Genomic DNA, 55,947 nt, shown 5'->3' with positions numbered 1-55,947 from the left:
GCGAATGTCCTCGTCCTTGATGATACGCTTCTTGGTGGGGTCGGGCGGGGTGGCGGTAATGTTGCCGTTTTCGTCCACGTAGGCAAACATCTCCTCTAGCGGCGCACCGCTTTTGGCGTTGGCCTGACGCTCCGCTTTGCGCTCTTCCTTCTCGGTTTTCTTCTTCGCGCGCTTCTTCTCGTTGTCTTTCTTACCAAATGTCTCTTGAGACCTACCCATAGTTTTTTGCTGCTAAATCTGTTGTGTCCGGCCCTTCTAATTGGAGTAGTAGAAGTGCGCAGACGGGTGTATTGTTACGAAGATACGCAATATACAAAGGCCGCAGTGAGATAGCACTATTGCGCCGCCGCCCACCGGGTTTTTCGCCAGGCTTCCTGCTGCGCGAGCGAGAGAAATGTCCAGGCTACGAGGCGGCTTTTTTTCTGGCCTTGGGCCATTTCGATGGTCCGAACGGTGGTGGCGCCGGCCGTTTGCAGGGCACGGTACAGGCCGGGCAGGGTTTCTTTTTTGGAAACGAGCGACGTGAACCAATAGCTGGCGCGGGGCCGCCGGCCGCTTTCCTGCACCATACGCCGGATGAAGCCGGCCTCGCCGCCCTCGCACCACAATTCGTTGTTCTGACCGCCGAAGTTCAGGACCGGCCGGGGGCCGCGCCCGGTGCCCAGGCCAGTCGTTTTGCGCTGCGAGCCTGCCGCCGCCGCCGCTGCCGAGGCGTGGAACGGCGGGTTGCACATCGTGAGGTCGAATACTTCGCCGGCCTGGATGAGGCCGTCGAAAATGCGGGTGCGGGACGGTTGCAGGCGTGCTTCGATGGACCCGGCCAGGCTGGGGTTGGCGGCTTCAATCTGCTGGGCGGCGCGTACGGCCACGCCGTCGATGTCGGAACCCACGAAGTGCCAGCCGTATTCGCGCCGGCCGATGATGGGGTAAATGCAGTTGGCGCCCACGCCCACGTCCAGTACTGTTATTTCTTCGCCGGGCGGGAGCACGCCGCCGTTGCTTTCGGCCAGCAAGTCGGCCAGGTAGTGCACATAGTCGGCGCGGCCGGGAATGGGTGGGCACAGGTAGCCTTTGGGAATATCCCAGTGCTCGATGCCGTAGAAATGCTTGAGCAGGGCTCGGTTAAGGGCTTTTACGGCGGTGGGGTTGGCGAAATCAATCGACAGGCTGCCGTGGGGATTGGGGCGTGCGAAGGCTGCCAGCTCCGGGCTGGTCTTGCTCAGCAGCGGGAAATCGTAAGGGGCGCGGTGCGGGTTGCGCGGGTGCAGCTGGTCTTTTTCGGCCAGGGGAGGGGTAGCGTCGGGTTTCATCATGGGTAATTAAGTCGTTTTGTAGAGGTACCAGCCGTCGCCCAGCGGCCGGAGCACGATGAGGCCATCGGGCTGCATGGCGGGCAGCAGGGCCGGCTCGGACTGGTAGAGCAGGCCCACCGTGCTGTCGATTTTGCCGCCGATGACAAACGCCAGGCAACTGCCGCAACTAGTGGCGCGCCGCGTGACGCGGCCCAGGTACAGCTGCCGCAGCAGGGCGTGCACGGCGGGGTCGGCGTTGGCGGCCTGCTCGTCGGTGGCTTCGTCGGCCGCAATGGCGGGGTCGAAAAACCGGCCCTTCTCCACCCGGCTCAACACTTCCTGAAAAGCCGCCCGGTGCTGGTAGAAGTGGGCGGCAATGTCGGCGTCGGCGCTGGTCCAGAGGCGCAGATTGCCGATGGTAAAGGCGTGGCTGGCATCGGGGTGCTTGCGGTTGTAGTCGGCCACTTCGGCCGGGGGCATGGCGGCCAGCAGCGCCACCATGGGCGGCCCCAGGTGCGTCATGGCCAGGTTGCGGATGGCCGACAGCTTCCAGCCGTCGGCTTCGCGGTGGAAGTGCAGGTAGAAGTCGCGGCGGCTCAGGGAGTCGCGCAGCTCCACGGCCACTACGGCGGTGGCCGAGTCCTGGCGCACCAGCTGGCAGGCGCGCTGCACGCGGGGCGGAATCTGCTGGCCCAGGGTCTGGCGTTTGGCCTGGTTGGCCACTTCGCAGCAGAGGTAGCTTTTCATGGTGGCCCACCCGGCGGGCGCCACAAACTGCTCGGCGATGACGAGTGGCGGGAGCAGGGGCGCGGGCGCGGCCCATGCGGCCACATTGGGCAGCCAGAGGCAAAGCAGCAGGCAAAAGTGCTTCATGCGAAGGAAAACGGCAAACCGGACAGTGATAATTCCGCCGGCCTAGCGGGGGCGGGCCGGGCCCTTGCGGCCGGCCCCGGATTTGCCCTTGCCGCTGGCGGCCGGGCGGGTGCCCAGGGTGCCGGTTTTGGGCCGGGCGGGGCCGCCTGCGCCGCCGCTTTTGGGGCGCGAACCGCCGCCGCCGCCGGGGCCGGCTTTGGGTGGGCGCTTGGTGCCGCCCAGGCCGGGCTTGGTGCCGGATGCGCCGGGCTTTTCGGGGCGCGGGCCCCACCAGCCGGTGCCCGAGGGGTTGTACATGGTGGGCGGGCCGGGCTTGCGGGGGCGCGGGGTGGGCCGGCCGTCGCTCGTGAGCGTGTCCTGCGGCGTGGCTTTGGTCTTTTTGGGGCTGCGGCCACCGGAAGCTTCCTCGGTGCCGCTCGATTTGGACACCATTTTCATAATGCCGGCCACTTCTTCCGGGGTCAGCTCGCGCCAGTCGCCCACGGGCAGGCCTTTCAGGCTCACGTTCATGATGCGGACGCGCTCCAGCTTCATCACTTCGTAGCCGAAATGCTCCACCATGCGCCGAATCTGGCGGTTGAGCCCTTGCACCAGCGTGATGCGGAAGATGTAGGGCGTTTCCTTCACGATAACACAGCGCTTCGTGACCACGCCCAGCATGGGGATGCCGTGGGCCATTTCGTCCAGCATGCGGTCGGTGAGAATGCGGTCCACGGTTACCACATATTCCTTTTCGTGCTGATTGCCGGCCCGCAGAATCTTGTTCACGATGTCGCCGTCGCTGGTCAGGAAAATCAGGCCCGACGAATCCTTGTCGAGCCGGCCGATGGGGAACACGCGGGCGGCGTGGTTTACGTAGTCCACGATGTTGCCGCGCACGCCCGGCTCCGAGGTGCTCGTCACGCCCACCGGCTTGTTGAAGGCCAGGTACACGGCGTCTTCGGCCTGCTTGGGCTCCAGCTTATGGCCGTTCACGCTCACCCGGTCGCGCGGGCCTACCTGGTCGCCAATCTGGGCGGGCTTGCCGTTGAGCAGTACCGCGCCTTGCGCGATGTAGCGGTCGGCCTCGCGGCGCGAGCACATTCCGCTTTCGCTGATGAATTTATTGAGGCGGGTGAGCGAGGCAGGAGGCATGGGCAAAAAATCAAAAAGAATAAACGCGGCGCACGAGCGCCCCGACAAAGGTACGCCGTGCAGAAACGGGCCGCGCCTTAACCCCGGCCAGGGCCGGCCGTTAACGAAACCATCCATTTTCTCTCAATATCCTATACATGTCTGACAAGCCCCCCATTTTCCCGCCCCAAAGCCAGGCCGCGGGTGCCGGCAAGCCCGGCCTCGAATACAAGATGACCCCCGAGCCCGAATACATTCGCGAAGGCTACAAGGGGAGCGAAAAGCTGAAGGGCAAGGTGGCCCTCATCACGGGCGGCGACTAGGGCATGGGCCGGGTCATGGCCGTGCATTTCGCGGTAGAAGGGGCCGACGTGGCCATTTGCTACTTCCCCGCCGAGCAGCAGGACGCCGAGAAGGTGCGGGAAATAGTGTAGGTCCACGGCCGCTGCTGCCTGCTGCTACCCGGCGACCTGAAGCACCCCGCCTTCTGCCAGGAAATTGTGGACCGCACCGTGGCCGAGCTCGGCGGACTAAACATTCTGGTGAATAACGCGGCCGAGCAGAACTGGCATGATTCGCTCGAAGAAATCAAGGATTGAGGAGCTGGATAGCATCTTCAACCTGAATATTATTGCCATGTTCCGCATCTCGCGGGCCGCCGTGAAGCACCTTAAGGAAGGCGATTTCATCATCAATACGGCTTCGGTGAACGGCTTTAAAGGCAACGAGATGCTGCTGGACTACACCTCCACCAAGGGGGGCATCACGGCGTTTACGCGGGCGTTGTCGCTGCAGCTCATCAAGAAAGGCATTCGGGTGAATTCGGTAGCTCCGGGCCCTATCTGGACGCCCTTTATCACGGGCATTGGCCTGCTGAAGCTGCCGCTGTTCGGGCACGACGTGCCCATGGGCCGCGCCGGCCAGCCCTCAGAAGTGGCCCCGTCCTACGTCTTCCTGGCTGCGGAAGACGCTTCGTACTTCTCGAGCCAGACGCGGCATCCCAACGGCGGCTCGGTGGTGAACGCCTAGAGGAGTTAAGAGAGTTATGGGTTGAAAGTTGTGAGTTGAAATATTCTAGATTTTGTCTCATAACTCTCAACTCCTGTTTCGCGGCCGCATAACCCGTGGGCAAGCGCCACCGTATCAGCCCCTAAAAATGGCTCTATGGCCGTTTTTAATTCTTGAATCTGTGCATTCCATGAACTTCAAATTGCTCGGTCTGATGGCCGCCGCCGCACTGGCTACCGCTTCCTGCACGCAGGACAAAAAAGTCGAAACCACCACTACGACCACGCCGGACGCTACGGTAACCACCACCACCACCACCACCGTCGACACGATGGCCGCTTACGACGACGCCCGCCGCATGGCCGCCCGCGTGGCCGAAGACCTCAAGCTGACCGACACTGTGGTGGTCACGCGCATCGAGAAAACCTACTACACCCGGGGCCGCAAGCTGAACGCCCTGCAGACCCAGTACGCTACGGATACCACCGGCCGCTACGCCGCTATCCGCCAGGTAAACGACGAGGCGGATAACACCATCCGCACCGACCTGAACAGCCCGGACTACTATAACACCTACTCCTCGAACCGCGCCAACTACGGCGACGGCCCCTACTCGCTGACCCCCGGCACGGTAATCACCACCACAACCACTGCCGGCCGCACCGGCAGCAGCGTGGGCCAGGGCTCGGGCGTGAAGAAGCTGGAAAACCAGAACGACGGCGACCACAAAGTGAAGTACGAAAACGGCGCTAAAATCAAGCGCAGTGACGATGGCTCGGTGAAAATCAAGCGCGCCGACGGCACGAAGATTAAAATCGACGAAAACGGTAACCGCACCGTGAAAAAAGGCTTGTTCAAGTAGGCCGGAATTGTCATTCCGACGCGGGAGGAATCTGGTAAATTCGTCCAACTGTGTAAACCAGATTCCTCCCGCGTCGGAATGACAGGCCCACAAAAAAAATCCGCTCCAAATCAGGAGTGGGATTTTTTTGTGGGCTACTCAATGATTGATAATCTGCCGGATATGGTGCTCCAGGTGCAGCACGTAGTCGGCAATGAGCCAGTGCAGGGTGACGGGGTTGGCGTTGAGCGAGAGGCACTCGTGGTCGAGCAGGGCCTCGGGCAGGCGGGCCAGCAGGTGCAGAATCTGATGGTTGAGGCTGGTCCAGAGCGCGAGCAGCTCGATGGCCGGGCGGTGCTGGTAGGCCCCGATGCGCACCCAGGCTTCCTGATCGTAGGGTTCGAGGCGGAGCGGGGGCGGGGCGAGCTGCGCCGTCACAAAGCGCTGGTAGTTATGCGTGGCTGAGTCGATGAGGTGACCCAGGATTTCCTTGCGGCTCCAGCGGCCGGGGCCGGGTAGCTCCGCCAGCTCAGCCTCGGCAAAGGTGGGCCAGTGGCGGCCCAGCAGGGCCAGCTGCCGGGTAAGCTCGGCCTGGCAGGTAGTCAGGTCCGGGTTGGGAAAACTGGAAAGAAAATCAGGCATAGAATAGCGGATTAAAAAGAACGCAGGCCAGCGCCGGGTCAATAATCAACGATAAAAGCCGTCGATTGGGATTGCGGGGCTCAGAGGCGCAGCGACCAGCTGGCCCCCGTGAACGGCCCGTAGGCGTAGGGCGAAAACAAGCCCCGGCGATACCACGGCTTGGGGTGCGACAGCAGCCGGAAGCCAGTGCCGTGTACGGTTGGGTCGGTGGCCTCGGGCTGCTCGACGCGGGTGCGGCCGTTGCGCACCGCAATTTTGGCAAATGCGTAGCCCAGTGCGATGCCCACCGGGTAGTCGGAGGCCCAGTGCACGCCGTTGTTGAGCATGGAGTAGCCCAGCAGGCCCATCAGGCCGTAGCCCACGGGCCGGATGAAGTGGTATTCGGGGTAGTTTTCGGCGATAACCGTGACCGTGGCCATGGCCGTGGCCAGGTGGCCGGTGGGGAAGGCGTCGTAGTTCGGGACGAAGTTCTGGTAGGTGTTGTACGACGGAAACAGGTGCCACTCGCCCCGTTCCTTAGTGGCCACGTAGGGGCTTTGACGGCCGGTGAGGCGCTTCATGGTTTGCACCACCAGGCCGGTGCTGAAAATGGCCTCGCCCAGCTGGCTGGAGGTACGTAGGGCCCGGTTGTCCTTCTTAATGCCGCCGTAAATCCAGAAGCTGCTGGCCACGGTGAGGTGCGTCCAGCCATCGCCGAGGAAGTAAAACGTGCTGTTGAGGTTGTCGGGCACGTTGAACTCGAAGGGTAAATTGGCCGAGCCCACGTTGAAGGGAATATAAATCAACGTTTTCTGGGTGCTGGCCGCTTTCAGGCCAATGCGCTTGCCCACATCCTGGCTCCAGTCGACGAGGTACTGGTCGGCCACCCACAGCGCCACCGAGCCGGCCGCCAGCTCAATAAGCGTTTCCTTGTTCTCCTTGCGGAACGCGAAGCCGGGAAACTGCCCCAAATCGCGCGGAATGTGGTAGGCCCACTCGAATGGTTTGGGCTTGTCGTAGTGCCAGGTCACGCCCGGAGCCACGGTGTAGTCGGTGATGCGGCCCTTGGCGTCGCGCGGGTGGATGTGCGGCAGCGAGTCCATCGGCAGGGGCGTCAGGCGGGTCGGCTTCGGCTTCTGGGCTTCGGCGGCCAGCGTGTCGGCTGGCAGGGCAGTGGCAATGGCCGAATCCGCAGCTGGCGCTGCCAGCTCCCGGGCCTGCGCAGGGCCGGCCGAATGGGCCAGCAGGGGAACGAGCAGCGCAAAAAACAGCCGCGAAGTGCGGCGGGGATAAAGAGAAATCACGAAAAAAAGTACCAGTAATATCAGCGGGCCGGGCCGGATTTAGCGCCGGCGAGGCGGGTGGTATAGAATGAAAAAACGCGGACCGGAGCCCAAATAGTAAGCCGCAAAGGTAATACCTACTTAACGTTGGATATACCGGCAGCCCAAAACCGACTGCACAGACGCATGGCTACCCGAAATGTTGTGCAAGCCGCGTATCTTTCTGCGGGACTGGCCACGAAGGCTGGTGCAACTAATGGCGATTATCATGCAACCTGCTGTTTTAGTGAATAATGCTGCCGAAGTGCCCGGCGCTGCCGCAAAGCCGGCCAACGAGTTTCAGGCGCAGTTTGATGCCCTGCGCCTGCGCACGCCCGCCCTGCGCGCCGAGGACGTGGCGGCCCGCCGCGCCCGCCTGCAAAAGCTCAGCAGCTGGCTGCACGCGCACCGCACCGACATTCAGCAGGCGCTTCTCACCGATTTTCGCAAGCCCACGGCCGAAACTGACTTAACGGAAATCTGGACCTCGCTGGTCGAGCTCAAGCACACCAGCAGCCACCTCAAAAAGTGGATGGCCCCGCGCAAAGTGGGCGCGAGCATGGCCCTGCTGGGCACCCGCTCCTGGGTGCAGGTGGAGCCCAAGGGCGTGGTGCTCATCATCGCACCCTGGAACTACCCGTTTTACTTGGCCGTGGGGCCGCTGATATCGGCCATCGCGGCCGGCAACGCCGTGGTCATCAAGCCCGCCGAGCAGACGCCCGCTACCTCCGCGCTGCTGCGCCAGCTGTGCAAAGACCTGTTCCGGCCCGATGAAGTGCTGTTGCTGGAAGGCGGCAAGGAAACCGCCACCGAGCTGCTGAAGCTGCCCTGGGACCATATCTTCTTCACCGGCAGCCCGGCGGTGGGCAAGATTGTGATGCGCGCCGCGGCCGAGCACCTTTCGGGCCTGACGCTGGAGCTGGGCGGCAAAAACCCCGCCGTGGTGGACGCCACCGCCGACCTGCGCGACGCGGCCGAGAAAATCGTGTGGGGCAAGTTCCTCAACAACGGCCAGACCTGCGTGGCCCCTGACTACCTGCTAGTGCAGGAAAGCGTGCAGCCCGCGCTGCTCACGGAGCTCACGGCCGCCATTCAGCGGGCCTACAACCCGGCCGGGGCCGGCATCGAGCAGTCCGATTCGCTGGCCCGCATCGTGAACGGGCAGCACTTCGCCCGCCTCGCCGGCCTGCTCGAAGATGCCCTGGTCCAGGGCGCTACCGTGGTCACGGGTGGCACCCTGGACCAGGGCCAGAACTACATCGAGCCCACCATTCTGACCAACGTGCCGGCCACGGCCCGCGTGCTGGAAGAGGAGATTTTTGGCCCGCTGCTGCCCGTGCTCACTTTCAAAAACCTGAGCGAAACGGCCGCTTACGTTAATGCCCGCCTTAAGCCGTTGGCGCAGTACGTGTTCACTACCAGCGCCGAAAACCGCCGCTACCTGCTCGACAACATTTCGGCCGGTGGCGCGGGTGTGAACGAAACCGTGCTGCACTTCGCTCACCCCGAGCTGCCCACCGGCGGCGTGGGCAACTCCGGCCTCGGCAAGGCGCACGGCTACGCCGGCTTCCTGGCGTTCAGCAACGAGAAGGGGGTGATGCGGCAGCGCGTGGGCTTCACCGGCATCAAGGCCATGTACCCGCCTTACACGAGCCGTGTGAAGAAGCTGGTGGCGCTGCTGGTGAAATACTTGTAAAAAAAGTGCCTGCTTTGCTCTTTCGGGGTTGTACTCCGAAAGCCTACTCTGCCGGGGGGCTTGTAGCCCCCAACGTTGGGTAACTGCTGCCGTGCGGGGGCGGAGTGCAACTCCGCGGCCGGGGGCTTTCGGAGTGCAACTCCGAAAGAGCGGGGAAACGGTTCAGAAGCAGCAGGTTGCTTTTTCGGTGGTCAGGGATGAATGGGCATGATGGTTTCCCGATTTTTATATGGTAGCTGGCTGGTTGGGGCCGGCCTGCTTCTGACGGCTTGTGATGAGGGGCTGGAGGTGCGTTTTGCGCAGCCATTTCCGGCCCAGGCAGCCGATATGGCAGTTTTTCCGGCTCGGGACCGGGCCGTGTACACGGCTCAGGATTCGAGCAAGTCGCTGTGCATTGGCCGCACGGCCGTGTGGCGGCAGGAGCTGCAAACCCAACTGCTCAGTCGGCATGAACTGGAATTGGCAAAGCACCGCCTTCGGGCCGATTCTACTTATGAGCAGGATGGACACCTGCACTCCCTGCGCCTGATGGGCCGGGATTCGGTGCGCGACAGCTGGCTCTGGACCGACACCATTTTCACGCTTACCGGCCCGGACGCGGGCAAGCTGCGCCGCTTTCAGGGCCGCTATTACCTGAACCAACCCACCGACTCCGGCAATAAATGGCGAGTCGAACGGTTGGAGATTGATGGCTGGTGCGTCAGGTGGCAAACCTTTGGTAAGGATACCCTGCGCCTGCTGGCGCTGGAGCCCGCCACCGTGCACTACCAGCGCCAGCACGGTGCCCTGACTTCTTTTAAGCTCACGCCCGAGCCGGGTGCGCAAATGCGCCGCGTAGGTCGCTACGCCGGGCTATGGGAAACGGTGGAACAGTATCAGCGCCGGCACTGACGGGAGGCCCAATGGAAGAGCCGCGACGCCTGCCGCTGGCCGATATGTACGACGATACTGACGTGGCCTCGCTGCTTGCTACTTCTGGCGCTGTTGCATCTCAGCGGCCATTTTGCGCTGGTTGGCGATGAACTGTTTGAACTTGGTAGGGCCCAGGGTCTGCTGCAGCTCGCGCTGGGAAGTGGCATTGATTCGCTTCTGCTCGGCCAGCAATTGCGGGGATTTGGGTGGGAATTTTTCCTTGGCGGCGTTGGCCTGCGTCACGGTGTTGCTGAGGATGCTGCGGACCCGGCCGGTTTGCTCGGGGGTGAGCTGGAGGTCGGTGGCCATCACGTCGGCGAGGTCGCGGGCGGCGGTGGGGGGCGTGGGCGAGTCGGCGGTCCGCACGGTTTCGACGACGGGCGCGGGCTTGTCGCGGTGATGGAAGATGGAGCAGCTGGCGGCGGTCAAACTCAACGACAGCACCACGGCAAAACGAACTGGACGCATAAGAAGCGGGAATAGCAATATTCCAACCAGTACGGAAGAAAGGGCCGTAAGGTCCATTCAGCCCCAAAAAACTCAGCGTTGGAACACCGTCAGAATCGTCATGCCATCAACCCGGATATCGTGCACCGGCGTGCCAAACTGCGGCTCATACGGCCAGGGATGCCAGCGGTAGATGCCCAGAAAGTACCGGGCCTGCGCGTGGGGCACGAAGCGCAACCGGGCGCGCTGGGCAGCCGGGAGCAGCAGCGAATTATTGTACAGGATAATTTTCTGGGGCAGTGTATCGCTGACGGCTACGGTGGCACCGGGGTCGTGGGCCAGTACCCAGGCCAGCCCGTCGCGGCCCGCCGCGCCCCAGTAGTCGCGCTCGAACAGGCTGCCGGCCACCGGCCCGGGCATAAAGCTGAAGTAGCCGTATTGGTACGGATGGTCGTGCATCTGCCGAAAAATCGTGTGCGCCATGCCCACCGCCAGCAGCCCGCCCGCCAGCAGCCCGCCCGCCAGCAGCCCGCCCGCCAGCAGCCCGCCCGCCAGCAGCCCGCCCGCCAGCAGCCCGCCCGCCAGCAGCCCGCCCGCCAGCAGCCCGCCCGCCAGCAGCCCGCCCGCCAGCAGCCCGCCCGCCAGCAGCCCGCCCGCCAGCCAGCCCCAGCCGGTACACGGCCCATACCCCGGCCACGAATACGCCGAAGGTGAGCAGGTGCCGCATCCAGCCGGCCCCGCGTGGGTCGTGGCGGAAAAAGGCGATTTCGAGCCCCGCCAGCAGCATCTGGAACACCGGGCCGTGGTCGGCATCGCCGTGGGTAGCCAGCTCGTGGATGCCTGCGAAGTGGCCGGCGGCCAGCACCTGTGGGGCTACCAGTTGGGCCACGTAGCGTAGGCTCATGTAGCCCACCATACGGTCGGCGCGCTCGTCCCAGCCCATGCCGTAGTCGCGTACCAGCAGCGGCCCTAGCAGCAGCAGAATCCCGAAAAACAGGCCGGTCGCAATCCGCCGTTTGGTATCGTCAAGCTTACCCATGAAGTGCCTAAAATCGGCTCCAAAGGTAAAGCCCGGCGGGGTGCATCAGGCCATGGCCGCCGCCTGTGCCTCCACCGGCCGGCTGGCTTTCAGGCCCTGGGCCGTGAAGTGGGCCAGCGCCATGATGGTGAGCATGGGATTCACGCCGCTGCACGCCGGGAAGGCCGAGCCGTCGGCCACGAACAGGCCCTGCACCTCCACGGTTTCGCCGTTGAGCTTGAGGGGGTGGGTGGCGGCGTCGCCGCCCATGCGGCAGGTGCTCATCTGGTGGGCGCTGTAGAGGCCGAACTGGTTGGATTTCCAGCTCAGGTGCGGGAGCTCGTCGAGCACTTCGGGGTTTTGGAGCACGCTGTCTTTGGTGAGCAGCGTGGGCAGGGTGCCGTGGGGCAGATATACTTTTTCGGCCCCGGCCGCGACGTGGATTTGGGCGGCGGCGCGCACGCCTTCCAGCATATTGGCCCGGTCAAAATCCGACAGCGTGTAGTCAATCAGCGCCGCGCCGTTTTTGTCGATGCTTACCCGGCCGCCGTCGCGGTCGCGGGTGAGCACGATGAACGAGCCGAGCTGGTCGGCATCGCGCAGCAGCTCGTGGTGTTGGCGGCCCGAAAGCCAGGGTAGCACCATGCTCAGCAGGCCGGGGTGGGTGGGGGGCGTTTCGAGCTTGGCGCCGAAGTTGGTGCCGTGCAGCATGGTGTAGGTGTCGTTCACCACGCTCATGCTGGGGCCGTGCCAGGAGTTCATGGGGTGGGGGTAGCGGGCCCCTACCACTACGGTGGGGTGCAGGTGCAGGTGGCGGCCCAGGTGCGGGTGCTTCAGGCCGGAGCGCAGTAGCAGCGCGGGCGTCTGGATGGCTCCGCCGGCCACTACCACGCGCCTGGCTTTCACATTGATGTGTATTTGACGGCCGTCGGCGGTAGTGTGCACGGCCACCGCGCCGGTAGCGCAGCCCTGGCTGATGGTCACGCGGTCTACTTTGGTGTCGGCCAGAATACGAGCTCCGTGCTCGAAAGCGGTGAGCAAATAGGTGTTCAGCGTGCCCTGCTTGATGCCGTGGGCATCGCCCAGCGAGGTGTAGCCCAAGCTGCGGAAGTGCGCGTCGGAATCGGTGAGGCCCTTTTCGTTGCGCGGAATCAGCTTCACTTCCTGGCCCAGCTTGGTCGAGCCGTCCCACAGGGCCTGGTTCTGGCCGTTGTGGCGGGCGTAGTTGGTATTCACGCCAATGGTGCGGGCCACGGCGTTGATGCTTTCCTTGAATTCGAGGGTGGTGAAGTGGGGCGCGTCGTGTTCGCGGGCCCACTCCTGCAGCACGTAATCGGGGGTGCGGAAGGCCCCAGCCCAGTTCACGGTGGTGCCGCCCCCCAGGCAGGAGCCGGCCAGAATGCCGATGCTGCCGTCCTGGGTGCTGAGGGTGCCTTTGGCGTCGTAGAGCGTACCCAGCATGTCGGCTTCGCGCTGGGTGAAGTCGCAGCCGTGGCAGTAAGGGCCTTTTTCGATGACCAGCACATCGAAGCCGGCCTCGGCCAGCTCGCCGGCCACCACGCCGCCGCCCGCGCCGCTGCCAATTACCAGCACATCGCACTCGTAAACAGTGTCTTCGGTGGGGTGCAGGGTGTGGATGGGCTTGGGCGAGTCCACGGGCTGCTCATCGGGGCCGGGGTATCCCACGAAGCCCCAGGCGGCCGGTACTTCGGCCATGCTGCCGCCGTAGTATAGCAGCACGCACAGCTTGCGCAAGGCGTTGAAGCCCTTGCGTAGCTGCGGTAGCTTGCTGCCCGCCCAGCTTTGCAGCAGGTGCTCGCGCTGCCCGGTATCGAGCTTGCGAAACGGTTTCAGCGGCCCGAACCAAGTGAGGCCGAGCACCGGCTTTTCCAGCAAATCGAGCAGCTGGCCAAATTCGGCCTGCGCCCCTTCCGGCTGCTCCCGAATGGCGGCCTCCAGCTTCTCCAGGCTCACGCCGGCCGAGCCGGAGGGACTGCCATCGGGCAGCGGCGGAATAAAGGTGTCGGCCAGGGCCAGAAGGACGGCGGAGCGAGCGGGGGTGAGCGAGAACATATGGTGGGAATTTGAGGTGGTAAAAGGTAAGGGTTTTTCGTGATATGTTAGGCGTGCCGAGTAATTATTGGGGTAGGATGGTAGAACGTCATGCCTCGGCTCCGCTCGGCATGACGTTCTGAATACCGACCTTTGTCGGCCCAAATACCCCGCTGCTCATGTCCAAGCTCGTCCAGACGCCCGAAACCACTCACCGCATCTACTTCCAGGACTGCGACATGCTGGGCCACCTCAATAACTCCCGCTACTTCGACTACTTCCTCAACGCCCGCGAAGACCACACCACCGCGCATTATTCCCTGAACATGGGCGAGCTGGCCCGCGAGCAGAATGCTGCCTGGGTCATCACCAAGCACCATATCAGCTACCTCAAGCCGGCCAACCAGGGCACCACGGTGCGCATTCTGAGCCAGCTCATCCATTTCGACAACTCCAACCTGGTGCTCGAAATGCAGATGCGCAACGAGGACGGCACTCGTCTACTGGCCCTGCTGTGGTCGGAGATGACCTTCGTGAACATGCCCGCTGGCACCCGTGCTGACCACGCCAACGACCTGATGGACCTGCTCGAACAGCTCGACGTGGACGGCGTGAGCTACGACCCCGACGGGTTTGATGAGCGCGTGAAAGAGGTGCGCCAGGAGCTGAAGAAGCAGCGGCGGCAGGCGGGGGTGGGGGAGTAGGACGGTCAGGGGGTGAGGTGAGCCACTCGCGCCGCCTAGTTAAACACATACCGAACCCCCACCTGCCCCTGCCAGCGCGAGTTGATGGGGTCCGTTTGCCAGGGCGTGCTGGTGGGGTTGCGGAACTGGAACACCGCCTGGTTTTTCACCGGGTCGATGCGCACGAAATCCATCAGGGCGTAGCCGGAGTTGTTGAGGTTGGGTACGAAGTATTGCAGGCCCCACTCGCGGTTGAGCAGATTGCCGAGGTTGATGAAATCGAAGGAGACTTCGAGGCGCTGCGAGCCGGTTTTGGTGAGGGGTACTTTGGCGATGAGGCGCAGGTCGAGCTGCTGGGTCCAGGGGGTGCGGGCGGCGTTGCGCTCGGCGTAGGTGCCGCGGCGGGTGGCCAGATAGGCGTCGTTGGCGATGTATTGGTCGAGCTGCGTGTACTGCTGCGCGGCCGATACCAGCACCGTGCCCTGGGCGTTGGTGATGTCGGCCAGCTGAATTTGCGAAGCGTCAGCGGGCACAAATACGAGGTCGTTTTTGGCCGAGCCGTCGCGGTTCACGTCGCCCTCATACACGAAGGAGAAGGGGCTGCCCGAGCGGGCAATGTAAATCAGGTTGGCGCTCAGGCTGAACTTGTCCTTTACCGGCACGGTGTAGGCCAGGTTGCCGATGAACTTGTGGCGCAAATCGAAGTTGGAGTAGGCCAGGGCGGGGTCGTTGGCCACCAGCGACTGGTTCCACTCGTAGTTGGCGGCCGGCGACACGCGCACGCCGTTCACCACGTCGCGGCTCACGCCGTAGCTGTAGCCCAGCGAGGCATCGAGGCGGTTGGGAATGCGCTTGGCCAACGTGAAGGTGGCGTTGTAGTTGTAGCCTTTGCTCGTGTTGGTCATCACAAACACGTTGGTGAAATTCGGGTCAATCTTGGCCGCGTTGCCCGTGGTGGTGTAGTACGGCCGGTTATCAGCCCCCGCGAAAGTGGCCTTGTTATCCTTGAAATTAATGGACTGAAACAGCACGCCCGACACCACTTTCGACAGCAGCCCCTCGGCCGTGAAGCTCATCTCCCAGGGCAGCTTCACATCTACGGCCAGCGACGATTTCCAGTCGCGCGGCAGCTTGAAGTTGTTGTCAATCAGGTTCACTTCGGCCAGGCCTGGCTGCAGCGATTGCAGGTTGGCCAGGTTCTCAGCAATGGGCAGTACCGCGCCGCTGGCCGGCTTGTAGTCGATGTTGTGGTAGGGGTCGCCCGACACGTAGTGCGCGTAGGCGTACCACACAAACGGGATGCGGCCCGTGAACAGGCCCGTGCCGCCGCGCAGCTGCACGGTGTTGGCCTCGTTCAGGGTGTAGTTGAACGCGGCGCGTGGGTTGAATTGCGGCACGCCGCCAAACTTGTTCTGGTATTGGTTGAAGGCCGCGTTGCGGGCCACTTCGGGGTTGGTGGGCACCTTGTCGGGGTGCAGCTGCATGTCGATGCGCAGGCCCAGCTGCACGCTCAGGCGGTTGCTTACCTGGTAGTCATCCTGGGCGTAGGCGCTGAGCAGAAAGGCGCGGAAATCGGCTGACGGGATGCTGCGGTTGTAGTCCGGGTCGTTGTTCTGGATGTTGTACACGCCGCGCACCCGGTTGGGCTTGTCTTGCAAAAAGGCATCGACCGACGAGTACTGCCAGCGGCCGTTGAAGGCCGTCAGGAAGCGGTACTGAATGCTGTTTAGCTCGTTGCTGGTGCCCAGCGTGATGGTGTGGCGGTTGCGGAAAATGGTGAGGTTATCGGTGATTTGCGTGGTGCTCAGGCCCGAGCCGTACACGGCCGCCTCGCGGTAGGTGCCGGCAAAAATCGAGGTCGACGTGTTGTAGTTGATTTCGAGGTGAGGGAAGATGCGCCCGTCGTAGGTCCGGTTCTCCGTCACCGTGTTCAGGCCCGCAATCAGCTGATTGGAAACGTGGTTGTTGAAGGTGCTTTTCAGCTCGGCCACCAGGCTGTTGGTGCGGCTGTTGTGCCGGAAACCCTGGTTGCCGAAGTTGAGGATGTTGGCTGAGCGTTCGAGGTTGTCGGCGTAGCCCACCACGAAGTTGTCGCGCAGGCTGAGGCGATGCTTGTCGGAGATGTTGTAGTCGAGGCGCAGCAGGAACTTGTCGCTGTTGCGCTGCACGTTAGCCGCGCCGTAGGTGCCGGGGTCGTAGCCGTACTGGCTTTTCAGCTTGTCGCTGATTTGCCGGGCCACCTCAATGGGCACAATGGCCCCAGCCTCGCCGGGGGCAAAGAGCACGGGCTCTTCGCGGCGCTGGTTTTCGTAGTTGGCGAAGTAAAACAGGCGGTTTTTGATGATGGCCCCGCCCAGGCTCGCGCCCGACTGAATGTCGTAGTAATTCTCAATCGGCTTGTGCTCGGCATCCACGCTGCGGCCGGTAATGAGCTGGTTGCGGGCGAAGCTGTACACCGTGCCGGTCAGGCGGTTGGTGCCGCTCTTGGTCACGGCGTTGATGTTGGCGCCCGTGAAGTTGCCCAGCGTCACGTTGAAGGGCGAAATCACCACCTGCATCTCATCAATGGCATCGATGGAAATAGGCTGGGTACCCGCCAGCGCCCCCGGCGTGCCTGAGGCCACCGTGCCGCCCGCCCCGCTCGCCGGCTCCTGAAAGCCCAGCACGTCGTTGGTGGCCATGCCGTCGATGCTCAGGTTATTGAAGCGGTAGTTGGTGCCGCCAAACGAGTTCTTGTTGCCCTGCGGCATCAGCTTGGTCAGGTCGCTCAGGCTGCGGTTCACCGTGGGCACGCCCTGAATGGCCTCGCGGCTGAGGTGGTAGCTCTGGCCGTTTTTGTCGGCCGCGAAGGAGTCGCCCCGGTGGCCGGTTACGGCTACTTCGCCCAGCACCGTAGCCGCTTCCACCAGCGCAAACGTTTGGCGCGTCACCTTGCCCAGGGGTAGGTTCAGGCCCTCGCGGCTTTGGCCGGTGTAGCCCACGTAGGTTACCTGCACGGTATAAGGCCCGCCGGGCTTCAAGTTATTTAGCAAAAACTTGCCGTCTGGCTCCGACTGCGTGCCGCTGCGGGTGCCCGTGGGCTCGTGCGTGAGGACCACCGTGGCCCCGGGAATACCCTCGCCTTTGGCGGTGGTAACAGTGCCCTCAAATACGCTGGTCGTGACCTGGGCGCGGGTGAGGAGCGGGAAGGAAAGGAGGAGGAGGAAAAGGAAGAGGTGTTTCACGATTGAGATAGTAGCTGGCGCGCGTCTGCGACGCGTGTCGACTGGGTTCGAGCCTGTGGCTCGGGATTGAAGTATGAGGATAATTGTCGTTCAACCATTATTCAGTGCCCGAGCCACAGGCTCGAACCCAGTCGGCACGCGTCGCAGACGCGCGCCAGCCAGCCAGCCCGATATTCATTATCAGCCAAACGCCCTAATCCCTGCATAAACCCCCGCGCTCAGCAGCGCCGCCACGGGCAGCGTGAGCAACCACGACAGACCGATTTTGGCGATTTCCTTCGAGTTAGCCGTGCCGTTCACCAGCCCGATGCCGTAGATGCTGCCCACCGACACGTGGGTGGTAGACACCGGCAGGCCCAGCTTGCTGGCGAAAATCACCAGTGCACTCGTTACCAGGTTGGCGGTAAAGCCCTGGCCGTGGTTGAGGCGCGATATTTTCTTGCTCATGGTATCGGCCACTTTGCGGGCGTTCAGCCAGCCGCCGATAGCCATGGCCCCGGCCAGGATGAGCACGTTCACCGGCATCTGGAAGAACTTGCACACCAGCAGCAGACCCAGCAGCTTGGGCGTGTCATTGAGGCCGCGGGCGAAGCTCATGGCCGCCGCGCTGGCGTAGTGCAGGCCGTTGATGAGGGGCTGGAAATCGAAGCCCAGGAACCGGCCCTGGTAGAGGTTCTGGCACTCGGCGGCGGTGGCTACGCTGCCCTGCAAGGTGGGCAGCGCCGTGAAGGCCGCCGTGGGCGAGCTGGCTACCGGCACCCAGGTTTCGCCCACGCACACGCAGCTTTCCTCCGTAATGCCCGCCGCCCGCCGGCCCTGCCGAAACAGCACGTACACCAGGCTGCCCAGCCCCACGGCCAGCACCGGCCCGGCCACCAGCGGCAGGAAAAACGTGCTGCCCAGCTTGGCAAAATTCACCGCTGGCCCTACTGCTACTAGCCCCGCGCCCACCAGCGCGCCCACCAGCCCGTGGGTGGTCGACACCGGGAAGCCGTAGCGCGTGGCCAGTAGCACCGTGACGCCCGCCGCCAGGGCGACGGCCAGGATAAACGCTACCGACCCGATAATCTCATCGGGCACCAGCCCCTTGCCCGAAAAGTTCTTAATCAGTTCCTCGGCAAAGAAATACGAGCACACCGAGCCGGCGAATGTGGCCACCGTGGCCAGCACCAGCGCCGGCCGGTAGGCCAGCGTGCCACTGCCCCAGAGCGTGGCCACGCCCTTGAAATTGTCGTTGGCCCCGTTGGAGTACGTGAGCAGCAAAACGGCCAGAAAGAGAAAAATTAGAAGCACAGGCTACCGTTTGAATAAATGAAAAGCCCCGCGCTGACTATCAGCGCGGGGCTTTGCCTCACAACTTACGATGATTATTTCGCTGTTGGTTTTACAATGTTAATAAATTGTTATGTGCCACTAGCGGGCAGCTTGCGAGCCCATAGCTCGCGGCTACTGCTGAGCCCAGTTATTATCCTTCTCATTCGCATCCATGAAAATGCCACCGTCCAGCTTCACCGCTTTCACCGGCTTCTTCACAGTGATGGTGGCTTGTTTCTGGTTGGCCTGCCACACAGCGGGCGACTGGTGCAGGGTTTCCCGGGTGCCGTCGGTGTATTCCACATTCACATCGAAAGGCACGGCGAAGCCGCCGATATTCTGCACGGTGATGGTGCTGCCGCTGGCCGCTACGGCCAGGTCGATGTAGTTATTCGTGAAAAACCAGTTGTTGAAAAACCAGCTCAAATCCTGGCCGCTGGCGCTGCTCATCGAGTTGAAATAGTCCCACGGAATGGGGTGCTTGCCGTGCCAGCGGTCCATGTACTCGTGCAGGGCTTTCTTGAACAGCGCATCGCCCAACATGTCTTTCAGGGCGAAATAGCTGAGCGAGGGTTTGCCGTAGGCATTGTTGCCGTAGCCGGCGCGCAGCTCGCTGCTGGGCGTGATGATGGGCAGGTCTTCGGCCGTGGCGGCGTCGTGAATCCAGCGGTTCACGCGGAACTGCTTGTAGAGCTTGTCGGCGGCTTCCTGGCCGTTTTCGGTGCGGCCGATGAGCAGCTCGAACGTAGTGGCCCATCCTTCGTCCATGAAAGCGTAGCGGCTCTCGTTGATGCCCATGTAGAAGGGGAAGTAGGTGTGCGCGATTTCGTGGTCCTGCACGAACTGCGCGAATTTGGGGTCCTTCTGCGGGCTGTCGTTCACCATCATCGGGTATTCCATGTCGGCAAAGCCCTGGAAAGCCGTCATCTTGGGGAAGGGGTAGGCCACGCCGGGCCAGTTGGCGGGGTTCGAGAACCAGCCCAGCGCGTACTGCGCATTCTTCACCGACTGCCGGAAATCGACCGTCGAGTCGGCGTAGGCGGCCTGTACGCTGGCGCGGCGCTTAGCCTTGGCATCCACGATTACGCTGGCGGCATCCCACACATAATGGTCGCTCAGGCCGAAGGTGACGTCCGAAATGTCTTTGGCGGTCCAGACCCAGGTATTCATCGGCTGCTGGGCGGTGATGCTTTTCTTGGCCAAATCGGCAGCGGTGGCAATGTGCAGCACCGCGTCGCTGGTCATCGACTTCGCCAGGAGTTTGGCCGCCGCCGGTTGGAGCACCTGTTTGGGGTTTTGCAGGGTGCCGGTGGCCCACACAATGTAGTTTGCCGGGGCCTGTACGCGCAGGGTGTAGTCGTTGAAATCGTTGTAGAACTCCTTGCTGTCGACGAAGGGCAGGCGGTCCCAGCCGGCGTAGTCGTCATACACGGCTACGCGGGGGTAGAAGTAGGCCAGGAAGAACGTGGTAGGGTCAATCATGCCCTCGCGGCCGCTTTCCACCGAAATGGGGAAATGCCAGGCCACGGCAAATTTCACTGAATCGTGCGGGGCCAGGGCCTTGGGCAGGCGCACGCCCGTAATAGTGCCGGTGCCCTGAACGGGCCGCGTTTGGCCGGCCACCCGGAACGTGTCAATCACGAGCCCGGAGGTGAGGTAGTCGGGCGAGGCATCGCCATCGCGCGACACACCGGGACGGTGAATGTTCTGGATGAGGCGCAGCAGTACTTGCTTCAGCGTATCGGGGCTGTTGTTGAAGTAGGTGATGGTTTCGCGGCCGCGAATGTCGCGGGCCGGGGGCGCGGCCTGCACCGTGATGTCGTAGCGGGCACGGTTCTGCCAGTAGTTGGGGCCGGGGCGGCCGTCGGGGCTGCGGGTGCCTTTGGCGAAGGCGGCTTTGATGTCGCGGGGTTGGTACAGCGGCGTCGTTTGTGCGGCGGCGGGCCGGGCGAGGCCGGCGAGCAGCAGCAGGGGCAGTAGTCGGGTCAATTTCATTGTGGAGACAGACGGGGTGAGCAGAGGCACGTTGCAAAGATGTAGCGTGAACGCTGCGGGGACGACATGCAATGCAAGGCGGCTGCTGGGTTTGCGCGTACTTTTCCGGACTAATGTTTCCTCATGCCCATTCAGAATCACCCATCAGCTAGCTGTTCTGGCCTGGCCGGCTCGCTCCGCCGGCTGGCCCTGCTACTGCTGGCCAGTTTGGCGGCCGCCAGCGCATCGGCCCAGCCCGCCCCGGCCCACGCCCATTCCGCCGCGCCCGATACCGTGACCCACGACGACGCCCACCGCCTCGAAGTGGCCTATACCACGCTGAGCAGCATTTCGGGTCAGGTGCGCAACGTGTTCGACTCGCGCGAGGTGGCCGAGGAATTGCCCAATATCGACGAAAACCTGCACGCCATCCGGCACAGCGTGGAGGAAACTGGGCAGGTAGTCGACATCAAGCAGCTGCAAATGTGCCAGCTCATGCTCGTTAATATTCAGGAGCAGCTGGCGGAGTGGCGCACGGCCCTGGGCGGGGCCCACGAGGCCCTCGAAGGCATGCAGGGGCGGCTGGCCGGGCTGGCGCGCCCGCCCATCCGGGAAGCGGCGACCGATGCCGCCGCCCGGGCGCTGGCCCACGCCGACTCGGCTCTGCAAACGCGGCAGCAGCGCATTGGCGGGCTGCTGGCCAAGCGGTTCGGCCGCACCCGGCAGCTGCAGACGCAGGTGGCTGCCAGCTACATTCAGACCCTGGAGCTGCAGGACGAGGTGGGCGACCAGATGCGCCGCTTCGGCCGTACCACCATGCGGGCGGCCTATCCGCCGCTGTGGGCAGCGCGGGCCGTGCCGGTGGCCGCCGATGCCGATGCCGACCACGCCGCCGCCGACCGCCGCGAAATCATCAACTTCTACTTCGCCAACAACTGGGACAACTGGGCGTTCATGCTGCTCATCGGGCTGGTGTTCTACGGCTGGGTGGGCTACAACTATCGGCGCGTGAAAGTCCGCACGCTGGACCTGGAAGAGGATTTTCGCTACCTGCGGCCGGGGCCGCTGGCGGCTACCGGGGTGGTGGTGTTCAGCCTGGCTCCGGCCCTGGAGCTGCATCCGCCGCCCGTATACCTGGCGCTGCTGCAGGCACTGCTGCTGGTGGCCCTCACGGCGGTATTTGCCCGCAGCTGGGCGCGGCCCCTGTTTCGGTACTGGCTGGTGCTGGTGGCGTTTGTGGTGGTGCTCACCATTACGAATGCCAACGCGGCTACTGGCCTAGGCGCGCGCTGGGGACTGCTGGTGCTGAACGTGTTGGCCGCCGGGCTGGGCGTGCTGCTGCTGTGGCGGCTGCGCGAAACCATGGCCCTGCTGCGCTTCCTGATTCCGGTGACGTGGCTGTTTATCGGGTTGAACCTGCTGGCGGTGGTGGGCAACGTGTTTGGGCGGCTGAGCCTGGCCAAGCTGTTCAGCACGGCGGCCATTTTCGGGCTCACGCAGGGCATCGGGCTGGCGGTGTTCGTCGAGCTGTTCACCGAGGCCTTTCACCTGCAGATTCTGGGCAGCCGCTCGGGCGAGGGGCGCGCCGCCAGCTTCGATTTCGCCCAGATTGAGAAGCACCTGCTGCGCCTGCTAACGGGCGTGGCGGCGGCCCTGTGGATACTGGTATTCACCTCCAATCTCAACGCGTATTCCACGCTCTACGCGGGGCTGGAGCAGGTACTCACGGCTCCGCACACGCTGGGCAGCACGGTATTCACGCTGGGCAATATTCTGTTGTTTTTCTTCATCCTGTTCGTTTCGGCGCAATTGCAGCAGTACATCGGCTACTTTTTTGGCGATGTGGGCGAGGACGACAGCGCCGAGGCCCGGCACCGGGGCTCGTGGCTGGTGGCGCTGCGGCTGCTGCTGGTGGTGGTGGGCTTCGCGCTGGCCACGGCCGCCACGGGCCTGCCGCTCAGCAAAATTGCCATCGTGTTTGGGGCGCTCAGCGTGGGCATCGGGCTGGGCCTGCAAAGCATTGTGAATAACCTGGTGTCGGGCATTATCCTGATTTTTGAGCGGCCCTTTCACGTCGGCGACTTCATTGAGGTGGCTGGTAAATCGGGCCGGGTGCAGGACATCGGCATCCGCTCCAGCAAGCTGCTGTCGGTGACGGGCTCCGAAATCATCGTGCCCAACGGCGATTTGCTCTCCAACCACGTCATCAACTGGACGCGCACCAACGACCACGTTCGCGTGGATTTGGTGCTGCGTCTGGCCCCCGGCACCGACCTGCAAACCGACCTGCAAACCGCCCGCGAGCTCATCCAGGAGGAAATCAAAACCAGCCCCTATACCATGCAAAACCTGCCGCCCGAAATCCTGCTCAGCAGCATCAACGGGCAGGTCTACGAGCTGAAAGTCCTGTTCTGGGTCACCAACATCCGGCAGGAGCAGCTCACGAAAAGCGAGATTCTGGCCGGGATTTACCGGCGCTTCACGGCGCAGGGTTTGCTACTGAGCTAGGGCGGCTGCGCGGCGGGTGGTAGCGCGAATTTTAAGTGCTGATGCAGCCGTGAGCGTATGCTAAGCAGTGCCCCCGGTCAGACCGCCCTAGGCGGTCTGACCGGTTATCATCAGGGCGGAATCGTGCTCACTTCAACCGGTCGGACCGCCTGGGGCGGTCGGACCGGCCCCCCGCTGGCGCGCGTCTGCGACGCGCTGCCCGCTGGTTCCGAGCCTCTGGCTCGCTGGTCGAATAATCTACGCGAAGTTCGTTCAAGAAGCGAGCCACAGGCTCGGGGCCAATAGGCTCGGGGCCAATAGGCAGCGCGTCGAAAGACGCGCGCCAGCGGGAGTGAGGTCAGTAATTTGATAGCTACTTCTGTACCTTTCAGATTCTGCTTTTTTGATTATGCCTGTTACTCCTATTTGCTGCTATTCCCGCTGGCAATTGTTGTTGTCAATCTGCTGGATTATATTGACTGGCTGCAGTAGTGAACGAGCAGCGTTTCGCGTCCCTCCGCTCTCAACAGCCAGAATACATTCAGATAATTACAGGCCGCAAGTGAGTGATTCCTGTGGTCATGCACTGGTCGTAGAAACTATCAAAAGTCGAAGACTTGGGCGGCGCTTTACTTCACCGCAGGAAGTCCTTCGCTCCGCATCACGCCATGCAGTTCCTCTGCGTGGCTTTATAATTTGGAATAGAGCGAAGAAATCAAGTACATCGGAAAAGCCTGAAGCGAGTCAGCCACTTCGTTATCGTCAAGTACCATTGTCGGAACATCGTATAGTATCGCCCCGGCATAGTGGAGCGTGGGTTGCTTTGCTTTTCGCTGGTATCGGTCTAGGCTTAGCCGTCTTAGCTGTTTGGGGTGCCATTTCAGCCGCCGCTTCTACTCAAGCCTTGGTTGTGTTTTTAGCCATTATTCTATGGCCGTTGGCGGTGCTCTTTGCCATTGCGGGTCTTGGCTTAGGATTGTGGATATACTTGTCATGAATTTCCAACCGCTGGAAAGCAAGTAGTGCTTAATGGTAAACTCTGCTGCACCTATTTCACAAGCTGCACGGAGCTGTCGTTAATGCCATACAGGTGCTGCCTGAGCAGCTGGGTGATTTTCGGGCCGGCCGGCAGTACGGGGCGTAGCCGTGGGCGGCGTACACGTTCACGGGGCGGTGGTAGCTGTCGGGCCAGAAGCTGCTTCGCCGGGCGGCCGGGCGTCAGATTTCTCACGGGCTCCGGCCCACATTCCCGCCCCAGCTCCCGTATAGCCCCCCACCATCTATCCCTATTCTAATGAAAACCCCCAATAATAAAACCACTAAGCCCCGCGTGCTCGTCACCGGTGGCACCGGCAAGCTGGGCAAAGTCTGTGTCGCCGATTTGCAGGCCCACGGCTACGACGTGTTCGTAGTCGATACCGTGCCGGCCGGCGAAAACGTGCCCCACATGGTGGCCGACCTCGCCGATTTTGGCCAGACGCTGGATGCCCTCTCGTCGGTAGGCCACCACATATACGCTGGTGTGGCCCCGCAGGCGTTCGATGCCGTGGTGCATCTGGCGGCCATTCCCACTCCGCGCATTGCCCCCGATGCCCACATCTTCCAGAACAACATCATGAGCACCTACAACGTGTTCGAGGCGGCACGGCGGCTGGGCATCCGCAACGTTATCTGGGCCAGCAGCGAAACCACGCTGGGCGAGCCCTTCGACGAAAAGGCCCCCTACGCGCCCGTAGACGAAGATTACCCGCTGCGCGCCAAAAGCGCCTACGCCTTGGCCAAGGTGCTGATGGAGGACATGGCCCGCCAGTTCTGCTACCAGACGCCGGACATGAAGCTCGTGGGCCTGCGCTTCTCCAACGTGATGGAGCCCGCCGACTACGCCAAATTCCCTGCCTACAACGACGACCCCCAGGAGCGCAAGTGGAACATGTGGGCCTACATCGACGCCCGCGACGGTGCCCAGGCCATTCGCAAAGCCGTGGAGTGGCAGGCCACCGGCATGCACGCCTTCATCATCGCCAACGCCGATACCGTGATGTCGAAATCCTCGACCGACCTCATGGCCGAGGTGTTCCCTGGCGTGGAAGTGCGCAAGAAGCTGGGCCAGCACGAAACCCTGCTTTCCATTGAAAAGGCCCGCCGCGAGCTGGGCTACGAGCCCGAATACAGCTGGCGCGAGGCCAAAACCACGGCGCCCGCCAAGGCCAAAAAGGCGTAGCCGCCACAGCAAACCGGCCTGGGGCGGCAGGCCGCCGCTACGGCTCTGCTTATTCCGCGCCGGGAGTCGGCGCTTACCAAAAAGCCCGAATTTTATCCAACCTGCGGCTTTTTTGGGCGTAAACCCAGGCAGCCGGGCATTCTTCCGGCACTACGCTTCTTACTTTCCAGACTACTATGAGCATCTTCAGCAGCGACAAACTCAAGGGCAAGAAAATTGCCATCATTGCCACCGACGGCTTCGAGCAGGCCGAACTCGACGACCCCAAGAAATACCTCGAAGGCGAGGGTGCCGAAACCCACGTCATTTCCCTCAAAAGCGGCTCCATTAAGGGCTGGGACGGCCCCAACAAGGACTGGGGCAGCAAAGTCGATGTCGATAAAGTAATCACCGATGCCAAGCCGGCCGACTACGACGCCCTGGTGCTGCCGGGCGGCCAAATGAACCCCGATATCCTGCGTACCAACAAAGACGTGGTAGCCTTCGTGAAGGAATTTGCCGGCTCGGGCAAAGTGGTAGCTGCCATCTGCCACGGCCCCTGGACGCTGATTGAGGCCGACGTGGTGCGCGGCAAGCGCATGACCAGCTGGCCCAGCCTGCAAACCGACCTGCGCAATGCCGGCGCGCATTGGGAAGACTCAGAAGTGGTGACCGACCACGGCCTCATCACCAGCCGCAAGCCGGAGGACATTCCGGCCTTCAACAAGAAGATTGTGGAAGAAATGCTGGAGCCCCAGCACGGCGGGCATAACTAGCACCCGTCTGACTGCCAATGAGTAAATGCCTGGTGATAAGCCACCTGCATCTTATTTATTCGCTTCGTCTTCTGGCTCTACGTCCGCGTAGGAGGGGGGTGACGTCAAGCAAAGAGGCCCGGCAACTTAGGTTGCCGGGCCTCTTTGCTTGTTGCGGACGCGCAAGGTGCAGAAGGCCAGGGCTATTTCTGGCTCATAATCCAGGTGTAGATACTGGCCTGGGCATCGGGCGATATGGGCGCGGGCGACATTCCGTCGGCCTCCACTTTGCTCAGCTGTAAGGCGTGGTTGAGGCCGGGTACGTGCAGCTCGGTTACGCGGGCATTGCTGCGGAGGCCTTTTTTGAGGAGGGCCAGATTAACCGTGGCATTCACCTCGGCATCGTCTTCGCCCTGCAGCAGCAGCACGGGGCACTGCACCTTGGGCAGCGTGAGCAGAGGGTCGAAGGCCAGGTAGTTGCGGTAGGCGGGCATGGTCAGGGTTTGCACGCTGGTCTGCACATCCTCCGGCGCAATGTTGGGGTAGCGCTGGCGCAGCATATTGCTGAGAATGGCCTGGGCCTGCGCGTTGTCGGGCGTTTGGCGCACTATTTCCAGCATGGCGCGCTGGTGCTTCACTAGAGCTTCCTCGTCGTGGCGTATGGCCATTTTCTGGCGCAGGCGTTGCTGGTCGAGGTAGGTTTGCACCTGGGCGCTGTTGGAGCCGTGGGCGCGCATTTTGGTGGCTTCCTGCTCGGCAGCCACTTGGTCGAGGCGGTACTTGTGCTGGCGTTGCGCATCGGTCGAATCGTTGCCGAGCACCTTGCCATACATGGTGGGCTGAGTGGCCAGTAGTTCGCGGCCGGGCAAGCCCGCCGCTGCCAGCGTTACCAAAAACGTGGGCGCCAGCAGCTGCGCGCTGGCCAGCAGGGCCACGTTGCCACCCTCGCCGTGGCCGATAAGGCCGAGCCGCGTCACATCGACCTGGGGCCGGGTGCGCAGGTAGTTCAGGGCCGCCAAGGCATCGGCCGAGCGTTCGGCCAGCGTGCCGGGCGTAGCGGGGCCGTTATCGGTGCCGCGCTCTTCCAGGCGCAGCACCACCATGCCCTTGCTCACGAGGTAGTCGGCCAGGTTGGTTAGTAGCTGCTTGTCGGCCGGGGTGGGGGCCAGGGTGCCAGCTTTGTGCTCGGCCAGCAGCACCGCCGCCGGAAAAGGCCCGGGGCCGGTGGGCAGCCGCAGCACCCCGTTGAGGCGCATGCCCCCAGCCGGCGACGAGAGCACCACTGCCTCTACCCGGTCGAGGGTGTTGGCCGGCGCATCAAACGTCAGCAGCAGGCAAAAAGCAGCGAGAACAGAGCAGAAAGAGCGCATAAGCAGGAGGCTGAAAACCAGCCTTCCCCAGAATACTCGGGGCGTGGGCGGTGGTGACAGAGCGACGCAAAGCTCTACCACCCGTATTCTCAACGGATTGGTTTCCCGTTGAACCGGTCTGTTTCGTCGTCTTATGGTACCATTTGCTGCGCGAATGGAAACCGGCTATTCTCATAATGGGCCGATAATCCCAATCTGGGATAAAATAACCATCATCCCAGCAGCCGAAACCAGTCGCGCCCCAGCCAGTGCAGCAGGCTCCACATCGTGGCATCAAACACCAGCAGAAATCCGCCCTGCACCCACAGCGAGCGGCCGAAGCCCAGCAGCCGCACGGGAAGCACCTGCCCCGGCACCAGGGCCCGCGCCCGCAGGTAGTAGCCGGTCATAATATAGGCCACGTCGAGCCCAGCATTCAGCAAAAACAGGTTCTCGTTGAACAGCTGCGACTGCAGCAGCTCGGCGGGCACCAAGCCGGCCGGCGCCACGAAGTGCAGCTGCAGAATGCCCCACGCGGCCAGCCCGGCGTTCACCAGGCCCCAGCCCACGTTCATGCCGTGGAAATAGAACGACTCGTGCCGCCGGTCGCTGTTGGCCAGATAGTAGCCGCTGCCCACCAAGTTGAGGAGTACCCAAGCCGTCAGCACGGCCAGGCCCCGGCCCAGCAGCAGCTCGCGCGTCATAAAGAGGCGGGCAATATCGACGGCAGCAAGGGAGGCGGGCATGGTAGCGGGAGGGGCGAAGGGGAAATAAAAAAGGAAGCCCTGGTGGGGCTTCCTTTCTTAACAAAAATGCAAGGCCGTGCGCTTATTGACGCAGGCCAATGGCCACATACAGCTGCACAACCTGGTTGTGCACCGAAGGCAGGGTAACCGTGGAAGTACCACCATTGGCGCTGGGATACTGCTTGCTGGTATCGAATATTTTGCCAAAAGACAGGTCATAGCGAGCGCCGAGGCGTGCGGGGCCTACGCGGTACTCCAATCCGCCGATGCCGCCGAAATCCACCGTGTTGAAGCCTCTGGCCGCTAGGCCCAGGTCCTCATCGCCCTGCTTGGCTTTGGTGAGCAGCGAAATCTGCGGCCCAATATGGAAGCTGAAATTATCGGTAACATTGCCCACGTAGAGAATGGGCAGTTCGAGATAATCGAGGCGAGTGGTTTTGTTAACGAGGCTCACATTGCTGCCATTCACCACGTTGATGTCGGAGTTGTAGCCCTTGCGGTTGTAGAGCAGCTCTACCTGAATCGACGAAAAGTTGTTGAGCCCAAACTGACCATAAACGCCCGCATGGAAGGCGTTGTAAGCCGATACGTTGGTGATGCCATCGCCGTAGGGACGGGAGAAGTTGTAGCCGCCTTTCACACCAAAACCGGTATTGCCCGATTCGGTCGATTTGCCGCCCGTGTAGTCTTTGGAAGACGTAGCGCCGCCGGGAGCCGCCTGGGCAAACGCAGAAGAAGCCGAAGTAACAGCCAGCAGCAATAGTAGGAGAGTCTTTTTCATGGGTGAAATGAAGTGAGGGTAATGGGCCAGCGGCCGGGGAAGACTACTATTCCCGTTTGCCACTATACTTTGCCGGGACCATAAGGTTGCCTGTCGGCCTCGTTCGGGAGAAAAAAGTGGGCCCGGTTAGTCTCATCCGCAACGCGGAACTACCTTTGAGGCGGCGGCCCGCGGGCATGGCCAATTCCGGGGTGTTAGCTCAGTTGGTTCAGAGCGCCACCCTGACACGGTGGAGGTCGTTGGTTCGAGCCCAATACGCCTCACGGAAACCCTCATTGCAGTGCGCAATGAGGGTTTTTTTATGGATTACCCCCCGGTTGATTCAGTGCTGTTTCCAGAGCTGTATACGGGACGTAGCGACGCGACACTTCGCGTATCCCCGTTGAACGACGCCCACGCGAGGAGACGCGAAGTGTTGCGCTTGAAATATGCTACAGCATTATCATTTAAGTAACTAATTATTCTCCTGGCCCCAGCGGGTACGAGCCCTGTGGGGCCTAGCGAACGGCTGCATGACTTCCTGCCTGCCGCTGCCGTTGGCCTGGAGTGGGCTACGGCGCGGTCCTGCATGGCGGGCGGCCACTACTTGACGCATGTCATGCGATGCGACAATTCTGGTCATGGGAAAGGGGGGGAGGCGAAGGGACCTTTGAGGAAGGCTGACTTTCTGGTCGGCCCGCACTTTTCTCACCCCAATTCCCACCCGCCCATGCAATCCACTCAATTGCTTACGCCGCCCGCTGCTACCGAGCGCGTGACCGATGCTGCCATCACAGCGGCCATCAAAATGCTGCTGGCCAACAAGAAAGGTCTTGTCGTGCACCAGATTGCCGTGCAGACCCGCGATGGCATCGTCGAGCTGAGCGGCTTCACCACCAATCTGCTGGCGCGGCAGCGGGCCGAAGAAATTGCGCTGGCCGTGCACGGAGTGGGCGGCGTGCACAGCACCCTGGTCGTGCGCACTGCCGACGTGCCCGATGCCGAGCTGCAGCACGCCGTGGCTCGCGCCCTGGCTGACGACCCGGCCACCAACGACTACCAGGTGCATTGCCGGGCCAGCCACTGCGTGGTCACGCTAAGCGGCCTGGTGCAGTCGTGGGCCGAGAAACAGCTGGTGCTGTGCGTGGTGCAGGGCGTGCGCGGGGTGCGCGGCGTAGAAGCCGGGGAGCTGATGATTCGCGGGGGCGCCATTTTGAATTCGGATGAGGAAATTGTTGCCCAGATTCGGGAGCAGCTCGACTGGGACATTCGCGTGAACGGGGCGCTGGTGGTGGTGAGCATCCACGAGCAGGTGGTGCACCTGTCGGGCACGGTGGGTACGGCCGCCGAGAAAGACCGCATCGTGGGCATGGCCTACCAAACCGGCACTACCTGCGTGGATGCCCGCGACCTGTTTGTGGCCTATTGGGTAATGGGGCGCGAAATCCGCCGCGAGAAATTTGCCCCTAAAACGGATGCTGCCATTGGGGCCGCCGTGCGCGCCATGCTCCACTTCAACCCGCGCGTGCGCTCGGCCGAAACACTGGTGCAGGTGCTCGATGGGGTGGTGACGCTGGCCGGCACCGTGCGCAACCTGCGCATCCGGCAGGGGGCCGAACAGGACGCCCGCCACGTGGTGGGCGTGCACAACGTGCACAACCTGCTGAAGGTGCGGCCCGCCCAGCTGGTGCCCGATGAAGAAATTCGCCAGACTATTGTGGCCGCCCTGGCCCGAGACCCTTACGTGGGCCACCTGCAATTTGGCGTGCAGGTGCACGGCGGGCAGGCCCTGCTCACGGGCCGGGTCGACACGCATTTTGAGCTGGAACAGGCCGGCGATGTGGTAGCCGGCGCGAATGGCGTGGTGGATGTGAACAACCGGCTGGACGTGGTGGGCGCGGCGGTCGGGCGGGTATCGGCCCCGGCCCCGCGCAACCCCGACTTGGCGCTGGCGGCCCGCATTCGGGCCCGCTACCGCTGGTCGGCGGGGCTGCACGACCAGGAGGTGGCCGTGCAGGTAGTCGCTGGCCGGGCCACCCTCACCGGCACCGTCGATACCTGGCTCGACCGCAAGCTGGCGGCCCAGGAGGCCCACGAAGCCGGTGCCCACGAGGTGAACAACCACCTGCTCGTGCTGAATACCGACCCGCGCATCAACCACCAAACCCCCGTCGAATATGGAATCGAAGCCTAGCCCCGCCCCTTACTACGCCGAAGATTCGGTGTGGTCCATCAGCGCCGGCACCCGACAGGGCGCGCAGGAAGCCGATGCCTGCATGGCCGCCGACGACTGGCTGTATGCCGCCCCCGGCCTGCCGGTGCCGGCTGCGGCCCGGCCCAAGGATGCCCCCAGCCCGCCCCCAATGCCTTCGCACTGATTTCTGCACCTCTTTTTCTTCATTGCCATGACGCCCTCCATCGTTGTTCTGACCGATTTTTTCGCTGTTTCCAACCGGGCGTTGTCCTATGCGGCCGGGCTGGCCGTGCCGCTGAAGGCCAGCCTGCTGCTGCTGCACGCCCGCCACGACGAGCTGCTGGCCCCGGCAGCGTTTGCCAGCCGGCACACGACCGACGGCGAGCTGAAAACCGCTTACGCCCTGGAAAAGCTGGCGGCCGCGCAGCCCGTGGCTACGGATATCGACATTTCGAGCTTCTCGCTGGCCGAAGCCTTGCAGGAAGTGGTGGGGCAGCGCCCGCCGCTGCTGGTGGTGCTGGGCCGGGCCGGAGCCGAGCCTACCCCCGAAGACCTGGTAACGGCCACGGCCATGGACCTGCTGCGCCACACGCCCTACCCGCTGCTGGTGATACCGCTGGCCGGTTGGGACGCCTTCCCGCCCCGCCGCCTGCTGCTGGCCGTGGATGGCGAACCCTTCAGCCTGGTCGAATACCGCGACGTGCTCAACCAGCTGCTGCACGCCACCCAAGGCACCTTCAGCCTGGTGCAGGTGACGGATAACGGCGACACGCCCCCGAGCGCCGCCGCCGTGCTCGACACGGTGCGCACCAACGACCTTGTAAGCGAGCTGGCCGAAAACAGCCTGCGCCAGGTGTACCAGAACACCATTGTGGGCGGTATTCTGCAGGAGGCAGCCGGGGAGCAGGCCGATATGCTGGTGGTTGTCGCCCGTCGGCATAGTCTGCTGGGCGGCTTGTTCCACCGCAGCGTGACGGCGCAGCTGCTGCGCGAAAGTGCCATTCCGGTGCTGGTGCTGCCGGCGGCGGATTAGGCTTTTGGCTGAAACAGGACGTCATGCTGAGCATGACCGTTGCTCCCTTCCCTCTTTCCCGCACCTTCCCACCCTTCCGCCATGGCCCTCACGCTTATTGTTTTTGCCGGTTTTTATGCCACTCCCCGCCACACGGTGCACTACGCCAATACCCTGGCGCAGGCCCTGCACGGCCCGCTGGTGCTACTGCACGTCAACCGGGCGTCCATGTTCGACCCCTACGCGCTGATGGCCGATAGCTACCACCAGGACGAGTTGAACCGCCAGACGGATACCGCCGCCGCCCTCTACCGGTTGGCCGAGGAGCTGCACACCCAGCCCACCGTGGAGGTGGCCACCGACCTGCTGCCCGAAGTGGCCCGGGACCTGGCCACCCGGCACCATCCGGCCCTGTTTGTGCTCAGCCAGCCCGCCGCGCAGCCGGCCGATAGCAGCGTGGCCCAGGGCTGTGCCGAGCTGTTGCGGGCCGGCCACTTCCCGCTGCTGCTGGTGCCGCCCACCGCCCCGGCCGACCAGCCCCCATGCCGCATCCTCATCGCCGCCGACCGCGAGCCCTTCCTGCTGGCCACCCAGGCTCAACCTCTGCGCCAGCTGCTGGCGCTGCCCGGCGCGGTGCTCACCGTGGCCCACGTATCGAGCGGGGTGGAAGACGACGCCGGGTGCAGTGCCGCCCTGCGCGCCGTGCAGCTCAGCGGCCTGCTAACGGGCCTGCCCACGCCCGGGCTGCGCGGCTACAAGCACGACAGCTACGCCGAGGGCCTGCTGGCCGCCGTGCAGGACACTCAGGCCGATATGGTCATCGTACTGGCCCGCGAGCGCAGCTACCTTGGCGAGCTTTTTCATGAAAGCGTGACGGCTCGCCTGCTGGCCCATTGCCCCGTGTCGGTGCTGGTGCTGCCGGTGGTAGCGCCCGCGCCCGCCCCTGTGTCCGCTTCCGCGTCCGCGGACGCGTCGAACCACTTCGCGATTGCCGCCCAGCTTACCAATTCGGTGCTTGCTGGCCTAGCTCCCGCCAACTGACCGTTGGCGGGCCTCACCGGTAGCCTTCTGCTTATTCTGCTCACTCGAAAACCCTAAAGCTTTGAAAAAGAAGCCACTGCTGCCGCCCACCACTACGCCGGTTGTGCCGGACCTGGCTGCCGATGCCCACGAAGGCACGCCGGAATACGGCGAATTCGGGGAGCCGTCTACCGAGCCGGCCCCGGAGCCCGCCCCCGACCACCGGGCCGAGGGCGGCAACGTGTTCGACCTGCGCGATGAGCAAACTACTCTCTAATAAAAATCAGATAATCAGGCAATTATTGTCATGGCCCGGCTAAGCCCGGCCCTGGACCTTTATGCCCGGCGCAACCCCCGGCCCCGACCGGTTCGGGAGCTGCGCCGACAGCTTAAAATACCGACATCATGGATAAAGATTTGCAAGGAAAAACGGCCCTGGTTACCGGGGCGGCGTCGGGTATTGGCCGGGCGGTGGCGCTGCTCTACGGGCAGCACGGGGCCAACGTCATGGTGTCGGATATCGACGAGGAGCAGGGCCGGCAGGTGGTGGCTGAGCTAACCGCCGCCGGGGTCAACGCCCGCTTCTACAAGGCCGATGTGGGCGACCCCGCCCAGTGCCACCAGCTGGTGCAGGAAACCGTGGCCGCCTTCGGCACCCTCGACGTGGCCTGCAACAACGCCGGCATCACCGGCGAGCTGAGCCTGACCGCCGACTACTCGCTCGAAGGCTGGCAGAAGATTATCAACGTGAACCTGAACAGCGTGTTTTTCTGCCTCAAATACGAGCTGGAAGTGATGTTGAAGCAGGGCCACGGCGCGATTATCAACATGGCCTCCATTCTGGGGCAGGTGGGCACGCCCACGCTGGCGGGCTACGTGGCAGCCAAGCACGCCGTGGTGGGCCTCACCCAAACGGCGGCCCAGGAATACGCCGCGCAGGGCGTTCGCATCAACGCGGTGGGCCCGGGCTATATCGATACGCCGCTGCTCAAGGACTTCTCGGCCGAAACCAAGCAGGCGCTCGTGGCGCTGCATCCCATCGGCCGGCTGGGCCGGTCCGAGGAAGTGGCCGAGCTGGTCATCTGGCTCAGCTCCGACAAGGCCTCGTTCGTCACCGGCGCCTACTACCCCGTCGATGGCGGCTATCTGGCCAAATAAGCGCACTCTTTATTGCCAAGCTCTTCCTGAACATTGTGGAAGCCCACGCCAACACCTGCCGGCCCTAGTCGTTTAGCGAGGCTGACTTTTGGGGATTTATGCTTGCCCAATCGCAGCCTCGCCCTGAGTTGCTGGCACTGGGGCCGCAGCCGAAAGCCCGCTACCGCCTCCAGCCGTTGTTCGTCGGCATTGCGGCCGGCCCGGGCATTCAGGGCATTTGCCACATCGCTCAGCCATCGACCTGCGCCCGGCTGGCTGCTTTTGGCTTGTCCGTGTAATGCGCCATCCCCAGCAGTGGGGCGTGCATGATTGCGCCGCTCGACCACCAGCTTTAGCTGGCTGGCGAAGAAAAACCGACTAACTCCAAGTTCTATGGAAACCAACACCCTCGCCCCGCCGGCCGTGCGCCCCGCTCCCACGCCGCTCACGACGGAAGAAGCCGCGCTTATCGACGCCTACTGGCGGGCGGCCAACTACCTGTCGGTGGGCCAGATATACTTGTGCGACAATCCCTTGATGCGCGAGCCGCTCACGCTGGCGCACGTCAAGAAGATGCTGCTGGGGCATTGGGGCACCACGCCGGGCCAGAACTTCATCTACACGCACCTCAACCGGGCCATCAAAGCGCATGACCTGAACATGATTTACCTCTCCGGCCCCGGCCACGGCGGGCCGGCGGTGGTGGCGGGCACGTATCTGGAAGGCACCTACAGCGAAGTATACCCGAGTATCAGCCAGGATGAAATTGGGCTGAAACGGCTGTTTACGCAGTTTTCCTACCCCGGTGGCATCTCCAGCCACGCCTCGCCCCAAACGCCGGGCTCCATCCACGAGGGCGGCGAATTGGGCTACTCGCTCAGCCACGCCTTCGGGGCGGTGTTTGATAATCCCGAGCTGGTGGTGGCCTGCGTGATTGGCGACGGTGAGGCCGAAACCGGCCCGCTGGCCACCGCCTGGCACTCCAACAAGTTCCTCAACCCGGCCAGTGACGGCGCGGTGCTGCCCATTCTGCACCTCAACGGCTACAAGATTTCCAATCCTACGGTGCTGGCCCGCATCACGCCCGAAGAGCTGGACCAACTGCTGCGCGGCTACGGCTGGACGCCCTACTACGTGGAAGGCCACGAGCCCGAGCTGATGCACCAAGCCATGGCGGCGGCCCTGGAAGAAGTTGTTGCCAACATTCAACACATTCAGTATGAGGCCCGGGAAAACGGCGACCTCACCCGGCCGCGCTGGCCGATGATTGTGCTGAAATCGCCCAAGGGCTGGACCGGCCCCAAGGAAGTGGACGGCGTGCCCAACGAGGGCACGTTCCGTTCGCACCAGGTGCCGCTGGCCGTATCGGCCAGCGCCCCGCCCGCGCATCTGGCCCAGCTCGAAGGCTGGCTGAAAAGCTACCGGCCCGAAGAATTATTCGATGATGAAGGCAAGCTGCAGCCCGAAATAGCCGCGCTGGCCCCGCAAGGCACCCGCCGCATGGGCGCCAACCCCAACGCCAACGGCGGCCTGCTGCTGCACGATTTGCACCTGCCCAACTACGCCGACTACGCCGTGAGAGTGCCTGCGCCGGGCGCCGTGGAGGCCAGCGATACCGGTACGGTAGGCAAGTTTCTGCGCGATGTGCTGAAGCTGAACGCCGCCCCGCGCAACTTCCGCGTCTTCGGGCCCGATGAGACGATGTCGAACAAGCTGGAAGCCGTGTTTGAGGCCACCGACCGCCAGTGGGATGCGGCCGTGCAGGTCAACGACGAGTTTCTGGCCCCCGATGGCGGCGTGCTCGAAATGCTGAGCGAGCACCAGTGCGAGGGCTGGCTGGAAGGGTATTTATTGACCGGCCGGCACGGGCTGTTCAACTGCTACGAGGCGTTTGTGCACATCGTCGATTCGATGTTTAATCAGCACGCCAAGTGGCTGAAGCTGACGCTCGAAATTCCGTGGCGCCGCAAAATTGCCTCGCTCAACTACCTGCTCACGAGTACCGTGTGGCGGCAGGACCACAACGGCTTCACGCACCAGGACCCCGGCTTCATCGACCACGTTATCAACAAGAAAGCCAGCATTGTGCGCGTGTACCTGCCGCCCGATGCCAACTGCTTGCTCTCGGTGATGGACCACTGCCTGCGCAGCCGCCACTACGTGAACGTGATTGTGGCTGGCAAGCACCCCGCCCCGCAGTGGCTGAGCATGGACGCCGCCCGCACCCACTGCGCCGAGGGTATTGGCCTCTGGCCCTGGGCCAGCACCGACGCCGGCCAGGAGCCCGACGCCGTGCTGGCCTGCTGCGGCGACGTGCCCACCCTCGAAATTCTGGCCGCCGCCAGCATCCTGCGCGAGCACCTGCCGGAGCTGAAAATCCGGGTCGTCAACGTGGTCGATTTACTCAAGCTGGAGCGCAGTACCGAACACCCCCACGGCCTGAGCGAGGCCGATTACGACGCGCTGTTTACCCGCGACAAGCCCGTTATTTTCGCCTTTCACGGCTACCCGTGGCTGGTGCACCGCCTCACCTACAGCCGCGCCAACAACCAGCTTCTGCACGTGCGCGGCTACAAGGAGGAAGGCACCATCACCACGGCCTTCGACATGACGGTGCTCAACGACATGGACCGTTTCCACCTGGCCATGGACGTGCTCGACCGCGTGCCCCAGCTTGGTAACAAGGGCGCTTACCTCAAACAGTACCTCAAGGATAAGCTGGTGGAGCACAAGCGCTACATCGAACACCACGGCGAAGACATGCCCGAAATCCGCAACTGGCAGTGGAAAGCCTAGCGCCCGTCCTGTCATCCTGAGCGCAGCGAAGGACCTTATCACCGAAGAACAGTTTGCCGTAATTCAACTGATGCGAGCATGATAAGGTCCTTCGCTGCGCTCAGGATGACAGTCGTTTTAATAGTAAAGCCATGAACCTAAACACCCTAATCACCACCGCTCAGGCGCTGATGGCCCCCGGCAAGGGCCTGTTGGCGATGGACGAAAGCACCGGCACCTGCAACGCCCGCTTCGCCGCGCTGGGCATCCCCGAAACCGTGGAGGCCCGCCGCGCCTACCGCGAACTGCTGGTGACTACGCCGGGCCTGGGCGCGGGCATCAGCGGGGCCATTCTGTTCGATGAAACCATCCGGCAGCGTACGGTGGCGGGCGTTTCTTTCATCGAAATCCTGCAGCAGGCGGGCATCATCCCCGGCATCAAGGTAGACCTGGGCGCGCACGAGCTGGCCGGCTTCCCCGGCGAGCAGGTGACTGAAGGGCTCGACGGCCTGCGCCCGCGCCTGGCCGAATACGCGGCGCTGGGAGCCCGCTTTGCCAAGTGGCGGGCGGTGCTCACCATCGGCCACGACCGGCCCAGCCGGGCCGGTATTGCGGCCAATGCCCACGCCCTGGCCCGCTACGCCGCCCTGTGCCAGGCGGTCGGCCTGGTGCCCATCGTGGAGCCCGAAGTGCTGCTGACCGGCCCCCACGCCCTGGCCCGCTGCGCCGCCGTGACGGAAGACGTGCTGCACGAGGTGTTCGCCCAGCTGCGCATTCAGGGCGTGGCCCTGGAAGGCATGTTGCTAAAGCCCAGCATGGTGCTGGCCGGGGCCGACTGCCCCAAACAGCCCACCACCGCCCAGGTGGCCGACGCTACCGTGGCCTGCCTGCTGCGCACGGTGCCGGCGGCCGTGCCGGGTTTGGCATTTTTGTCGGGTGGGCAGTCGCCCGAGGCTGCCACGCGCCACCTGGCGGCCATGCACAAGCGGTTTGCCGGCCGGCTGCCGTGGGCGCTCACGTTCTCATTTGGCCGGGCGCTGCAACAGTCGGCCCTGGAAATATGGGGCGGGCAGGCCGCCAACGTGGCCGCCGCTCAGCAGGCCCTGCTGGAGCGGGTGCGCAGCAACGCGGCGGCGGTGGGGGCGGCGCACGTTAGCCTGAACTGTTAACACGAATAAGCAGAATGTCATTTAATTAGCTGATGCCCCTCCTCGCGCCCGCTCCCGGCCTTACCAGTAAAGCCGTGCTGGCCGCCCGCCTGGCCCATGGCCCCAATGTGCTGCCCGCGGCCAAGGGCTCGGGGCTGCTGGCCACCCTGCGGGAAGTAGTGCTGGAGCCCATGTTTCTGCTGCTGCTGGTGGCTTGTGCGGTGTATGTCGGGCTGGGCGAAGGGGCCGAGGCCATCACGCTGGGCGTGGCGCTACTGGCGGTGGCGGGCATCTCGGTGTACCAGGAAATTCGCAGCGATAAGGCGCTGGGGGCCCTGCGCCAGCTCACGCAGCCCCGGGCCCAGGTGCGCCGCAATGGCGAGGTAGTCACCGTGCCGGTCGAAGACCTGGTGGTGGGCGACGCGGTGCTGGTGGCCGAAGGCGCCCGCCTGCCCGCCGACGGCACCGTAACCAAGCTGAACGACTTCTCCGTGGATGAGGCCATTCTAACCGGCGAGGCCGTGCCGGTAGCCAAGGCCGTGGGCGACCCGGCCTTTGCGGGCACCAGCACCGTGGCGGGCGGCGCCTGGCTCACGGTCACGGCCGTGGGCACAGGCACCAGGCTCGGCCGCATCGGGCAGAGCCTGGAAGCTATTGATACCGAAAAAACGCCCTTGCAGCTGCAGGTGCGGCAGTTTGTGCTGCGCATGGCCTGGATGGGGGCGGCGGCGTTTGTGTTGGTGTGGGGCGTAAATTTCGCCCATTCCGGCAACTGGGTCACGGCCCTGCTCTTCGGCCTCACGTTGGCCATGTCCATTCTGCCCGAAGAAATTCCGGTGGCCTTCAGCAGCTTTATGGCGCTGGGCGCGGCCCGGCTGAGCCGGCTGGGCGTGCTCACCAAGCAGCCACAAACCGTGGAAAGCCTGGGCTCGGCCACGGTCATCTGCGCCGATAAAACCGGCACCCTCACCCAGGAGGGCATGCGCGTGGCGCAGCTTTATGATGGGGCCACGGCCAGCCTTGTGGCGCTGCCCGGTCCGCTTGCGCCCACGGCTGCCCAGGTGCTGGCCTGCGCCCGCTACGCCAGCGAAACCGAACCCTTCGACGCCATGGAAAAGGCCATTGTGGCCGCCTTTGCTACCGCCGCCCCGGCCGACGCTACCGCCCCCAGCCCCATGCTGCACGAGTATCCGCTGGGCGGCACTCCGCCCATGATGACCCATGTGCGGCAGGTAAGCGGCCGGCCCCTGGTGGCCGGCAAAGGGGCCGTAGAGCATATTCTGGCCGTGTGCCGCCCGGCCCCGGCCGTAGCCGAGGAAATTCGGCGGGTCACCAGGGAGCTGTCGGGTCGGGGCTATCGGGTGCTGGGCGTGGCGCAGGCGGCGCAGGCCGGCCCCGACTTCCCGGCCGCGCAGGACGATTTTGCCTGGGGGTTTCTGGGGCTGATTGCCCTCGAAAACCCGCCCAAAGCCAATGCGGCGGCCGTTATCCAGGAGTTTCTGGCGGCCGGCATTCAGGTGAAGATGATAACCGGCGACTTTCCCGAAACCGCCCAGGCAATTGCCCGCCAGGTGGGCCTGCCGGGAGCCGATGTACTGCTCACCGGCCAGCAGGTGATGGACTTATCCAACGCCGAGCTTCAGCCGCAGGCCGCCACCACGGCGGTATTTGCCCGTATGTTTCCGGAGGCCAAGCTCAAAGTGGTGGAAGCCCTGAAAGCCAACGGCGAAGTAGTGGCCATGACCGGCGACGGCGTGAACGACGGCCCTGCCCTCAAGGCGGCCCACATTGGCGTGGCCATGGGTCGGCGCGGCACCGAAGTGGCCCGCCAGGCGGCCTCGCTGGTGCTCGTCGACGACGACCTGGCGGGCATGGTGACGGCCATTGCCCAGGGCCGGCGCATTTATCAGAACTTTAAAAAGGCGGTGTTCTACGTCGTTTCCATTCACATCCCCATTGTGCTCACGGTGGCCGTGCCGCTGCTGGCGGGGTGGGAGTGGGCCAATCTGTTCACGCCCGTGCACATCATTTTCTTGGAGCTGGTGATGGGCCCGACCTGTTCCATCGCCTTCGAAAACGAGCCCGCCGAGGCCGGCCAGATGCAGCAGCCGCCGCGCCCGCTCAGCAGCACCTTCCTGGCCGGGGCCGAGCTGGGCCGCAGCCTGCTGCAGGGCCTGGGCATTGCGGCGGCGGTGCTGGGCGTGTACTACGCGGCCATGCGCCTGGGCCTGCCGCTGCCGGTGGGCCGCACGCTGGTGTTTGCCACGCTGGTGCTCAGCAACGTGGGTCTCACGCTGGTCAACCGCTCGTTTACGCAATCGGTGTGGCGCACCCTGCGCGTGCCCAACCGCATCCTCTGGCTGATGCTGGCCCTCACGCTGGCCCTGCTGCTGATTACGCTGCTGGTGCCAGCGGCGCAGCGGCTGTTCGGCTTCGCGCCCGTGCCGCTGGCCTGGCTGGGCGGGTGCGTGCTGGCCGCGCTGGCAGGCGTGGGCTGGGTGGAGGTGTACAAGGCTGTGCGGCACCAATGATACCAGAGCCGGCTTGGGCCGCGAAGCGGAGCCGAAGCCGCCGCTCGCAAATAAGCTGAATAATGAAGTCGTATAGTCCAATGATTATCAAGTGAAAATTGGATTTACATCATGGGTTGCGCCGGCCGCCGGCCGGAACCTTGCGGAGCCTTGTTTCGGGCCGATTGCCATTTCCGCTTCATTCCATGAAAGTTGCCGTCTTTAGTACCCTGGCCTTCGCGCGCCGGGCTCTGGAACAAACCACGGCCGGCCGCCACGTGCTGCGGCCCCGCGAAGCCCTTACCACCACTGCCGCTGCCGTTGTGGCCCGTCCCGATGCCCGGGCTGCGCCCCGGCCCGGCTGTAACCCCCTCGCCCGCCTTTCTACTTATCTGTTATGCAACCGTATCACCTTATATACCAAAGCCAGTGGATGGAGCCGATGGGGACCACCGCCCTCCACGAGCTGCTGCTGCAGTCCCGCGCCTACAACCGGCAGCACGGCATCACCGGCGTGCTGCTGCACACGCCCGAGGGCCGCTTTCTGCAAGTGCTGGAAGGCCCCCGGGCCGCCGTCCGGCACCTCTATTACCACGCCATCCTGTCGGACCCGCGCCACCACCACTGCCACGTGCTGGGCGAAGGGTCGTGGCCAACGCGCAGTTTCGCCACCTGGACGATGGGCCTCCGCCACGCCCAGCCCGGCGACCTGCGCACCCTGCTGGGCGAGGCCACCAACAACTCCCTCGGCCTGACGCCCCGCCCTTACCCCCGGCCCCAGCCACTCGGCCTGGTGCTCGATTTTGTGGCCCTGGACCACGTTCCGGCCTGGCAGTAGCAGCCCTGAAAGCGGCCAGCCCGCCCCCGGCTTGATGAACATCATCAATTGGCCTGTTGAAAGTCAGGGCGGTGCGGCAGGCCCGGGCGCAATCTTTGCCAAAACCCCAAAACCCCAAATGCCCAGCGCCGAAGTTGGCCTGTGGCCTGATTATCCAATTTTCATCCGCTTATTATGACGTGCGAAAACCCCAAAAATGCTACCGGTAAAGTATTGCTCACCGCCCTGGCCGGCGCGGGCGTGGGTGCGCTCATCGGCATCCTGCTGTACTCCAAAAAGGGCATGGCGCGCCGTCAACACTTCCGCGACTTCCGCACCGACCAACGGCTGCGCCTGCGCGGCAACTGGGACCAGCTAAAACACAAGCTGCAGCAAACCTACACCCACCTCACCGACGAGGACCTGACCTACGTGGAAGGCAAGGGCCACGAGCTGGTGAGCCGCCTGAAAGCCAAGCTGGGCAAGCGCCAGCACCAGGTTATCAAAATGCTGAACGCCCTGTAGGTCTTCAATAGCTTTACTGTCAGGGCGTGTCGGCCGTTGGCCGCAAGCCCCGAAAAGAACGTCATGCTGCGCTGGCCGAGGCGTTTCTACTGCGTAAGTAAATAATTACTGATGCGGTAGAGCTGCCTCGGCCAGCGCAGCATGACGTTCTTATTTAAACGCTCTCCTTTTAGTAACGGCTGTCACGCAGGGGCTGCTACAGCGGCTATTTGGTTGCGGGTTGAACGCGGTTGAATGCGGTTGAGCTGTTTTGTTAGGAAGAGCACTAACCAGTAACGAGTAACCAACAACTAAGTGCAGCCCCTTACCCAAGCATTACCGGCGTAGCACCAGCTAATAAGGCAGTCGGGGATTTTTTGGCAGTAGGTTCCACTGCATAAAAATTTAAAAATCAAGGCAATAGCACGCTGGTGCGTGAGCCGGTGGCTGGCGCGGTTTCTACTGCTGAAAATGCCGCCCGGCCGCGCCAGCTCCGGCCACGACTGGCCAGGCCGCCGGTCCGCGCCGGTGGTGCCAACGGATGGTAAATAACCAGCAGTGTCCCCGCAAAACCCCTGTTGAAAATTAGCCTAATGCTTGATGCTCGTCATGCGGCTGGCGGCTGGCAGCTGGCCCCGCGTAATCTTACCTCTCCAGTTCGCCACTAAGTAGGTCGGCGGTAGCAATGGTCGGTTGCCAATTTTCTCCTCATTCAACTACCTCACCCCCCCCCCAAACTTTTATATGAACCAGGCCCCCGTAATGACCGCGCTCTACGACACCCACGAGCAAGCCGAGCAGGCCGTTAAAAAGCTCCAGCATCACAGTTTCAACATGCAGCAGCTCTCTATTTTGGGCCGCGACTACCACGCCGAGGAAAACGTGGTGGGCTACTACAATATGGGACCGTATAATGAAATGGGGCGGCAATGGGGCCTTCTGGGGCAGCATATGGGGCATGCTGATGGGCTCCGCCTTCATCCTTATTCCGGGCGTGGGTCCGCTCGTGCTGGCCGGGCCGCTGGTGGGCATGCTGGTGGGCGCGCTGGAAGGCGCCGTGGTGGTAGGCGGCGTGAGTGCCCTGGGCGCGGCGCTGGTGAGCCTGGGCGTGCCCGACAACAGCGTGCTGGAGTACGAAACCGAAATCAAGGTGGGGAAATACATGCTCCTGGCCCACGGCACCGCCGCCGAGGTGGCGCAGGCCCGCGAGATTCTGGGAGCCAATACGGCCGTGTTAGCCTAATTATTGATGTTACGCCGGCAGCTATTGGGTCAGAAACTGCACTTAGTTTCTTGTTTCCGGTTGCTGGTTTCGCGTCCTGAGAAACGGCTCAACCGCGTTCTGCCAACAACTAGCAGCCAGCAACCAAACCAGCAGCCGCCACTGCGTAACATCAGCTACTAAAACAGCCGCTTATGCATTATCACCTGCTCCATCAATCAGCCTGCCGGAGCAGCCTGCCGGAGCGAGTAATTATCTTATTTCCCTCTTGAAAACGGGGCCCCCGATTGCCGCGTGTCAGCCCATGAACCTCAACCGACACCGAACATCTTGCCCGTCTGCCGTGCCACCCGGGCGCTGGCTGCTGCTGCTACTCGTGGCTTTGGTCGGCTGCCGGGATAAGGCCGAGCGGGTGAAACCAGTCTGGTCGGCTATTTCGGAGTCGGTGTACGCGGCTGGCACCGTCAAGAGCGGGCAGCAGTACCAGGCATTTGCCACCGGCGGCGGCATTATTCAAACGGTGTTGGTGCACGAGGGCGACTCGGTGCGGGTGGGTACGCCGCTGCTCTCCATTGCCAGCGATGTGCAGCAGCTCAATCAGGAAAACGCCGCCCTGGCCGCCCGCTATGCCGCCGTGGCCGCCAACCAAAGCCAGCTCGAAGAGGCCCGCCAGCGCATTGCCCTGCAACGCCGCACCATGCAGAACGACCAGCTGCAGCTCACGCGCCAGCGCCAGCTCTGGCAGCAGACCATCGGCACGAAGCAGACGCTGGAGCAGCGCGAGCTGGCCTATGCTGGCTCCCGAGCCGCCTACGAGTCGGCCGTGCTCAACTACCAGACACTTAAAAAACAGCTCGATTTCGGGGCCGCGCAGTCGCGCAAAAACCTCCAGATTGCCCAGCGGCAGGCCAGCGACTTCGTCCTGCGCAGCAAAGTAAACGGTATCGTGTACCAACTCTACCGCGAAAAGGGCGAGGCCGTGACGCCCCAAACGCCGCTAGCCCTGCTGGGCGACGCCCGCCACTTCGTGCTCGAAATGCAGGTAGACGAGTCCGACATCGTGAAAATCCGCCCCGGTCAGCTGGTGCTGGTCACGCTGGATAGCTACAAGGGGCAGGTGTTCACGGCCCGCGTCAGCGCCATTTCGCCGATGATGAACGCCGGCAGCCGCACGTTTCAGGTGAATGCGACCTTCGTACGCCAGCCGCCGGTGCTGTATCCGTTCGTGAGCTTCGAGGTCAACATCGTGCTGCAAACCAAGTCCAGGGCCCTGCTGATTCCGCGCCGCCTGTTGGTCGACGACTCCACGGTGCGCAGGGCCAACGGTCAGCTGGCGCGGGTGAAAACCGGCCTGCGCGATTATCAGATGGTGGAAATCCTGGCAGGCCTGACGCCCGCCGACGAACTTACAGCCCCCGCGAAATGAAGCTGCCCCTGCTCTACGATGTGGCCCTGTCGCTGCTGCTGGCCCGTGGGCGGCAGTCGCTGGTGGCGGCCGTTGGCGTCACGTTCAGCATCACCATGTTCATTGCGCTGCTCAGCTTCATGGCGGGCCTCAACCAGCTGCTCGATGGGCTGGTACTCAACCGCACGCCCCACGTGCGCCTCTACAACGAGGTGCAGCCGGCCCCGCAGCAGCCCATCGACCGGTATACCGCGCCCGGGCCACGGCAGCACAATTTTATCCGTTCCATCAGGCCCAGCAACGAGCTGCCGCGCATTCACAACGCCGGGGCCATCATCGCGGCCCTGCGCCACGACCCACGCGTGCGCGGCGTGGCCCCCAAAACCCAGGCCCAGGTATTCTACAACGTGGGTACCATCAACCTCACCGGCACCATCAGCGGTATTGAAGTGGAGCAGGAAAACCGGCTTTTTGCCTTTGGCGACTACGTGGTGGCCGGCAACCTGCTCAGCATCAGTACCGTGTCCAATAGCATCATCCTCGGCAAAGCCGCCGCCGACCTCATGCTGGTAGGTGTGGGCGATATCGTGCAAATCACGACCGTGAAGGGCAACCGCGTGCCGCTCAAGGTCGTTGGCTTGTTTCAGTCGGGCATCCTGGAGGTCGATAAAGTACAGAGCTACACCTCTCTGCTCACGGCCCAAAAGCTGCTCGGCGAAGCCAACAACTACGTCACCGACGTGCAGGTGAAGCTCCACGATTTCAGCCTGGCCCCGCAGCTGGCCAGGGAATACGCGCAGCGCTACGACGTGCAGGCCCTGGACATCCAAACTGCCAATTCGCAGTTCGAAACCGGCACCTTCATCCGCACGCTCATTTCGTACACCGTGGGTATCACGCTGCTGATTGTGGCGGGCTTCGGGATTTATAACATCCTGAACATGATGATTTACGAGAAGATGGACACTATTGCCATCTTCAAGGCCATTGGGTTTTCGGGGGCCGATGTGCAGCGGCTGTTTGTGGCGGTGGCGCTGGCCATTGGGCTGTCGGGCGGCGCGGCGGGGCTGCTGTTCGGCTTCGGGCTCTCGGTCCTGATTTCCTACGTGCCGTTTCACCCGGCCTCGCTGCCCACGGTGCACTTCTACCCGGTCAGTTTCAACCCGGTTTTCTACGGCATTGGGGCGGTTTTCTCGCTCATTACCACCTACCTGGCGGGGTATTTCCCGGCCCGTAAGGCCAGCCGGGTCGACCCGGTCGACATCATCCGAGGCAAGTAACATGGACACCCCCGCAATTGAAGCCCGCCAGCTAATCAAGTATTTCGACGACCCCGTGCGGGTGCAGGTGCTGCACGACGTGTCGTTTGCCCTGAACCGGGGCGAGTTTGCGGCCGTGGTGGGCAAGTCGGGCTGCGGCAAGTCCACGCTGCTCTACATCCTTTCCACCATGGACACTGCCTATGAGGGCGAGCTATTGATTGACGGTGTGCCGATGCGGGGCAAAAAAGAGGCCGCGCTGGCCCGCGTGCGTAACGAGCAAATCGGCTTCGTGTTCCAGTTTCACTACTTGCTGAACGAGTTTTCGGTGCTGCGCAACGTGATGCTGCCCGCCGAAAAGCTGGGCAAATTATCGAATCCGGAAATCGAGCACCGCGCCTACGAGAAGCTAAAGATTCTGGGCATCGAAAGCGAGGCGCTCAAGAAGCCCAACCAGCTGTCGGGCGGCCAGAAGCAGCGCGTCGCCATTGCCCGCGCCCTGATAAACGACCCGCTCATCATCCTCGGCGACGAGCCCACCGGCAACCTCGACCAGAAAAACGGCGAAATCGTGTTCGACATCTTCAAGGAGCTGGCCGAAACCTACCACCAGGCCCTGCTCATCGTAACGCACGACAACGACTTCGCCGCCAAAACACACCGCATTATTGAGATGGAGGATGGGCGCATTATTAGCTGATGCTTATGTGCAACAGTTGTTATCCACTAGCCCGCAGCCGGCACGGTAGGCCGCAGTTGACAAAACTCATCCCCCCGATGATGCGTTTTTGCATGCTCAGGTAGTAAGGGAGTGGGTGCTTTTGGCCCAGGCCGTGCGCCCCCACCAGCGTTTCCCGCGCCTATACCGTTATGAAAACTACCTTATTGCTTCTGGCGGCCCTTTTGTGGGGGCAGGTTGCGCCGGCGCAGGGCATTCCCGATGCCCAGGTGCCCCCGCTGGCCTTTGTGGCCCTGCAAAAGCTGTATCCGGAGGCCCGCCACGTAAAATGGAAACGCGCCCAGGGCTGGTATCAGGCCAGCTACACACAAAGCCAGGCCTTTCGGCTGGTCAGGTTCAGCACCAATGGCGATGTCGAAGCCACCGGCACCATTGTAGAGCCCAGCACCCTTCCGCTGCCAGTGCGCCGCACCCTCACCAATTACTATCCGAGCCGCATCATCTGCCAAGCCGTCGAAATCACCAATGCCCGCACCGGGGGCACTACCTACGAGCTGGCTACCTTCGAAAGCTTTATCAGCAACACCATCGTGTTGATGGCCAACGGAGTGAAAGTTCCGCGCCCCCGCCAGCAATAGACGAGGCGCGCAGACATTATCCTTTGGTAATCGGTGGATTGGCGTTTTTGGGGCGATAAAAGCAAAAAATGCCCGCTCAGTCAGGCCGCCATTTTTGTATGCAAAGCCGGGCGACATTCGGTGGGCGTGCCGCCGGAAGCCACCGCCACCGTGGACCGGGCGCAGGCCCAATAAAAACAGCGCATGGGCGAACTCCCATCATACCCCGCATTACCAGAGACATCAAAAAAACGCCCCGACTTCAGTAGTCGGGGCGTTTTTTTGATGTCTCTGGGGTTTCCTCAGCTTTGCCAGTAGCTGGTGGCCGTATTCGCACCGGCAAGAAGCACACCGGCGCGCACAAAGACAAGCATTTAGGGTAAGTTTTGTGTTACAAAATTGGGGGATTGAGTCCCCCAGCCATCTCACCCACTTTTGCCCCGATGCTGCCCATTGCTTTTGCGCCCTGCTACGCCCACCCACTGCCCGCCGGCCACCGTTTTCCCATGCTCAAGTACGAGCTGTTGCCCGGGCAGCTCCTGCACGAAGGCACCGCCACCGCCGCCGATTTTTTCGTGGCTCAACCCCCGCCCGACGAGGACATCCTACGGGTGCACGATACCGACTACTATCACCGCCTGCGCACCGGCCAGCTCACCCGGCAGGAGGAGCGGGCCACCGGTTTTCCGTGGTCACGCGAGCTGTTCGAGCGCGAAATCACCATCCTGGGCGGCACCATTGAGGCGGCCCGGATGGCGCTGGTGCACGGCGTGGCGTTCAACATTGCGGGCGGCACGCACCACGCGTTTCGGGCGCGGGGCGAAGGCTTTTGCCTGCTGAACGACCAGGCTGCCGCCGCGGCCTGGCTGCTGGCGTACGGCCACGCACAGAAAATCCTCATCGTGGACCTCGACGTGCACCAGGGCAACGGTACGGCTGCCATCTTTCAGCACGAGCCCCGCGTGTTCACCTTTTCCGTGCACGGCGGCCGTAACTACCCCGCCCGCAAAGAAGCCTCCGACCTCGACCTCCCCCTGCCCGACGGCACCGACGACGCCCACTACCTCAAGCTACTAGCCGAAACCCTGCCCCGCCTGCTGGATGAAGTGCAGCCTGATTTCGTGTTCTACCTGGCCGGCGTCGATGTGCTGGCCACCGACAAGCTCGGCCACCTGGCCCTCACCCGCGAAGGCTGCCGCCGGCGCGACGAGCTGGTGCTCGGCCTCTGCCACCGCCACTGCCTGCCCGTGGTGGTGTGCATGGGCGGCGGCTATTCCGAACGCATCATCGACATCATAGAAGCCCACGCTAATACCTACCGGGTAGCCGCCGGGCTTTTTTAGCGGGAAGCAGTTGGTACAGCTCCCGCTCGCTGCTCTTTTGGAGTATAATTCCGAAAGAGCAGCAGCAGTAACGAGTAGGAGGCGCGGAGAGGGCGGGCGGCCGTTGCAGTAGCCAGACGGTCTTATCTTAGGGTATGAATTCAGTAACTTTCTGGCGTTTATTCGGCCTGACTGCCATCCTGTTTGGCGCGCTGTCGGGCTCCGCGGCGGGGGCGGTCCAGTCCGTCCCCCGGCCGGTCCGTTCCGGGCCTGCCGATTCAGCTAAAGTATACACCTACGTCGAGCGGATGCCCCAGCTGCCGGGCTACGGGGGCAGCGGCGCGGCCGTGGCGGCGGCTATCCGGGACCGGCTGAGCGCCGCCGGGGCCGGGGGCTGCGGCGAGAGCCGCGTGTTCGTAACCTTCGTGGTGACGGCGGCCGGGGCTGTCACCGATGCCCGCCTGCTGAAAGGGGTGGGCGGCCGCTGCGACGAGGCCACTCTGACCGCCGTGCGCCAGCTGCCAACCTTCACGCCGGGCCAGTTGCATGGCCGCCCCGTTGCCGTATCCTATACGGTGTTGGTTTCCATGCGGTCACCCGCCAAAAAGCGCTCGACCAGTACGTTGGTCAGCGCCGACAGTGGCAGGAAATGAAGTAGAAAAGACTGCCCAGTCAAATCCGGTTCAGTACTATGTTTTTTACCGTCCATTAGTGCTGATGCGGCAAAGTTAGCTATACTGGTGCGTGAGACCGGGCCGTACTTTTGGGGATGAATTATTTGGCCCTACGCGAGCGGCCGACGCAGTTTCTGGCCTTAACCAGTCTGCTGCCCGCCGAATTTGACGACCTGCTCACCGACTTTGCGCCCCGTTGGGAACGGCATCAGCGCTACCACACCCTCGACGGCACCCGGCGGCGCATCCCGGCCCATCGGGAGCGGGCCAATGCGACCTTGTCCGGTACCGACACGAAGCTTTTCTTCTTGCTGACCTATCTCAAAACCAATTCGTTGCAAGAGCACCAAGCCGCCAGCTTTGGCGTTTCGCAGACCCGCGTCAGCCGCCTGACGGGCCCGTTGCTCAACGTGCTCAACCAAACGCTGGCCGCCCGCGGCCTGTCGCCCGTGCGCGACGGCGCGCAACTGGCCCAGCGCCTGGCCGCGCACCCCGATATGATCTTTACCTACGACGGGGTGGAACGCGGTATCCCGCGCAACGCGGACCGGGAAGGGCAAGAAGAAGAGTATAGTGCTAAAAAAAGTCTATGCCTTGAAAAACAACACCTTGTGCGACGATACGCAGTATCTGCACTACCTCTCGCCCACGGAATCAGGGCGCATGCACGACAAAAAAGTGGCCGACGAATACCCCTTGCACCTGCCGGCGGGCAGCGTGCTGCGGCAGGATTTGGGTTTGCTCGGCCATCGCCCGCCGGGGGTGCTGGTCGAGATGCCGCACAAGAAGCCCCCGAAGGGCGAACTGACCTTTTCCCAGAAACTTTACAACCAGCTGCTGAGTCCCTTACGCGTGGTGATTGAGCACGTGCACAGTGGCATCAAACGCTTGCGCATGGTGCGCGACAAGCTGCGGGTCCGCGGCGACTGGTTTCGCGATACGGTCATGGTGGTGGCCTGCGGGCTGCATAACCTGCGCGTCCGCAGCCCACACCGGGCTTATCTCGCACACGAGCGCGCGAATCCCGCTAATTAAGCCGCATAAGTTTTACTATTTGACTATTCTTTCGGGACATAATTCTGAAAAAGCAGCCGTTAGTGGCTCGTTGAAACCACTCAGATTAGCTTACACCGGTCTGGCTGCCTCTGCGCCTTCTGCGGGCTAAAAAACCGTTCGTTTTGGGTATCAATATAAGCAGCCAGCTCACCCAACCCCTAAAAAACCACCTGCCAGCGAAAGGCCCAGCGCCAGCGCAGCTCGTACTTCGTGATGCCTGCCCGCGCCAGCAAATCTACCCAGTTCTGCCGCCGGAAGGCGCGGGCCACCGACAGCGGCGCATCGTGTCGCACGAGGTAGGAGCCGCCCAGTAGCCACGTCAGCCACTTGATGCTGTGGTAGGCCAGCCAGTGCCGGTGCAGGTCGTTGATGACCACGGCCACGCCGGCCTGCTGGTGCCACTGCCGCAGCAGCGGCACCAGCTCATCATCGGTAAAATGGTGGCAGAACAGGCTGCACGTCAGCACATCGAAGGGCTGCGCCTGAAACTCCGGGGAGAAAATGTCGAACTGTCGGTAGCTGATTTCGGGATATTCCCGGCTTTTGGCCGTGGCATATTCCAGCATAAAGGCATTGGCATCGATGCCCGTCAGCTCTATGGCGATTCCGTTTTTGCGGGCCCAGCGGGCTACGTGGCGCAGGGTGTCGCCGCCGCCGCTGCCCAGGTCGGCCAGGCGCAGGGGCCGGCTGGTCGGAAACCGGCTTTTCAGGCGTTGCAGCGCGTTCAGCACTGGCGCATAGCCGCCCAGCCAGGTATTGATGGTTTCCAGCTCGTCGAGGTTCTGGCGCAGGGCATCGTTGGCCAGCGTCAGGTCGTCCATCAGCTCCGGGCCGGCAGCGCGTTCAGAAAAATCCAATGATGCGGTATGAATGATGAGCTACAAGATAAGATATGCATCTCATAACAAGTTGGATGTGTCTATGCGAAAATTGCTACGCGGATATAAGAGCGTCCGCTTTGCTTGAGTCATAACTCATGACTTTTAACTCATAACTCACCTCCAGCAGCATGGCCTCCATTGTCAGGCCCGGGCCGAAGGCGAAGCTGAGCACGGGCGCGCCGGCATCGGCCGGGGTGGCGTGGGCCAGCACGTCGCGCAGCACAAACAGCACCGTGGCCGACGACATATTGCCATAGTCGCGCAGCACGCGGTAGGCGTGGCGGTTATCGTCGTGGGTCAGGCCCAGCTCGGTCTCAATAGTTTCCAGAATCTTACGCCCGCCGGGGTGAATGGCAAAGTGCCGGATGTCGGCCAGCTCCACGGGCAGGCTGGCCAGCAGCCCATCCGTCAGGTTGCGGATGCCGCGCTGAATCAGCTTCGGCACGTAGCTGCTCAGCGTCATCTCAAACCCAAAGTCGTTGATGTGCCACGCCATATCGTCGTGCCCATCGGGCTCCAGGCCGCAGTGGAAGGCCTGCAGCGCCAGACTGGGCACGCCGTTGGGCAGCGGGCGGGCCTGCACCAGGCAGGCCGCCGCGCCATCGCCAAACAGCGCGTTGCTGATGAGGTGGTCTTCCTCGGGGCTCTTCTGGAAGTGCAGCGTGCATAGCTCAACGCTCACAATCAGCACGCGGGCCTGAGCATCGGCGCGGCAGAAGGCATCGGCCAGCTTCACGGCGTTCACGGCGGCGTAGCAGCCCATGAAATTCACGCAGGTACGGCGCACGTCGCGGCGCAGGCCCAGGGTCTGCACCAGCTCAATGTCCAGCCCCGGCGCGTACATGCCCGTGCAGCTCACCGTCACCAGGTGCGTGATGGTGTCCGCCGCCACGTCGGGCACCTGGCGCAGGCACTCGCGCACGGCCTCGGTAGCCAGCGGCAACGCTTCCCGCCGGTAAACGGCCATGCGCTGGCCCACGCTCGGGAACGGCTCCAGGGTGGGGGTATTGGGAAAAAACGTGTAGTCGCCATTGGCCCGGCCGTAGTCGGGCAGCACCGAATAGCGGTGCGCAATGCCCGACACCCGGTACAGCGCCCGCAGCTTGCGCGTGTCGTTTTCGCCAAATTCCAGGGCCTGGGCCATGAAATCGGCAATTTGCGGCTGCGCAATGCGGTGGACGGGGTTGGCTGTGCCAATGGCACCTAAGTAACTCGGCATTCCGGGAAGGATTTTCGGATTTTAAAAACGCATGATAACCAATGCGCCTGACGGCTGAAATTACGGGTAGTCCCGCACATTGGTCCACTACTTACGGAATAAGGCAGGATTTTACACGTTTGGGTCCAAAAAAACACCAATAACATTCCGGCCTTGGTGCCCGGACTGCCGCGCTGCCGCCAGATTTTAGAAGGGCTGGCCGTGGGTGCGGCGCATCAGGGCCCGCACCGCGCCCGGCCAGTGGCGCAGGCCGCCCACCACCGCCTCGCTCAGCAGCGGTCCGCCAAAGAGCTGCTGCACCGCCCGGCCCACCCGCAGGCGCGCCCCAAACTGGGTCTGCCAGGCGCGGGCGTAGTCCGTTTCCAGCTGCGGGCGGCTGGTGCGGCCCGCCAAAAAAACATCGGCCGCCGCCGCCGCCAGCGCCGCGCCGTGCAGCGCCATGGCCATACCATTACCACACAGCGGCGTGATGAGGCCCGCCGCGTCGCCCACCATCAGGATGTGCTGCTCCACGGGCTGCTTGGGGGCGAAGGATATCTCGTTGATGACCTCGGGCTGTGGATACAGCACTTCGGCCGCGTCCAGGATTTCGCGCAGGCGTGGGTTGCGGGCCAGCACCTCCCGCTCCAGCGCCGGAATAGTGCCGTGGTCCTTCAGGTTCTGGCGCGAGCTGAGGTAGCAAAAGCACAGCTTGTCCTCCTCGATGGCTGAAATGCCGGCGTAGCCATCGGCGAAGTTGTGCAGCGCAATCACATCGCGCGGAAAGCCCGGCAGGCGCAAATGGTACTTCACGCCCAGGTAGGGCGAGCGCTGCGCGAAAAACGGCCGCTGCAGCTGCCGGTCGAGGTTGGCGCGCTTGCCGTAGGTGCCCAGCACCACGCGGGCCGTGAGGGTGCGGCCGTCGGCCAGGGTCACGGTGTGCCGGTCGGCGGCGGGATCAAAGGTTACGTCTGTCACCGTGTTTTTGAGGTGAAACACCACCCCGGCCGCCACGCCCTGCCGGTACAGAAAATCATCGAGCACGTAGCGGCTCACGCCAAAGCCGCCCAGGTCGAGCGGGCTGCTAAGCGTGCGGCCGCCCGGCGACGACAGCAGGAACCGCGAAATGGCCGCCGGACCCAACTCAGCCGGGTCGGCCCCGAGGCGGCGCAGGTAGGGCAGCGCCTCATTGCTCACGTATTCGCCGCACACTTTATGAAACGGATACTGCTTGCGCTCCACTACTGCTACCTGGTAGCCGCGCCGGGCCAGGTCCAGGGCGGCCGCCAGCCCGGCCAGGCCACCGCCAATCAACAAAATATCCATTTAACTGGTCGGGGAAATAAGGACAGTGGAAGTGAAAGTAGTGGAGTTTATCGAGGTTTTCGGGTATTCTGGTGTAGCTTATTGCACAAGGGCTGTATCTTTGTCAACTAAAAGTGAATTTTACCGTTAATTCAATAACTTACTGCCCTTTCTACCGCCTACTAATTTACTCTATGATGAAACGCTTACTTTTAGCTCTGCTATTATTTGTCTGCCTTAGCCTTGGCGTAGGGCCGTTGCTGCACACGGTGCCCACCGTGTCGGCCGCCTCCATGCACCGCCCCGGCCAGCAAACCCGCCCCAGCGACTACAAAACCCTGCTGGTTTATCCTAACCCCAGCACCGGCATTGTGCACCTCACCATCAATAACTTGCAGGGCAAGAAAGTGGAGTTGAGCGTGCTGAACGTTATCGGCTCGGTGCTCTACCACGAAACCGTCACGGAATTCAACGACAAATATTCCCGCACGCTTGATTTAAGCAAATTTGCCAACGGCCTGTACTACGTGCGGCTTGAGTCGGATAACACCAGCCAGATGTGCAAGCTGGTTATTCGCTAACCGAAAATTCAGGGCATTATCAGTCAATAAAAAAAAGCAGCTTTCGGGCTGCTTTTTTATTGACAAAAATTGGAGGATTATTGGGCACGCACCGGAATGGGCGTGAGCATTTCTTCGACGTTGGATACAGTTTTGACCGCCATAATGGCGGTGACCAGCAAGAGGCCAAGCATGAAAATAAACATAATGCTACAGAAAAATCTAGTGGACAAAAAGCAGCCCGATTCAGCAAGCTGCATCTGATGTATCCAACCCCGAAAGCCCCGGCCAGGTTTCAATAAGATTAGGGCATTTGCAGCAGGGTCTGCACCACGCGCCGGGCATCGGCCCCAATACCGTTGAGCAGCGCCGAGTTGCGGCTATCGAGCCAGTCGAGTCCCAGAAACGCCACGCCCGGCGCGGCCGTGAGGCCGCGCTGGTGCCGGGGCTGGCCATTGGCCTCAAAAATGGGCAGCTCCAGCCAGTCGTAGGCCGGGCGGTAGCCGGTGGCCCACACCACGGCATCGAGGGGAGGGGAGGCCGCCCGCTGGCCCTCAATGGCCCCGGTGGGCAGCACCGCCGTGGCTCGGCCAATGAAGGTGGCCGCCGGCAGCCGGCGCAGGCGCGCCAGGTCGCCGCTCACCACGGGTTCGGGCTGGCTCACCATCCAGCGGCCGAGGGCCGTGTGGCGCGGAATGCGCAGCAGGCCCATGAGGGTCAGGCCGGCCCACATCAGCTGGCTGTTGGGCATGGCCGGGGTCTTCTCATCGAAAGCCACGAAAACCGGCCGGCTGGTGGCCGCAATATCGGCCGCGATTTGCAGGGCCGAGTTGCCGCTGCCCACCACGGCCACCGGGCCGGTGCCGGGCAGCTGGCTCGGCCGGCGGTAGTCGCGGCTGGGCAGCTGGGCCACGGCAGCGGGCAGCTGGGTGGCCCACGCCGGTATTTTGGGGGTGGTGTAGGGGCCGGTGGCCACTATCACGCGGCGGGCGGCGTAGGTGCGGCCGGCGGCGGTGTGCGCGTGGTAGCCGGGCTGGCCGGGGGCGGCTGTGAGGCGGGTCACGCGCTGGTCGGCATCGAGCGGAAACGCGAAATGTGCGGCGTAGTCGCGCAGGTAGGCGCTGGTTTCGGCCCGGGTTGGGTAGCGGAGGCGGCGGCCGGGCCAGGGCCGGCCGGGCAGGCCGCTGGCCCAGGCCGGAGAAAACAGGCGGAGCGAATCGTAGCGGGTGTCCCAGGCATGGCCGGCCGTGGGCGCGGCATCCAGCAGGCGGAAATCAACGCCGTGCCGTTGCAGGTAATAAGCGGCGGCCAGTCCGGCCTGCCCCGCCCCAATCACCAGCGTGTCGGTGTGAATGAGCGGGGCCGCCGGGGCCAGGGGAATGGGCATGGGCGCTAGGATTGCTGCTCCGGAAACTCCGTGCGCAGGCCGGCCATTACCTGCTCCGTAACGGTGCGGATGAGGGTGACCTGCCGGGCGGCGTGGGCCGGGGCGGGCGGCGTTTCGGCGTAGGCCTCCGCCTCCCGGATGACTTGGCGCAGGCTTTCCACCCCCAGGCCGTCGAGGGAGCTTTTGAGGTGGTGGGCGGCGTCGCCCAGGGCTTCCCAGGCGCCTTTGGTCAGGGCCTCGTCGAGGGCAGTGAGGATGGCGGGCGTGGTTTCGATGAAGGCCCAGGCCAGGCGGCGCACGATGGTTTCGTCGTTGCGCACCAGCTGGCGCACATTGCTTAGGTTATAGAGAGACGGTGCTGCGGAAGGCATAGTGGGAGTGGTGAGGGGAGTAGACGGGGATTTGCTGGCCTGGCTGTGGTGTGCCAGCACGGCCTGCATGGTTTCGAGGAGCTGCTCTTCGCGGTAGGGCTTGGCAAGGTAGCCGGCAAAGCCGGATGCCCGCAGGCGCTCGGCCTCGCCGGACTGGGCGCGGGCCGTGAGGGCAATGACCGGAGTAGCGGCCCGGCTGGGGTCGGG

53 protein-coding genes, 1 tRNA gene and 2 pseudogenes (2 of these 56 only partly in view) are annotated in these 55,947 nt (G+C 63.1%); 36 read left to right on the top strand and 20 right to left on the bottom strand.

Features of this window, described 5'->3' with window-relative positions; genetic code table 11:
- The 4 genes from KQ659_RS16805 to rluF form a co-directional block, all read right to left on the bottom strand.
- Positions 1 to 219, bottom strand: partial view of a cold-shock protein gene (locus KQ659_RS16805; RefSeq protein ID WP_216680006.1) — the 5' end (the start) only. The gene continues 282 nt to the left of window position 1, outside the view; the window shows 219 of its 501 coding nt (coding positions 1-219); the start codon lies at positions 217 to 219; its stop codon lies beyond the left edge, outside the window.
- Between the two features lie 116 nt (positions 220 to 335).
- Positions 336 to 1,313, bottom strand: coding sequence for a 23S rRNA (adenine(1618)-N(6))-methyltransferase RlmF (gene rlmF, locus KQ659_RS16800; protein ID WP_226915752.1), 978 nt, complete (start codon positions 1,311 to 1,313; stop codon positions 336 to 338).
- Between the two features lie 6 nt (positions 1,314 to 1,319).
- The gene (locus KQ659_RS16795; protein WP_216680007.1) at positions 1,320 to 2,165 is read right to left on the bottom strand and encodes a hypothetical protein; all 846 of its coding nucleotides are present in this window, start codon (positions 2,163 to 2,165) and stop codon (positions 1,320 to 1,322) included.
- A gap of 42 nt (positions 2,166 to 2,207) precedes the next feature.
- Entirely contained in the window at positions 2,208 to 3,299 is a 1,092-nt protein-coding gene (gene rluF, locus KQ659_RS16790; RefSeq protein WP_216680008.1) for a 23S rRNA pseudouridine(2604) synthase RluF, read from the bottom strand.
- A 137-nt stretch (positions 3,300 to 3,436) separates the two neighbouring features.
- Between rluF and KQ659_RS21930 the strand changes: the two genes are divergently transcribed.
- The 3 genes from KQ659_RS21930 to KQ659_RS16780 all read left to right on the top strand — a co-directional run bounded on the left by KQ659_RS21930 (position 3,437) and on the right by KQ659_RS16780 (position 5,148).
- The gene (locus tag KQ659_RS21930; RefSeq protein WP_317196077.1) at positions 3,437 to 3,601 is read left to right on the top strand and encodes a hypothetical protein; all 165 of its coding nucleotides are present in this window, start codon (positions 3,437 to 3,439) and stop codon (positions 3,599 to 3,601) included.
- A 247-nt stretch (positions 3,602 to 3,848) separates the two neighbouring features.
- Positions 3,849 to 4,307, top strand: a complete 459-nt coding sequence (locus tag KQ659_RS21925; protein ID WP_317197808.1) for an SDR family oxidoreductase — start codon at positions 3,849 to 3,851, stop codon at positions 4,305 to 4,307.
- A gap of 169 nt (positions 4,308 to 4,476) precedes the next feature.
- Positions 4,477 to 5,148 (top strand): hypothetical protein, encoded by a 672-nt coding sequence (locus KQ659_RS16780; RefSeq protein WP_216688173.1) that lies wholly within the window; start codon positions 4,477 to 4,479, stop codon positions 5,146 to 5,148.
- Positions 5,149 to 5,286: 138 nt separating this feature from the next.
- Here the strand turns inward: KQ659_RS16780 and KQ659_RS16775 are convergent, their stop codons facing one another.
- Positions 5,287 to 5,769 carry a DinB family protein gene (locus KQ659_RS16775; RefSeq protein WP_216688174.1) on the bottom strand — a complete coding sequence of 161 codons (483 nt, stop codon included), beginning with the start codon at positions 5,767 to 5,769 and terminating at the stop codon, positions 5,287 to 5,289.
- 80 nt (positions 5,770 to 5,849) lie between these two features.
- Positions 5,850 to 7,052 carry a phosphatase PAP2 family protein gene (locus KQ659_RS16770; protein ID WP_216680011.1) on the bottom strand — a complete coding sequence of 401 codons (1,203 nt, stop codon included), beginning with the start codon at positions 7,050 to 7,052 and terminating at the stop codon, positions 5,850 to 5,852.
- 265 nt (positions 7,053 to 7,317) lie between these two features.
- On the opposite strand from KQ659_RS16770, the gene KQ659_RS16765 reads away from it, so the two are divergent.
- The gene (locus KQ659_RS16765; protein WP_226915753.1) at positions 7,318 to 8,766 is read left to right on the top strand and encodes an aldehyde dehydrogenase family protein; all 1,449 of its coding nucleotides are present in this window, start codon (positions 7,318 to 7,320) and stop codon (positions 8,764 to 8,766) included.
- A 207-nt stretch (positions 8,767 to 8,973) separates the two neighbouring features.
- A complete protein-coding gene (locus KQ659_RS16760) occupies positions 8,974 to 9,657 on the top strand; it encodes a hypothetical protein (protein ID WP_216686024.1) in 684 nt (227 codons plus the stop codon).
- 78 nt (positions 9,658 to 9,735) lie between these two features.
- Here the strand turns inward: KQ659_RS16760 and KQ659_RS16755 are convergent, their stop codons facing one another.
- Positions 9,736 to 10,146, bottom strand: a complete 411-nt coding sequence (locus tag KQ659_RS16755) for a hypothetical protein (protein ID WP_216680014.1) — start codon at positions 10,144 to 10,146, stop codon at positions 9,736 to 9,738.
- Between the two features lie 72 nt (positions 10,147 to 10,218).
- Complete coding sequence (locus KQ659_RS16750; protein WP_216680015.1) at positions 10,219 to 10,608, bottom strand: hypothetical protein; 390 nt, start codon at positions 10,606 to 10,608, stop codon at positions 10,219 to 10,221.
- Between KQ659_RS16750 and KQ659_RS16745 the strand changes: the two genes are divergently transcribed.
- Positions 10,607 to 11,023, top strand: coding sequence for a hypothetical protein (locus KQ659_RS16745; protein WP_216688175.1), 417 nt, complete (start codon positions 10,607 to 10,609; stop codon positions 11,021 to 11,023). The two genes, KQ659_RS16750 and KQ659_RS16745, sit on opposite strands and share 2 nt — an antisense overlap.
- A gap of 186 nt (positions 11,024 to 11,209) precedes the next feature.
- Here the strand turns inward: KQ659_RS16745 and KQ659_RS16740 are convergent, their stop codons facing one another.
- Positions 11,210 to 13,216 carry an FAD-dependent oxidoreductase gene (locus tag KQ659_RS16740; protein WP_216680017.1) on the bottom strand — a complete coding sequence of 669 codons (2,007 nt, stop codon included), beginning with the start codon at positions 13,214 to 13,216 and terminating at the stop codon, positions 11,210 to 11,212.
- 158 nt (positions 13,217 to 13,374) lie between these two features.
- Between KQ659_RS16740 and KQ659_RS16735 the strand changes: the two genes are divergently transcribed.
- Positions 13,375 to 13,899 (top strand): acyl-CoA thioesterase, encoded by a 525-nt coding sequence (locus tag KQ659_RS16735; RefSeq protein ID WP_216686027.1) that lies wholly within the window; start codon positions 13,375 to 13,377, stop codon positions 13,897 to 13,899.
- A gap of 35 nt (positions 13,900 to 13,934) precedes the next feature.
- Here KQ659_RS16735 and KQ659_RS16730 read toward each other — a convergent pair whose 3' ends face one another.
- From KQ659_RS16730 to KQ659_RS16720, 3 genes are all read right to left on the bottom strand, one after another.
- Positions 13,935 to 17,102, bottom strand: a complete 3,168-nt coding sequence (locus tag KQ659_RS16730; protein WP_216688176.1) for a TonB-dependent receptor — start codon at positions 17,100 to 17,102, stop codon at positions 13,935 to 13,937.
- Between the two features lie 180 nt (positions 17,103 to 17,282).
- Positions 17,283 to 18,395, bottom strand: a complete 1,113-nt coding sequence (locus KQ659_RS16725) for an inorganic phosphate transporter (protein ID WP_216688177.1) — start codon at positions 18,393 to 18,395, stop codon at positions 17,283 to 17,285.
- A gap of 153 nt (positions 18,396 to 18,548) precedes the next feature.
- Positions 18,549 to 20,411, bottom strand: a complete 1,863-nt coding sequence (locus tag KQ659_RS16720; protein WP_216688178.1) for a M1 family metallopeptidase — start codon at positions 20,409 to 20,411, stop codon at positions 18,549 to 18,551.
- Between the two features lie 123 nt (positions 20,412 to 20,534).
- Between KQ659_RS16720 and KQ659_RS16715 the strand changes: the two genes are divergently transcribed.
- The 3 genes from KQ659_RS16715 to KQ659_RS16705 all read left to right on the top strand — a co-directional run bounded on the left by KQ659_RS16715 (position 20,535) and on the right by KQ659_RS16705 (position 25,853).
- Positions 20,535 to 22,898 carry a mechanosensitive ion channel family protein gene (locus tag KQ659_RS16715; RefSeq protein WP_216688179.1) on the top strand — a complete coding sequence of 788 codons (2,364 nt, stop codon included), beginning with the start codon at positions 20,535 to 20,537 and terminating at the stop codon, positions 22,896 to 22,898.
- A gap of 1,273 nt (positions 22,899 to 24,171) precedes the next feature.
- Positions 24,172 to 25,098 carry an NAD-dependent epimerase/dehydratase family protein gene (locus KQ659_RS16710; RefSeq protein WP_216688180.1) on the top strand — a complete coding sequence of 309 codons (927 nt, stop codon included), beginning with the start codon at positions 24,172 to 24,174 and terminating at the stop codon, positions 25,096 to 25,098.
- A 176-nt stretch (positions 25,099 to 25,274) separates the two neighbouring features.
- The gene (locus KQ659_RS16705; protein ID WP_216686034.1) at positions 25,275 to 25,853 is read left to right on the top strand and encodes a type 1 glutamine amidotransferase domain-containing protein; all 579 of its coding nucleotides are present in this window, start codon (positions 25,275 to 25,277) and stop codon (positions 25,851 to 25,853) included.
- Positions 25,854 to 26,035: 182 nt separating this feature from the next.
- Here the strand turns inward: KQ659_RS16705 and KQ659_RS16700 are convergent, their stop codons facing one another.
- The 3 genes from KQ659_RS16700 to KQ659_RS16690 form a co-directional block, all read right to left on the bottom strand.
- Entirely contained in the window at positions 26,036 to 27,202 is a 1,167-nt protein-coding gene (locus KQ659_RS16700; RefSeq protein WP_216688181.1) for an alpha/beta hydrolase, read from the bottom strand.
- Between the two features lie 212 nt (positions 27,203 to 27,414).
- A complete protein-coding gene (locus KQ659_RS16695; RefSeq protein ID WP_216680025.1) occupies positions 27,415 to 27,927 on the bottom strand; it encodes a DUF6992 family protein in 513 nt (170 codons plus the stop codon).
- Between the two features lie 82 nt (positions 27,928 to 28,009).
- Entirely contained in the window at positions 28,010 to 28,708 is a 699-nt protein-coding gene (locus KQ659_RS16690; protein ID WP_168672052.1) for a porin family protein, read from the bottom strand.
- A gap of 188 nt (positions 28,709 to 28,896) precedes the next feature.
- Between KQ659_RS16690 and KQ659_RS16685 the strand changes: the two genes are divergently transcribed.
- From KQ659_RS16685 to KQ659_RS16575, 24 genes and pseudogenes are all read left to right on the top strand, one after another.
- Positions 28,897 to 28,971 (top strand) — tRNA-Val (locus KQ659_RS16685).
- Between the two features lie 446 nt (positions 28,972 to 29,417).
- A complete protein-coding gene (locus KQ659_RS16680; RefSeq protein WP_216680026.1) occupies positions 29,418 to 30,881 on the top strand; it encodes a BON domain-containing protein in 1,464 nt (487 codons plus the stop codon).
- Positions 30,865 to 31,065 carry a hypothetical protein gene (locus KQ659_RS16675; RefSeq protein ID WP_216688182.1) on the top strand — a complete coding sequence of 67 codons (201 nt, stop codon included), beginning with the start codon at positions 30,865 to 30,867 and terminating at the stop codon, positions 31,063 to 31,065. The genes KQ659_RS16680 and KQ659_RS16675 overlap by 17 nt, the downstream gene beginning before the upstream one ends.
- A 27-nt stretch (positions 31,066 to 31,092) precedes the next feature.
- A complete protein-coding gene (locus KQ659_RS16670) occupies positions 31,093 to 31,914 on the top strand; it encodes a universal stress protein (protein ID WP_216688183.1) in 822 nt (273 codons plus the stop codon).
- Between the two features lie 81 nt (positions 31,915 to 31,995).
- Entirely contained in the window at positions 31,996 to 32,934 is a 939-nt protein-coding gene (locus KQ659_RS16665; RefSeq protein ID WP_216680029.1) for a universal stress protein, read from the top strand.
- A 61-nt stretch (positions 32,935 to 32,995) separates the two neighbouring features.
- The gene (locus KQ659_RS16660; protein WP_216686038.1) at positions 32,996 to 33,190 is read left to right on the top strand and encodes a hypothetical protein; all 195 of its coding nucleotides are present in this window, start codon (positions 32,996 to 32,998) and stop codon (positions 33,188 to 33,190) included.
- Positions 33,191 to 33,318: 128 nt separating this feature from the next.
- Positions 33,319 to 34,071 carry an SDR family NAD(P)-dependent oxidoreductase gene (locus KQ659_RS16655; RefSeq protein WP_216680031.1) on the top strand — a complete coding sequence of 251 codons (753 nt, stop codon included), beginning with the start codon at positions 33,319 to 33,321 and terminating at the stop codon, positions 34,069 to 34,071.
- A 98-nt stretch (positions 34,072 to 34,169) separates the two neighbouring features.
- Positions 34,170 to 34,349 carry a hypothetical protein gene (locus KQ659_RS16650; RefSeq protein ID WP_216680032.1) on the top strand — a complete coding sequence of 60 codons (180 nt, stop codon included), beginning with the start codon at positions 34,170 to 34,172 and terminating at the stop codon, positions 34,347 to 34,349.
- Positions 34,350 to 34,443: 94 nt separating this feature from the next.
- Positions 34,444 to 36,846: a phosphoketolase family protein gene (locus tag KQ659_RS16645; RefSeq protein WP_216688184.1), complete on the top strand. Its 2,403-nt coding sequence runs from the start codon at positions 34,444 to 34,446 to the stop codon at positions 36,844 to 36,846.
- A 131-nt stretch (positions 36,847 to 36,977) separates the two neighbouring features.
- Positions 36,978 to 37,994, top strand: a complete 1,017-nt coding sequence (locus KQ659_RS16640; protein WP_216688185.1) for a class I fructose-bisphosphate aldolase — start codon at positions 36,978 to 36,980, stop codon at positions 37,992 to 37,994.
- Between the two features lie 32 nt (positions 37,995 to 38,026).
- Positions 38,027 to 40,504 carry a cation-translocating P-type ATPase gene (locus tag KQ659_RS16635; protein ID WP_216688186.1) on the top strand — a complete coding sequence of 826 codons (2,478 nt, stop codon included), beginning with the start codon at positions 38,027 to 38,029 and terminating at the stop codon, positions 40,502 to 40,504.
- A gap of 376 nt (positions 40,505 to 40,880) precedes the next feature.
- A complete protein-coding gene (locus tag KQ659_RS16630; RefSeq protein ID WP_216688187.1) occupies positions 40,881 to 41,321 on the top strand; it encodes a BLUF domain-containing protein in 441 nt (146 codons plus the stop codon).
- A gap of 174 nt (positions 41,322 to 41,495) precedes the next feature.
- Positions 41,496 to 41,825: a hypothetical protein gene (locus KQ659_RS16625; protein ID WP_216680038.1), complete on the top strand. Its 330-nt coding sequence runs from the start codon at positions 41,496 to 41,498 to the stop codon at positions 41,823 to 41,825.
- A 723-nt stretch (positions 41,826 to 42,548) separates the two neighbouring features.
- Positions 42,549 to 42,677: pseudogene (locus KQ659_RS21920) on the top strand (DUF1269 domain-containing protein); the annotation flags it as partial.
- A 40-nt stretch (positions 42,678 to 42,717) separates the two neighbouring features.
- A complete protein-coding gene (locus KQ659_RS16620; RefSeq protein ID WP_226915755.1) occupies positions 42,718 to 43,047 on the top strand; it encodes a hypothetical protein in 330 nt (109 codons plus the stop codon).
- Between the two features lie 322 nt (positions 43,048 to 43,369).
- Positions 43,370 to 44,452 (top strand): efflux RND transporter periplasmic adaptor subunit, encoded by a 1,083-nt coding sequence (locus tag KQ659_RS16615; RefSeq protein ID WP_226915756.1) that lies wholly within the window; start codon positions 43,370 to 43,372, stop codon positions 44,450 to 44,452.
- Positions 44,449 to 45,711, top strand: a complete 1,263-nt coding sequence (locus tag KQ659_RS16610; RefSeq protein WP_216686044.1) for an ABC transporter permease — start codon at positions 44,449 to 44,451, stop codon at positions 45,709 to 45,711. The genes KQ659_RS16615 and KQ659_RS16610 overlap by 4 nt, the downstream gene beginning before the upstream one ends.
- A gap of 1 nt (position 45,712) precedes the next feature.
- Entirely contained in the window at positions 45,713 to 46,390 is a 678-nt protein-coding gene (locus tag KQ659_RS16605; protein WP_216686045.1) for an ABC transporter ATP-binding protein, read from the top strand.
- Positions 46,391 to 46,560: 170 nt separating this feature from the next.
- Complete coding sequence (locus KQ659_RS16600) at positions 46,561 to 47,007, top strand: hypothetical protein (RefSeq protein WP_216680042.1); 447 nt, start codon at positions 46,561 to 46,563, stop codon at positions 47,005 to 47,007.
- A 33-nt stretch (positions 47,008 to 47,040) separates the two neighbouring features.
- Positions 47,041 to 47,181 carry a hypothetical protein gene (locus tag KQ659_RS16595; protein ID WP_216688188.1) on the top strand — a complete coding sequence of 47 codons (141 nt, stop codon included), beginning with the start codon at positions 47,041 to 47,043 and terminating at the stop codon, positions 47,179 to 47,181.
- A 248-nt stretch (positions 47,182 to 47,429) separates the two neighbouring features.
- The gene (locus KQ659_RS16590; RefSeq protein ID WP_216680043.1) at positions 47,430 to 48,329 is read left to right on the top strand and encodes a histone deacetylase family protein; all 900 of its coding nucleotides are present in this window, start codon (positions 47,430 to 47,432) and stop codon (positions 48,327 to 48,329) included.
- A 134-nt stretch (positions 48,330 to 48,463) separates the two neighbouring features.
- A complete protein-coding gene (locus KQ659_RS16585) occupies positions 48,464 to 48,961 on the top strand; it encodes an energy transducer TonB (protein ID WP_216680044.1) in 498 nt (165 codons plus the stop codon).
- 116 nt (positions 48,962 to 49,077) lie between these two features.
- Positions 49,078 to 49,350, top strand: a pseudogene (locus KQ659_RS22160) (hypothetical protein); the annotation flags it as partial.
- Positions 49,351 to 49,555: 205 nt separating this feature from the next.
- Positions 49,556 to 50,017, top strand: coding sequence for a transposase family protein (locus KQ659_RS16575; RefSeq protein WP_226930017.1), 462 nt, complete (start codon positions 49,556 to 49,558; stop codon positions 50,015 to 50,017).
- A 179-nt stretch (positions 50,018 to 50,196) separates the two neighbouring features.
- Here the strand turns inward: KQ659_RS16575 and KQ659_RS16570 are convergent, their stop codons facing one another.
- From KQ659_RS16570 to KQ659_RS16560, 3 genes are all read right to left on the bottom strand, one after another.
- A complete protein-coding gene (locus tag KQ659_RS16570) occupies positions 50,197 to 50,895 on the bottom strand; it encodes a methyltransferase domain-containing protein (protein WP_226930015.1) in 699 nt (232 codons plus the stop codon).
- A 76-nt stretch (positions 50,896 to 50,971) separates the two neighbouring features.
- Entirely contained in the window at positions 50,972 to 52,138 is a 1,167-nt protein-coding gene (locus KQ659_RS16565; protein WP_216680046.1) for a type III polyketide synthase, read from the bottom strand.
- A 186-nt stretch (positions 52,139 to 52,324) separates the two neighbouring features.
- Entirely contained in the window at positions 52,325 to 53,443 is a 1,119-nt protein-coding gene (locus KQ659_RS16560; RefSeq protein WP_216680047.1) for an NAD(P)/FAD-dependent oxidoreductase, read from the bottom strand.
- Between the two features lie 173 nt (positions 53,444 to 53,616).
- On the opposite strand from KQ659_RS16560, the gene KQ659_RS16555 reads away from it, so the two are divergent.
- Both KQ659_RS16555 and KQ659_RS16550 read left to right on the top strand, forming a co-directional pair.
- Entirely contained in the window at positions 53,617 to 54,003 is a 387-nt protein-coding gene (locus tag KQ659_RS16555; protein WP_216680048.1) for a T9SS type A sorting domain-containing protein, read from the top strand.
- A complete protein-coding gene (locus tag KQ659_RS16550) occupies positions 53,982 to 54,284 on the top strand; it encodes a hypothetical protein (RefSeq protein ID WP_226915759.1) in 303 nt (100 codons plus the stop codon). Before KQ659_RS16555 ends, KQ659_RS16550 begins: the two co-directional genes overlap by 22 nt.
- Before the next feature lie 2 nt (positions 54,285 to 54,286).
- Here the strand turns inward: KQ659_RS16550 and KQ659_RS16545 are convergent, their stop codons facing one another.
- A complete protein-coding gene (locus KQ659_RS16545) occupies positions 54,287 to 55,369 on the bottom strand; it encodes a flavin-containing monooxygenase (protein ID WP_216680049.1) in 1,083 nt (360 codons plus the stop codon).
- A 5-nt stretch (positions 55,370 to 55,374) separates the two neighbouring features.
- Positions 55,375 to 55,947, bottom strand: partial view of a PAS domain S-box protein gene (locus KQ659_RS16540; protein ID WP_216688189.1) — the 3' portion only. The gene runs 2,244 nt beyond the window's last position; the window shows 573 of its 2,817 coding nt (coding positions 2,245-2,817); its start codon lies off the right edge, out of view; its stop codon occupies positions 55,375 to 55,377.

Source organism: Hymenobacter siberiensis, from assembly GCF_018967865.2.
Lineage (GTDB): Bacteria > Bacteroidota > Bacteroidia > Cytophagales > Hymenobacteraceae > Hymenobacter > Hymenobacter siberiensis.
The sequence above is the reverse complement of the archived record's forward strand: the minus strand, read 5'-3'. Positions and strand labels throughout refer to the sequence as shown.

Excerpts from the sequence above, each read along its gene's own strand:
- KQ659_RS16740 (WP_216680017.1), bottom strand. The coding sequence starts at position 13,216 with ATGTTCTCGCTCACCCCCGCTCGCTCCGCCGTCCTTCTGGCCCTGGCC.
- KQ659_RS16690 (WP_168672052.1), bottom strand. The coding sequence starts at position 28,708 with ATGAAAAAGACTCTCCTACTATTGCTGCTGGCTGTTACTTCGGCTTCT.
- KQ659_RS16670 (WP_216688183.1), top strand. The coding sequence starts at position 31,093 with ATGACGCCCTCCATCGTTGTTCTGACCGATTTTTTCGCTGTTTCCAAC.
- KQ659_RS16735 (WP_216686027.1), top strand. The coding sequence starts at position 13,375 with ATGTCCAAGCTCGTCCAGACGCCCGAAACCACTCACCGCATCTACTTC.
- KQ659_RS16720 (WP_216688178.1), bottom strand. The coding sequence starts at position 20,411 with ATGAAATTGACCCGACTACTGCCCCTGCTGCTGCTCGCCGGCCTCGCC.
- KQ659_RS16650 (WP_216680032.1), top strand. The coding sequence starts at position 34,170 with ATGCTTGCCCAATCGCAGCCTCGCCCTGAGTTGCTGGCACTGGGGCCG.
- KQ659_RS16645 (WP_216688184.1), top strand. The coding sequence starts at position 34,444 with ATGGAAACCAACACCCTCGCCCCGCCGGCCGTGCGCCCCGCTCCCACG.
- KQ659_RS16620 (WP_226915755.1), top strand. The coding sequence starts at position 42,718 with ATGAAATGGGGCGGCAATGGGGCCTTCTGGGGCAGCATATGGGGCATG.
- KQ659_RS16680 (WP_216680026.1), top strand. The coding sequence starts at position 29,418 with ATGCAATCCACTCAATTGCTTACGCCGCCCGCTGCTACCGAGCGCGTG.
- rlmF (WP_226915752.1), bottom strand. The coding sequence starts at position 1,313 with ATGATGAAACCCGACGCTACCCCTCCCCTGGCCGAAAAAGACCAGCTG.
- KQ659_RS16795 (WP_216680007.1), bottom strand. The coding sequence starts at position 2,165 with ATGAAGCACTTTTGCCTGCTGCTTTGCCTCTGGCTGCCCAATGTGGCC.
- KQ659_RS16560 (WP_216680047.1), bottom strand. The coding sequence starts at position 53,443 with ATGGATATTTTGTTGATTGGCGGTGGCCTGGCCGGGCTGGCGGCCGCC.
- KQ659_RS21930 (WP_317196077.1), top strand. The coding sequence starts at position 3,437 with ATGTCTGACAAGCCCCCCATTTTCCCGCCCCAAAGCCAGGCCGCGGGT.
- KQ659_RS16655 (WP_216680031.1), top strand. The coding sequence starts at position 33,319 with ATGGATAAAGATTTGCAAGGAAAAACGGCCCTGGTTACCGGGGCGGCG.
- KQ659_RS16565 (WP_216680046.1), bottom strand. The coding sequence starts at position 52,138 with ATGCCGAGTTACTTAGGTGCCATTGGCACAGCCAACCCCGTCCACCGC.
- KQ659_RS16590 (WP_216680043.1), top strand. The coding sequence starts at position 47,430 with ATGCTGCCCATTGCTTTTGCGCCCTGCTACGCCCACCCACTGCCCGCC.
- KQ659_RS16635 (WP_216688186.1), top strand. The coding sequence starts at position 38,027 with ATGCCCCTCCTCGCGCCCGCTCCCGGCCTTACCAGTAAAGCCGTGCTG.
- KQ659_RS16625 (WP_216680038.1), top strand. The coding sequence starts at position 41,496 with ATGACGTGCGAAAACCCCAAAAATGCTACCGGTAAAGTATTGCTCACC.
- KQ659_RS21925 (WP_317197808.1), top strand. The coding sequence starts at position 3,849 with ATGATTCGCTCGAAGAAATCAAGGATTGAGGAGCTGGATAGCATCTTC.
- KQ659_RS16640 (WP_216688185.1), top strand. The coding sequence starts at position 36,978 with ATGAACCTAAACACCCTAATCACCACCGCTCAGGCGCTGATGGCCCCC.
- KQ659_RS16710 (WP_216688180.1), top strand. The coding sequence starts at position 24,172 with ATGAAAACCCCCAATAATAAAACCACTAAGCCCCGCGTGCTCGTCACC.
- KQ659_RS16750 (WP_216680015.1), bottom strand. The coding sequence starts at position 10,608 with ATGGCGCACACGATTTTTCGGCAGATGCACGACCATCCGTACCAATAC.
- KQ659_RS16760 (WP_216686024.1), top strand. The coding sequence starts at position 8,974 with ATGATGGTTTCCCGATTTTTATATGGTAGCTGGCTGGTTGGGGCCGGC.
- KQ659_RS16775 (WP_216688174.1), bottom strand. The coding sequence starts at position 5,769 with ATGCCTGATTTTCTTTCCAGTTTTCCCAACCCGGACCTGACTACCTGC.
- KQ659_RS16600 (WP_216680042.1), top strand. The coding sequence starts at position 46,561 with ATGAAAACTACCTTATTGCTTCTGGCGGCCCTTTTGTGGGGGCAGGTT.
- KQ659_RS16695 (WP_216680025.1), bottom strand. The coding sequence starts at position 27,927 with ATGCCCGCCTCCCTTGCTGCCGTCGATATTGCCCGCCTCTTTATGACG.
- KQ659_RS16630 (WP_216688187.1), top strand. The coding sequence starts at position 40,881 with ATGCAACCGTATCACCTTATATACCAAAGCCAGTGGATGGAGCCGATG.
- KQ659_RS16555 (WP_216680048.1), top strand. The coding sequence starts at position 53,617 with ATGATGAAACGCTTACTTTTAGCTCTGCTATTATTTGTCTGCCTTAGC.
- rluF (WP_216680008.1), bottom strand. The coding sequence starts at position 3,299 with ATGCCTCCTGCCTCGCTCACCCGCCTCAATAAATTCATCAGCGAAAGC.
- KQ659_RS16755 (WP_216680014.1), bottom strand. The coding sequence starts at position 10,146 with ATGCGTCCAGTTCGTTTTGCCGTGGTGCTGTCGTTGAGTTTGACCGCC.
- KQ659_RS16705 (WP_216686034.1), top strand. The coding sequence starts at position 25,275 with ATGAGCATCTTCAGCAGCGACAAACTCAAGGGCAAGAAAATTGCCATC.
- KQ659_RS16585 (WP_216680044.1), top strand. The coding sequence starts at position 48,464 with ATGAATTCAGTAACTTTCTGGCGTTTATTCGGCCTGACTGCCATCCTG.
- KQ659_RS16675 (WP_216688182.1), top strand. The coding sequence starts at position 30,865 with ATGGAATCGAAGCCTAGCCCCGCCCCTTACTACGCCGAAGATTCGGTG.
- KQ659_RS16700 (WP_216688181.1), bottom strand. The coding sequence starts at position 27,202 with ATGCGCTCTTTCTGCTCTGTTCTCGCTGCTTTTTGCCTGCTGCTGACG.
- KQ659_RS16780 (WP_216688173.1), top strand. The coding sequence starts at position 4,477 with ATGAACTTCAAATTGCTCGGTCTGATGGCCGCCGCCGCACTGGCTACC.
- KQ659_RS16605 (WP_216686045.1), top strand. The coding sequence starts at position 45,713 with ATGGACACCCCCGCAATTGAAGCCCGCCAGCTAATCAAGTATTTCGAC.
- KQ659_RS16715 (WP_216688179.1), top strand. The coding sequence starts at position 20,535 with ATGCCCATTCAGAATCACCCATCAGCTAGCTGTTCTGGCCTGGCCGGC.
- KQ659_RS16610 (WP_216686044.1), top strand. The coding sequence starts at position 44,449 with ATGAAGCTGCCCCTGCTCTACGATGTGGCCCTGTCGCTGCTGCTGGCC.
- KQ659_RS16665 (WP_216680029.1), top strand. The coding sequence starts at position 31,996 with ATGGCCCTCACGCTTATTGTTTTTGCCGGTTTTTATGCCACTCCCCGC.
- KQ659_RS16745 (WP_216688175.1), top strand. The coding sequence starts at position 10,607 with ATGCCCACCGCCAGCAGCCCGCCCGCCAGCAGCCCGCCCGCCAGCAGC.
- KQ659_RS16545 (WP_216680049.1), bottom strand. The coding sequence starts at position 55,369 with ATGCCCATTCCCCTGGCCCCGGCGGCCCCGCTCATTCACACCGACACG.